This is a genomic window from Streptomyces sp. NPDC006529 (assembly GCF_040611795.1).
In the GTDB taxonomy this organism is placed as follows: Bacteria; Actinomycetota; Actinomycetes; order Streptomycetales; family Streptomycetaceae; genus Streptomyces.
In genome coordinates, this window is record NZ_JBEXPB010000014.1 from 55,840 (window position 1) to 113,510 (window position 57,671).

General features: G+C 71.4%; 46 protein-coding genes and 1 pseudogene (2 of these 47 only partly in view). 10 read left to right on the forward strand and 37 right to left on the reverse strand.

Annotated elements, in window-relative coordinates:
• The 15 genes from mshB to ABZY31_RS13540 form a co-directional block, all read right to left on the reverse strand.
• On the reverse strand, positions 1-240 hold the beginning of the coding sequence (gene mshB, locus ABZY31_RS13470; protein WP_356408821.1) for an N-acetyl-1-D-myo-inositol-2-amino-2-deoxy-alpha-D-glucopyranoside deacetylase. Its footprint begins 678 nt before the window's first position; the window shows 240 of its 918 coding nt (coding positions 1-240); it begins with the start codon at positions 238-240; its stop codon lies beyond the left edge, outside the window.
• A gap of 22 nt (positions 241-262) precedes the next feature.
• Entirely contained in the window at positions 263-457 is a 195-nt protein-coding gene (locus ABZY31_RS13475) for a hypothetical protein (RefSeq protein WP_283459796.1), read from the reverse strand.
• A gap of 329 nt (positions 458-786) precedes the next feature.
• Positions 787-1,911, reverse strand: coding sequence for a dipeptide ABC transporter ATP-binding protein (locus ABZY31_RS13480; protein WP_356408823.1), 1,125 nt, complete (start codon positions 1,909-1,911; stop codon positions 787-789).
• Positions 1,904-2,878 (reverse strand): ABC transporter ATP-binding protein, encoded by a 975-nt coding sequence (locus tag ABZY31_RS13485; protein ID WP_356408826.1) that lies wholly within the window; start codon positions 2,876-2,878, stop codon positions 1,904-1,906. Before ABZY31_RS13485 ends, ABZY31_RS13480 begins: the two co-directional genes overlap by 8 nt.
• A gap of 12 nt (positions 2,879-2,890) precedes the next feature.
• Positions 2,891-3,904 carry an ABC transporter permease gene (locus tag ABZY31_RS13490; RefSeq protein ID WP_356408829.1) on the reverse strand — a complete coding sequence of 338 codons (1,014 nt, stop codon included), beginning with the start codon at positions 3,902-3,904 and terminating at the stop codon, positions 2,891-2,893.
• Positions 3,897-4,820 (reverse strand): ABC transporter permease, encoded by a 924-nt coding sequence (locus ABZY31_RS13495; RefSeq protein ID WP_356408832.1) that lies wholly within the window; start codon positions 4,818-4,820, stop codon positions 3,897-3,899. The genes ABZY31_RS13490 and ABZY31_RS13495 overlap by 8 nt, the downstream gene beginning before the upstream one ends.
• Before the next feature lie 89 nt (positions 4,821-4,909).
• Positions 4,910-6,538: an ABC transporter substrate-binding protein gene (locus tag ABZY31_RS13500; protein ID WP_356408835.1), complete on the reverse strand. Its 1,629-nt coding sequence runs from the start codon at positions 6,536-6,538 to the stop codon at positions 4,910-4,912.
• 117 nt (positions 6,539-6,655) lie between these two features.
• Positions 6,656-7,618 carry a GNAT family N-acetyltransferase gene (locus ABZY31_RS13505; protein WP_356408838.1) on the reverse strand — a complete coding sequence of 321 codons (963 nt, stop codon included), beginning with the start codon at positions 7,616-7,618 and terminating at the stop codon, positions 6,656-6,658.
• 139 nt (positions 7,619-7,757) lie between these two features.
• Entirely contained in the window at positions 7,758-8,906 is a 1,149-nt protein-coding gene (locus ABZY31_RS13510) for a dipeptide ABC transporter ATP-binding protein (protein WP_356408841.1), read from the reverse strand.
• A complete protein-coding gene (locus ABZY31_RS13515; protein ID WP_356408844.1) occupies positions 8,899-9,954 on the reverse strand; it encodes an ABC transporter ATP-binding protein in 1,056 nt (351 codons plus the stop codon). Before ABZY31_RS13515 ends, ABZY31_RS13510 begins: the two co-directional genes overlap by 8 nt.
• Positions 9,955-9,969: 15 nt before the next feature.
• The gene (locus ABZY31_RS13520) at positions 9,970-10,902 is read right to left on the reverse strand and encodes an ABC transporter permease (RefSeq protein WP_356408846.1); all 933 of its coding nucleotides are present in this window, start codon (positions 10,900-10,902) and stop codon (positions 9,970-9,972) included.
• Positions 10,903-10,933: 31 nt separating this feature from the next.
• Complete coding sequence (locus ABZY31_RS13525; RefSeq protein ID WP_356408849.1) at positions 10,934-11,857, reverse strand: ABC transporter permease; 924 nt, start codon at positions 11,855-11,857, stop codon at positions 10,934-10,936.
• 182 nt (positions 11,858-12,039) lie between these two features.
• On the reverse strand, positions 12,040-13,686 hold the full coding sequence (locus tag ABZY31_RS13530; protein ID WP_356408851.1) for a peptide ABC transporter substrate-binding protein: 1,647 nt from the start codon (positions 13,684-13,686) through the stop codon (positions 12,040-12,042).
• A 416-nt stretch (positions 13,687-14,102) separates the two neighbouring features.
• Complete coding sequence (gene typA / locus ABZY31_RS13535; protein ID WP_356408853.1) at positions 14,103-16,001, reverse strand: translational GTPase TypA; 1,899 nt, start codon at positions 15,999-16,001, stop codon at positions 14,103-14,105.
• Between the two features lie 316 nt (positions 16,002-16,317).
• Positions 16,318-18,813, reverse strand: coding sequence for an ABC transporter family substrate-binding protein (locus tag ABZY31_RS13540; protein WP_356408856.1), 2,496 nt, complete (start codon positions 18,811-18,813; stop codon positions 16,318-16,320).
• A 358-nt stretch (positions 18,814-19,171) separates the two neighbouring features.
• On the opposite strand from ABZY31_RS13540, the gene ABZY31_RS13545 reads away from it, so the two are divergent.
• The 3 genes from ABZY31_RS13545 to ABZY31_RS13555 all read left to right on the forward strand — a co-directional run bounded on the left by ABZY31_RS13545 (position 19,172) and on the right by ABZY31_RS13555 (position 22,221).
• A complete protein-coding gene (locus ABZY31_RS13545) occupies positions 19,172-19,393 on the forward strand; it encodes a hypothetical protein (RefSeq protein WP_356408859.1) in 222 nt (73 codons plus the stop codon).
• Positions 19,394-19,484: 91 nt separating this feature from the next.
• Positions 19,485-20,306, forward strand: a complete 822-nt coding sequence (locus tag ABZY31_RS13550) for a hypothetical protein (RefSeq protein ID WP_356408862.1) — start codon at positions 19,485-19,487, stop codon at positions 20,304-20,306.
• Between the two features lies 1 nt (position 20,307).
• Complete coding sequence (locus tag ABZY31_RS13555) at positions 20,308-22,221, forward strand: fumarate reductase/succinate dehydrogenase flavoprotein subunit (protein WP_356408865.1); 1,914 nt, start codon at positions 20,308-20,310, stop codon at positions 22,219-22,221.
• Here the strand turns inward: ABZY31_RS13555 and ABZY31_RS13560 are convergent.
• A pseudogene (locus ABZY31_RS13560) lies at positions 22,187-23,457 on the reverse strand (transposase). The gene ABZY31_RS13555 and the pseudogene ABZY31_RS13560 sit on opposite strands and share 35 nt — an antisense overlap.
• Positions 23,458-23,601: 144 nt before the next feature.
• Between ABZY31_RS13560 and ABZY31_RS13565 the strand changes: the two are divergent.
• From ABZY31_RS13565 to ABZY31_RS13575, 3 genes are all read left to right on the forward strand, one after another.
• On the forward strand, positions 23,602-24,372 hold the full coding sequence (locus ABZY31_RS13565; protein ID WP_356408868.1) for a succinate dehydrogenase/fumarate reductase iron-sulfur subunit: 771 nt from the start codon (positions 23,602-23,604) through the stop codon (positions 24,370-24,372).
• A gap of 171 nt (positions 24,373-24,543) precedes the next feature.
• On the forward strand, positions 24,544-26,646 hold the full coding sequence (locus tag ABZY31_RS13570; protein ID WP_356408971.1) for a TPM domain-containing protein: 2,103 nt from the start codon (positions 24,544-24,546) through the stop codon (positions 26,644-26,646).
• 36 nt (positions 26,647-26,682) lie between these two features.
• On the forward strand, positions 26,683-27,399 hold the full coding sequence (locus tag ABZY31_RS13575; RefSeq protein WP_356408870.1) for a PspA/IM30 family protein: 717 nt from the start codon (positions 26,683-26,685) through the stop codon (positions 27,397-27,399).
• Between the two features lie 157 nt (positions 27,400-27,556).
• On the opposite strand, the gene ABZY31_RS13580 is transcribed toward ABZY31_RS13575, so the two are convergent.
• From ABZY31_RS13580 to ABZY31_RS13605, 6 genes are all read right to left on the reverse strand, one after another.
• On the reverse strand, positions 27,557-30,130 hold the full coding sequence (locus ABZY31_RS13580) for a SpoIIE family protein phosphatase (RefSeq protein ID WP_356408973.1): 2,574 nt from the start codon (positions 30,128-30,130) through the stop codon (positions 27,557-27,559).
• 212 nt (positions 30,131-30,342) lie between these two features.
• Entirely contained in the window at positions 30,343-30,771 is a 429-nt protein-coding gene (locus ABZY31_RS13585) for an ATP-binding protein (RefSeq protein WP_356408976.1), read from the reverse strand.
• Positions 30,772-30,950: 179 nt separating this feature from the next.
• A complete protein-coding gene (locus ABZY31_RS13590; RefSeq protein WP_356408873.1) occupies positions 30,951-31,358 on the reverse strand; it encodes a (deoxy)nucleoside triphosphate pyrophosphohydrolase in 408 nt (135 codons plus the stop codon).
• A 14-nt stretch (positions 31,359-31,372) separates the two neighbouring features.
• Positions 31,373-31,561, reverse strand: a complete 189-nt coding sequence (locus tag ABZY31_RS13595; protein ID WP_356408875.1) for an SPOR domain-containing protein — start codon at positions 31,559-31,561, stop codon at positions 31,373-31,375.
• Between the two features lie 343 nt (positions 31,562-31,904).
• Positions 31,905-32,657: a GntR family transcriptional regulator gene (locus tag ABZY31_RS13600; RefSeq protein WP_356408877.1), complete on the reverse strand. Its 753-nt coding sequence runs from the start codon at positions 32,655-32,657 to the stop codon at positions 31,905-31,907.
• A 123-nt stretch (positions 32,658-32,780) separates the two neighbouring features.
• Positions 32,781-33,986 (reverse strand): DUF4190 domain-containing protein, encoded by a 1,206-nt coding sequence (locus ABZY31_RS13605; RefSeq protein WP_356408880.1) that lies wholly within the window; start codon positions 33,984-33,986, stop codon positions 32,781-32,783.
• 185 nt (positions 33,987-34,171) lie between these two features.
• Between ABZY31_RS13605 and ABZY31_RS13610 the strand changes: the two genes are divergently transcribed.
• Both ABZY31_RS13610 and ABZY31_RS13615 read left to right on the forward strand, forming a co-directional pair.
• Entirely contained in the window at positions 34,172-35,311 is a 1,140-nt protein-coding gene (locus ABZY31_RS13610; protein ID WP_356408883.1) for a pyridoxal-phosphate dependent enzyme, read from the forward strand.
• A 213-nt stretch (positions 35,312-35,524) separates the two neighbouring features.
• Entirely contained in the window at positions 35,525-36,343 is an 819-nt protein-coding gene (locus ABZY31_RS13615; protein WP_356408886.1) for an isocitrate lyase/phosphoenolpyruvate mutase family protein, read from the forward strand.
• A 44-nt stretch (positions 36,344-36,387) separates the two neighbouring features.
• Here the strand turns inward: ABZY31_RS13615 and ABZY31_RS13620 are convergent, their stop codons facing one another.
• The 3 genes from ABZY31_RS13620 to ABZY31_RS13630 all read right to left on the reverse strand — a co-directional run bounded on the left by ABZY31_RS13620 (position 36,388) and on the right by ABZY31_RS13630 (position 39,615).
• Entirely contained in the window at positions 36,388-37,182 is a 795-nt protein-coding gene (locus ABZY31_RS13620) for a trypsin-like peptidase domain-containing protein (RefSeq protein ID WP_356408889.1), read from the reverse strand.
• The gene (locus ABZY31_RS13625) at positions 37,179-38,465 is read right to left on the reverse strand and encodes an alpha/beta hydrolase-fold protein (protein ID WP_356408892.1); all 1,287 of its coding nucleotides are present in this window, start codon (positions 38,463-38,465) and stop codon (positions 37,179-37,181) included. Before ABZY31_RS13625 ends, ABZY31_RS13620 begins: the two co-directional genes overlap by 4 nt.
• Before the next feature lie 97 nt (positions 38,466-38,562).
• Positions 38,563-39,615: an alpha/beta hydrolase-fold protein gene (locus ABZY31_RS13630; RefSeq protein ID WP_356408979.1), complete on the reverse strand. Its 1,053-nt coding sequence runs from the start codon at positions 39,613-39,615 to the stop codon at positions 38,563-38,565.
• Between the two features lie 498 nt (positions 39,616-40,113).
• Here ABZY31_RS13630 and ABZY31_RS13635 point away from each other — a divergent pair, with 498 nt between their 5' ends.
• Both ABZY31_RS13635 and lanL read left to right on the forward strand, forming a co-directional pair.
• Positions 40,114-40,296, forward strand: a complete 183-nt coding sequence (locus ABZY31_RS13635) for an SflA family class IV lanthipeptide (protein ID WP_356408895.1) — start codon at positions 40,114-40,116, stop codon at positions 40,294-40,296.
• A 1-nt stretch (position 40,297) separates the two neighbouring features.
• Positions 40,298-42,802 (forward strand): class IV lanthionine synthetase LanL, encoded by a 2,505-nt coding sequence (lanL, locus tag ABZY31_RS13640; RefSeq protein ID WP_356408898.1) that lies wholly within the window; start codon positions 40,298-40,300, stop codon positions 42,800-42,802.
• Positions 42,803-42,900: 98 nt separating this feature from the next.
• On the opposite strand, the gene ABZY31_RS13645 is transcribed toward lanL, so the two are convergent.
• The 12 genes from ABZY31_RS13645 to ABZY31_RS13700 all read right to left on the reverse strand — a co-directional run.
• A complete protein-coding gene (locus ABZY31_RS13645) occupies positions 42,901-44,148 on the reverse strand; it encodes an MFS transporter (protein WP_356408901.1) in 1,248 nt (415 codons plus the stop codon).
• Positions 44,145-45,434 carry an ATP-grasp domain-containing protein gene (locus ABZY31_RS13650; protein ID WP_356408904.1) on the reverse strand — a complete coding sequence of 430 codons (1,290 nt, stop codon included), beginning with the start codon at positions 45,432-45,434 and terminating at the stop codon, positions 44,145-44,147. The genes ABZY31_RS13645 and ABZY31_RS13650 overlap by 4 nt, the downstream gene beginning before the upstream one ends.
• A gap of 108 nt (positions 45,435-45,542) precedes the next feature.
• On the reverse strand, positions 45,543-46,514 hold the full coding sequence (locus ABZY31_RS13655; RefSeq protein WP_356408907.1) for an asparaginase: 972 nt from the start codon (positions 46,512-46,514) through the stop codon (positions 45,543-45,545).
• A complete protein-coding gene (locus ABZY31_RS13660; RefSeq protein WP_356408910.1) occupies positions 46,504-47,241 on the reverse strand; it encodes an HAD family hydrolase in 738 nt (245 codons plus the stop codon). The genes ABZY31_RS13655 and ABZY31_RS13660 overlap by 11 nt, the downstream gene beginning before the upstream one ends.
• A gap of 77 nt (positions 47,242-47,318) precedes the next feature.
• Positions 47,319-48,581, reverse strand: coding sequence for an ATP-grasp domain-containing protein (locus ABZY31_RS13665; RefSeq protein ID WP_356408913.1), 1,263 nt, complete (start codon positions 48,579-48,581; stop codon positions 47,319-47,321).
• Complete coding sequence (locus tag ABZY31_RS13670) at positions 48,578-50,221, reverse strand: thiamine pyrophosphate-dependent enzyme (protein ID WP_356408916.1); 1,644 nt, start codon at positions 50,219-50,221, stop codon at positions 48,578-48,580. The genes ABZY31_RS13665 and ABZY31_RS13670 overlap by 4 nt, the downstream gene beginning before the upstream one ends.
• Positions 50,222-50,223: 2 nt before the next feature.
• Complete coding sequence (locus ABZY31_RS13675) at positions 50,224-51,426, reverse strand: pyridoxal-phosphate dependent enzyme (RefSeq protein ID WP_356408919.1); 1,203 nt, start codon at positions 51,424-51,426, stop codon at positions 50,224-50,226.
• Entirely contained in the window at positions 51,426-51,788 is a 363-nt protein-coding gene (locus ABZY31_RS13680) for a hypothetical protein (RefSeq protein ID WP_356408922.1), read from the reverse strand. The genes ABZY31_RS13675 and ABZY31_RS13680 overlap by 1 nt, the downstream gene beginning before the upstream one ends.
• A gap of 208 nt (positions 51,789-51,996) precedes the next feature.
• Positions 51,997-53,850 carry a carbamoyltransferase gene (locus tag ABZY31_RS13685; RefSeq protein ID WP_356408925.1) on the reverse strand — a complete coding sequence of 618 codons (1,854 nt, stop codon included), beginning with the start codon at positions 53,848-53,850 and terminating at the stop codon, positions 51,997-51,999.
• A complete protein-coding gene (locus ABZY31_RS13690) occupies positions 53,850-55,979 on the reverse strand; it encodes an iron-containing redox enzyme family protein (RefSeq protein ID WP_356408928.1) in 2,130 nt (709 codons plus the stop codon). Before ABZY31_RS13690 ends, ABZY31_RS13685 begins: the two co-directional genes overlap by 1 nt.
• 204 nt (positions 55,980-56,183) lie before the next feature.
• On the reverse strand, positions 56,184-57,197 hold the full coding sequence (locus ABZY31_RS13695; protein WP_356408930.1) for an SGNH/GDSL hydrolase family protein: 1,014 nt from the start codon (positions 57,195-57,197) through the stop codon (positions 56,184-56,186).
• 98 nt (positions 57,198-57,295) lie between these two features.
• Positions 57,296-57,671, reverse strand: partial view of an ATP-grasp domain-containing protein gene (locus ABZY31_RS13700; protein WP_356408933.1) — the 3' end only. Its footprint extends 887 nt past the window's final position; 376 of the gene's 1,263 nt are visible here — the last part of the coding sequence; the start codon falls outside the window, past its right edge; it ends in the stop codon at positions 57,296-57,298.

Sequence of the window (57,671 nt, forward strand, 5' to 3'; positions counted from 1 at the left end):
CTCCCGCATGGCGCGGGCCAGCTCACCGACCCGGTGGGCACCGAGGGCGTCGTCCCGGTCGGCCGTCAGGCGGGCGAGGCCGGGCGGGATGACCTCGCCCTCCTCGCCCAGCGTGCAGGTCACCAGGGCGACGTGCGCCCCCTCGGCCGCGTACTTGGCCATGGTGACGCCGTTGTTGATCGACTCGTCGTCCGGGTGCGCGTGCACGAGGAGGAGACGACGGGCGGGAAGACCGTTCATGGGGCCACCCTACGAGGCGCCCCTACAACTTGAGGCCACCGATCATGCCCGCGACGTTCGTGGTCAGCTGGCTGAGGGTGGGCGCGATCGAAGAACTGGAGAGGTAGAAGCCCAGCAGCACGCAGACGACCGCGTGTCCCGCCTTCAGACCCGACTTCCGGACCAGCAGGAAGACGACGATCCCCAGTAGCACCACGGCCGAGATCGAGAGTGCCACGGCGGTTCACCTCCACGTCGAGCGGACATCGAATCGATTGCATACTCGGCGGACACATACCCACCGTGCGCTACGGATCATAACTATCCGTACCAGCGCATCGATCGAGAACCGGCAGCACGAGGGGCGCACACCGCGCATACGGAGGAGCACGGGCACCACGCGCGACCGTCCGGCGGGGCTCGCACCCCACCGGACGGCTGACGGCACCCGCACGGACCGTACGGCGATCATGTTCCCCTGTCCGGATCTCGTCGCCGAGACGGTCAAGTTGCCTCCATGTTAAGCCCGTTGCGCGGCGGACGCGATCTTCTCCGGCGCGTCGCGGCTCACTCCTCGCGCGCCGGGGGCGGCGCCGCCCCGGCCGCTCGGGGAGCCGCCGGGGAAGGGGGCGCGCCGGGGGGCGCGGAAGCGTCCGGCCGCGGCGCGGCGGGCCGGGTCAGCGGCTTCTCCGCCGCGAAGTGGCACGCCGAGGGGTGGGCCGCCGGGCCGCCCGCGGCGCGGAACTCCAAGGGGACCGCGAGCAGCGGCACTTCCTGCGCGCACCGGTTCTCCGCCTTCCAGCAGCGGGTGCGGAAGCGGCAGCCCGAGGGCGGGTCGGCCGGCGAGGGGACGTCCCCGGAGAGGATGATCCGCTCGCGGTGCTTGCGGGCCTCGGGATCCGGGACGGGGACGGCGGAGAGCAGCGCCTGCGTGTAGGGGTGCGTGGGGTGGTCGTAGATCTCGGTGTCGGTGCCGATCTCGACCACCCGGCCGAGGTACATGACCCCCACCCGGTCGGAGATGTGCCGGACGATCGAGAGGTCGTGCGCGATGAAGACGTACGACAGGTCGAACTCGTCCTGGAGCCGCTCCAGCAGGTTGACCACCTGCGCCTGCACCGAGACGTCCAGCGCGGAGACCGGCTCGTCCGCGACGATGATCTCGGGCCGCAGGGCCAGGCCGCGGGCGATGCCGATGCGCTGGCGCTGGCCGCCGGAGAACTGGTGCGGGTAGCGGTTGATGTACTCGGGGTTCAGGCCGACCACGTCCAGCAGGTCCTGGACCTTGCGGCGCCGGTCGCCCTTCGGGGCCACCTCGGGGTGGATCTCGTACGGCTCGCCGATGATGTCGCCGACCGTCATGCGCGGGTTCAGGGAGGTGTACGGGTCCTGGAAGACCATCTGGATGTTGCGGCGGACGGCCTTGAGGGCCTTGCCGGACAACTTCGTGAGGTCCTCGCCCTTGTACGTGATCGCGCCCGCCGTCGGCCGTTCCAGGTTGACCAGCATCCTGGCGACCGTGGACTTGCCACAGCCTGATTCGCCGACGATGCCCAGGGTTTCGCCCTTGGCGAGCGCGAAGGACACCCCGTCGACCGCCTTGACCGCGCCGACGTGCTTCTTGAAGAGGACGCCGCGGGTCAGCGGGTAGTGCTTGACCAGGTCGGTGACTTCGAGGATCGCTTCAGGCACCGAGGCACTCCTTCCAGAAGAAGCACGCGCTCGCGCGGTCCTCCGCGACCGGCGCCAGCGGCGGTACCTCGCCGCGGCAGACGGGCCGCGCCATGGGGCAGCGCGGGTTGAAGGCGCAGCCGGGCGGGATCGCCAGCAGGTTGGGCGGCAGGCCCTTGATCGCGTACAGCTCCTGGCCCTTCTGGTCCAGGCGCGGGATGGAGTCGAGCAGGCCGCGGGTGTAGGGGTGCGCGGGGTTCCGGTAGATCTCGTGCACGGGGGCGGCTTCGACGATCCGGCCCGCGTACATCACGGCGATCTTGTCGGCGACGTCCGCGACCACGCCCAGGTCGTGGGTGATGAGGATCAGGCCCATGTTCAGCTCGCGCTGGAGTTCCGCGAGCAGGTCCATGACCTGGGCCTGGACGGTGACGTCGAGGGCGGTGGTCGGTTCGTCCGCGATGATCAGCGAGGGCTCCAGGGCCATCGCCATCGCGATCATGATGCGCTGGCGCATGCCGCCGGAGAACTGGTGCGGGTAGTCCCCCACCCGCTGCTTGGCGGCCGGGATCTTGACCCGGTCCATGAGTTCCACCGCTTTGGCGCGGGCGTCCTTGCGGGACATCCCGCGGTGCACCTCGTACATCTCGCCGAGCTGGGCGCCGACGCTGAGGACCGGGTTCAGCGAGGACAGCGCGTCCTGGAAGATCATCGCCATCTCGGCGCCGCGGATCTTGCGGCGGGCGTCCTCCTTCATGGTCAGCAGGTCCTGGCCCTTGAAGAGGATCTCGCCGCCCGCGATCCGGCCCGGGGGCACGTCCAGGATGCCCATGACGGCCTGCGCGGTGACGGACTTGCCGGAGCCGGACTCGCCGAGCACGGCGAGGGTCTCGCCCTCCGCCACCGAGTAGGTGACGCCGTTGACCGCCTTGGCGACCCCCTCCCGGGTACGGAACTCCACGTGGAGGTCGCGGACTTCGAGCAGCATGGTGCCCACTCCTCAGCGCAGCTTGGGATCGAGGGCGTCGCGCACCGCGTCGCCGAGCATGATGAAGGCGAGCACGGTCAGGCTCAGCGCGCCCGCCGGGTAGAGCAGCATGTGCGGGGCGTTGCGGATCTGGGAGGCGGCGTTGGAGATGTCGATGCCCCAGGAGACCGTGGGCGGGCGCAGGCCCACGCCGAGAAAGGACAGGGTGGCTTCCAGGGCGATGTAGGTGCCGAGCGCGATGGTCGCGACGACGATGACCGGCGCGACCGCGTTGGGCGCGACGTGCCGCAGCATCATCCGGCTGTTGCTCGCGCCGAGCGCGCGGGCGGCCTGGACGTAGTCGTTCTGCTTGGCGGTGATGACCGAGCCGCGGGCGATGCGGGCGATCTGCGGCCAGCCGAGGAGCACGATGAAGCCGACCACCGGCCAGACCGTGGTGCTGGTGACCACCGACAGGAAGACCAGCCCGCCGAGGACCACCGGGATGCCGAAGAAGATGTCGGCGACCCGGGAGAGCAGCGCGTCGCCCCAGCCGCCGAAGAAGCCGGCCAGGCCGCCGAGGAGCGAGCCGAGGAGCGCGGCGCCGACGGTGGCGCAGACGCCGACGGTGATGGAGGCGCGCGCGCCGTAAACCGTGCGCGTGTAGACGTCGCAGCCCTGGGTGTCGAAGCCGAAGGGGTGGCCGGAGGCCGGGCCCTGCTGGGACTTGGACAGGTCGCACCGCAGCGGGTCGCCGCTCGCGATCAGCTGCGGCCACAGGGCGATGAGGACGAGGAAGGCGATGAGGAGGGCGGAGACGAGGAAGACGGGGTTGCGGCGCAGCTGCTGCCAGGCGTCGGACCACAGCGAACGCGCCTTCTCCCGGGGGCCGGTGGCGCCGGGGCCGCCGCCCAGCGGCTTCTCCAGGCTCTCGGCCTCCTCCAGCGCGAGGTCCATGGCCCCGCCCTGTCCGGTGGGAGCGATGGCCTCCCCCTTTCCGGGTCGCAGCGGGTCGTGGCGCTCGGGCCGGCGCTCGGGCTCAGGCATAACGGATCCTCGGGTCCAGGACCGCGTAGAGCAGGTCGACGAGCAGGTTCGCCAGCAGGAAGACGATGACGAGGATGGTCACGAAGCCGACGACCGTGGGGGCGTTGTTGCGCAGGATGCCCTGGTAGAGCTGGTAGCCGACGCCGTGGATGTTGAAGATGCGCTCGGTGACGATCGCGCCGCCCATCAGGGCGCCGATGTCGGTGCCGATGAAGGTGACCACGGGGATGAGGGAGTTGCGCAGCAGGTGGCGGGTGACGACCCGGCGCCGCGGCAGGCCCTTGGCGATGGCGGTGCGCACGTAGTCGGCCTTGACGTTCTCGGCGATGGAGGTGCGCGAGAGCCGGGTGACGTAGGCGAGGGAGACCAGCGCGAGCACGATGCCGGGCAGGATCAGCTCGTCGAAGGGGGCGTCCGGGGAGACGGTGGGCCGGACCCAGCCCCACTTCACGCCGAGCAGGAACTGGAGCAGGTACCCGGTCACGAAGGTCGGCACCGAGATGACGACGAGGGTGAGCACCAGCAGGGTGTGGTCGACGGCCTTGCCCCGGCGCAAGCCGCTGACCACGCCCAGGGTGATGCCGACCAGGACCTCGATGACGATCGCGACGATGGTCAGGCGCAGGGTGACCGGGAAGGCCGTGGACATCAGGGAGGTGACCTTCTGCCCGTTGAAGGCGGTGCCGAAGTCGCCCCGGAAGATCTGGCCCATGTAGTGGAGGTACTGCCTCCACAGGGGCTGGTCGAGGAAGAGGTCCTTGCGGATGCGGGCGGCGGTTGCCGGGTCGGGGGCCTTGTCGCCGAAGAGCGCCGCGACCGGGTCGCCGAGCGCGTAGACCATGAAGAAGATCAGGAACGTACTGCCGATGAACACCGGGATCATCTGGAGCAGCCGCCGGATCACGTACCGTCCCATGGAGGCCTCCAGGGTGTCGGCGGGCCTGCCGCCACCGGGTCACCCGAGGTGACGGTGGCGGCGGCGGGCCCGGGGTCTGGCGGGGACGGTCAGCCGACCTTGATCTGGTCGTAGACGGGCACGCTGAACTGGTTGAGGGCGACGTCCGAGACGCGCTCCGAGAAGCCCGCGCTGCCGTTCTGGTACCAGAGCGGGATGGACGGCATCTGCTCGGCGAGGATCTTCTCCGCGTCCTGGAACTTCGCCGTCGCCTTGGCCGTGTCGCTCTCCTGGTTCGCCTCGTCGATGAGCTTGTCGAAGTCCTTGTTGTCGAACTTCCCGTAGTTCGAGGAGGCGCCCGTGTAGTACAGCGGCTCCAGGAAGTTCTGGATCAGCGGGTAGTCGGCCTGCCAGCCGGAGCGGAAGGGGCCGGTCAGCTTGAAGGCGCTCTGCTGGTTGCGGAAGTCCGCGAAGGTGCCGACGGGGTTGACCGTGCAGACCGCGCCCTTGCCCAGCGCGTTGTTGATGCTGTTGCAGACGGCGTCCATCCACTCGCGGTGCGAGCCGGTGTCGACGTTCGAGGTGAGCGTGATCTTCCCGCCGGGAAGGCCGCCGCCCTCCTCGATGAGCTTCTTGGCCTGCGCCGGGTCGAAGGTGCAGGCATCGCCGCACGCGGTGGCGGAGTAGCCGCCCTTGGCGCCGAGGGCCGCGGAGGTCCAGTCCTTGGCGGGGGTGCGGGTGCCCTGGAAGATCTGCTTGGTGATCTCGTCGCGGTTGATCGCCATCGAGACGCCGCGGCGGACCTTCTCCATGCCGGGCTTGCCCCAGGCGGGGTCGTACAGCGGGAAGGTCACCGTCTGGAGGATCAGGGCGGGCTGGTTGATGTACCGGTCGCCCAGGTCCTTCTTGACGTTCTTCAGCTGCTGCGCCGGGACGTCGTCGACGAGGTCGAGGTTGCCGGAGATCAGGTCCGTGTAGGCGGTGTTGTTGTCCGTGTAGACCTTGAGGTCCACGCCGCCGTTCTGCGCCTTGTCCGGGCCCGTGTACCCGTCCCACGTGCGCATCTTGATCGCGGTGCCCTTGGTGTAGGAGTCCACCGTGTACGGGCCGTTGCCGACCGGCTTGCCCAGCCAGCCCGCGTGGTCGGTGAAGAAGGCCTTGGGCAGCGGGGAGAACGCCTGGTAGCCGAGGGTGTCGGGCCAGGTGGAGAACTTCTCCTTGAGGGCGACCGTGAAGGTCTTGGCGTCCTTGACGACCAGGCCCGACATCGTCTTGCCCTTGGGTTCGCCGGACTCGGGGTGCAGGTCGGCGTAGCCGACGATGTCCGAGAAGAAGGGCGAGTTGTTCTGCTTGTTGCGCACGTCCGCCGCGTAGTTCCAGGCGTCGACGAAGGACTGGGCCGTGACCGGCTCGTCGTTGCTGAACTTCCAGCCGTCCTTCAGCGTGATCGTGAAGTTCTGGCTGTCGGTCGTCTCGATCTTCTCGGCGACCATGTTCTTGGCCTCACCGGTCTTCGGGTCGTAGCGCTTGAGACCCCGGAAGAGCATGTCGAGGACCTTGCCGCCCTGCACCTCGTTGGTGTTGGCGGGCTCCAGCGGGTTCTGCGGGTCTCCCCAGGAGGAGCTGATGATGCCGGCGCCACCGCCCCCGCCGCTGTCGCTCCCGCCGCCGCAGGCCGTCGCCGTGAGGGCGACGGCGACCGCACAAGCGGCCCACTTGGCGTGGGTGGCTCCGCGCATGGAGTGCCTCCTTGGGCTCCCGAGACTCACCGAGACTCACTGGAGACCCAATGTCACCCCCTGCGCAGGCACGCGCACTCCGAGCGCGCCCGATTGGGCACGCCCGGGGGACGCCTGTCACTCCTGCGGGTGGACGGGCGGTTCGCGGGGCTCTCCCAGGGGCAGTTCCCAGGTGTCCACGGCGTAGTGCACCGCCATGCCGTGGCGCTCGTAGAGGCCGAGGGCGCCGCTCTCGTTGGCGGTGTCGACGCCGAGGCCGACCGTGCTGCGGCCGCGCGCCGCGTAGACGGCGAAGCCGTGGCGCAGCAGGTGGCCGCCGATCCCCCGGCCGCGCTGGTCCGCCCGTACGCCGATGTGGCTGAGCCAGCCCATGGACGTACGGTCGTCGCGCGTGAGCAGGACGCCGACGTCGCCCGCGGCGGGCAGGCTCGCGATCCAGACCAGGGACCAGTCCAGGTCGCGGGCGTCGAGGTGGTCCAGCCAGGGTCCGTACGCGCGTTCCACGTGCCCGAAGTGTGCGGCGAAGGTGTCCTCGACGAGGGCGTGGGCCCGGCGGGGGTCGGCCGGGTCGGCGGCGCAGTGGCGCAGGGTCAGGCCCGGGAGGCCTGCGGGCGGCGCCGGGAGGCTGCGCGGGCCGGTGGTGAGGTCGAGGGTCATCACCTGGTGGCGGCGGACGGCGCGCCAGCCGTAGCCGGTGATCAGGTCGAGGTCCAGGGTGGGCCGGACGTTCAGCTGGAGCCGCAGCCGGGCGCCGGGCACCGCGGCGGCCATGTCCCGGGCGCGGGCCTCCATCAGCTCCAGCAGCCGGGCGCCGGCGGCCTGCCGGTCGGGCAGGACGTAGTGGTCGGCGTCGATCAGGCCCGGCCCGGAGTCCGCCCGCAGCAGGGCGTAGGCGACGGGCCGCCCGCCGTCGAAGGCGAGCCAGGAGTCGGCGGCCAGGTCCACGTCGCGGTGGTGGAGGTCGGCCTCGACCGTGCGGAGGTCGGTCTGTGGCCCGCCGGTCTCGATCCGGTCGACCGTGTTCAGCAGGGCGCAGATGTCACCGGCGTCTCCGGGCCCCGCGGGGCGTACGGTCAGCATCGCTCCACTCTCGGGGGGCGGTGACGCGGACGCAACGCGGTTTTCCCCTATCAGGGGGGCCGGCCTTCCGAGCGGTCGGGAACGCGGAAGCGCCCGGTACCGGAGGTGATCCGGTACCGGGCGCTCGGTCGCGCGGAGGTCAGACGGCCAGGACGGCCTTCTCCTCGGCGAAGTGGCACGCGGACTCGTGCGCGGCCGGGGAGTCCTGGCCCTTGAAGCGCTCCGGGATCGCGAGCAGGGGCTCCTCGCTGGCGCACTTGTCCTCGGCCTTCCAGCAGCGGGTGCGGAAGCGGCAGCCCGACGGCGGGTTGGCCGGGGAGGGGATCTCGCCCGACAGGATGATCCGGTCGCGACCCTCGCGGGCCGTCGGGTCCGGCACGGGCACGGCGGAGAGCAGTGCCTGCGTGTACGGGTGGGTCGGGTGGTCGTAGATCTGGCGGTCGCTGCCGATCTCGGCCATCTTGCCCAGGTACATCACGCCGACGCGGTCGGAGATGTGCCGGACGATGGAGAGGTCGTGCGCGATGAAGATGTAGGAGAGGTTGAACTCGTCCTGCAGCTTCGCCATCAGGTTGATGACCTGCGCCTGCACCGACACGTCGAGCGCCGAGACGGGCTCGTCGCAGATGATGATCTCCGGGTTGAGCGCGAGGCCGCGGGCGATGCCGATGCGCTGGCGCTGGCCGCCGGAGAACTGGTGCGGGTAGCGGTTGATGTACTCCGGGTTCAGGCCCACGACGTCCAGGAGTTCCTGGACCTTGCGGCGCCGGTCGCCCTTGGGAGCCACCTCGGGGTGGATCTCGAAGGGCTCGCCGATGATGTCGCCGACCGTCATGCGCGGGTTCAGCGAGGTGTACGGGTCCTGGAACACCATCTGGATGTTGCGGCGGACGGCCTTGAGGGCCTTCCCCGACAGCTTGGTGATGTCCGTGCCCTTGTAGAACACCTCGCCGGACGTGGCCGTCTCCAGCAGCATCAGCAGCTTGGCGACGGTCGACTTGCCGCAGCCCGACTCGCCGACGATGCCGAGGGTCTCGCCCTGGTGGAGGTCGAAGGAGACCCCGTCCACCGCGCGGACCGCGCCGATCTGCTTCTTGAAGAGGATGCCCTGGGTCAGCGGGAAGTGCTTGACCAGGTTGCGCACCTGAAGGATCGGCTCGCCGCGGTCCACGGGAGCCTCGATGGCCTCCAGGGCCGCGTCCTCGGACGCGATGTCGACGACGTCGACCTCGGCCAGGCTCGGGGTGGCGTCTTCCACGGCGGCGTCCTTCTTGCCCAGCTCAGCCATGGAGCTGCTCCTCCCAGAAGTGGCAGGCGCTGCCGCGGCCGACCAGTTCGATGCCGTCGCGCTCGGTCACCGGCATGAGCACCGGGGACTCCGTGCGGCAGATGTCCTGCGCCTTCGGGCAGCGCGGGTTGAAGGCGCAGCCCGACGGGATCTTGAGCAGGTTGGGCGGCAGCCCCTTGATCGCGTAGAGCTCTTCGCCCTTTTGGTCCAGACGCGGGATCGAGTCCAGCAGACCACGGGTGTAGGGGTGCGCGGGGCGCCCGTACAGCTCGTGGACCGGAGCCTGCTCGACGATGCGGCCGGCGTACATCACGGCGATCTTGTCCGCGACGTCGGCGACGACGCCGAGGTCGTGGGTGATCAGGATCAGACCCATGTTGTACTCGCGCTGCAGGTCCGCCAGCAGGTCCATGACCTGGGCCTGGACCGTCACGTCGAGCGCCGTGGTGGGCTCGTCCGCGATGATCAGGTCGGGCTCCAGGGCGAGCGCCATCGCGATCATGATGCGCTGGCGCATGCCGCCGGAGAACTGGTGCGGGTAGTCGTTGACGCGGCTGCGGGCAGCCGGGATCTTCACCCGCTCCATCAGCTCGATGGACTTCGCCTTGGCGTCCTTCTTCGACATGCCCTGGTGGACGCGGAACATCTCGCCCAGCTGGTTGCCGACGGAGAACACCGGGTTCAGCGCGGAGAGCGCGTCCTGGAAGATCATCGCCATCTTCGGGCCGCGCAGCTTGCGCCGCTCGCTCTCCGGGAGCTGCAGGATGTCCTGGCCCTTGAAGAGGATCTCACCCTGGGAGACCCGCCCGGGGGGCGAGTCGAGGATGCCCATGATGGCCTGTGCGGTCACGGACTTGCCGGAACCGGACTCACCGAGCACGGCCAGCGTCTCGCCTGAGGAGACGCTGTAGTTGACGCCGTTGACGGCCTTGACCACGCCTTCGCGGGTCTTGAACTCGACGTGCAGGTCACGCACTTCGAGGACGGGCGCATCGGCGTCGGATGCCCTCTGCTGGGGCACTTCTGCTGTGACGCTTGAAGTAGTCATTGTGGGGCCGCCCTTCTAGCGCAGCTTCGGGTCGAGGGCGTCGCGGAGCCCGTCGCCGACGAAAACGAAGCCAAGAACCGTCAGCACGATCGCGATGCTGGGGTAGGTCCACAGGTAGTCCTTGACACCCATGAAGTCCTTGGCGCCGGCCAGCATGTTGCCCCACTCCGGGACCTCCGGGCTGACGCCGACGCCCAGGAAGGACAGCGACGCCTCGGCCACGATGGCTCCGCCGACGCTGAAGGCGGCGTACGCCATCACGGCGGCGATGGAGTTGGGCAGGATGTGGCGCATGATGACCCGGCGGGTGCCCGCGCCGAGGGCGCGCGCGGCCAGCACGTAGTCGGCCTCGCGGACCGACAGGATCGAGCTGCGCAGCAGACGGGAGACCGTCGGCCACGAGAAGACGGCCAGCGAGATGATCACCGGCATGACGCCACGGCCCATCACGATGATGATCACGATGGCGCCGATGAGCAGCGGGAACGCGAAGAACACGTCGGCGATGCGCATCAGGACCGAGTCGGTGGCGCGGCCGAAGTAGCCGGCCACGGCGCCGATGAGGATGCCGATCGCACAGGCCAGGAAGATCGACGCGAGACCGACGATGACCGCGATGCGGCTGCCGTAGATCAGGCGCGAGAGCTGGTCGCGGCCGAGCGCGTCCGTACCGAGCAGGTGTGCGCCGCCCGGGTTCTGCAGGGTGTTGGTCAGGTCCTGGTGGTACGGGTCGTGCGGCGCGATCAGCGGTGCGAACAGCGCGACCGCGAACAGCGCGAGGACGAGGCCGAGACCGACGATGGCCAGCTTGTTGGCGAGGAAGCGGTGGCGGATCTCGCCCCACTGGGTGACGCGCGCGATGGCGGGTTCGGCCTCGACGGCCTTCGCTCCCCCTGCCGCGGCGGTCGCGTCCCCCGCCACCGATGTGCTCTTGGTGAGCTCGGTCATGGGTATGACTCCTAGAACGGGCTGCCTGGGATCAGGCGAGACGGATGCGGGGGTCGAGGACCGCGTACAAGAGGTCGACGATGAGGTTCAGCAGAACGAACACGGCGACGCCGAAGGACACCACACCGATGATGATCGGGTTGTTCTGCTGCTGAACCGCCTGCACCAGGGCGAGCCCGATGCCGTCCCAGTTGAAGATCGCCTCGGTGATGAGTGCGCCACCGAGCAGCGAGCCGAAGGAGATACCCAGGTACGTGATGACCGGGATGATCGAGTTCCGCATGACGTGCTTGAAGAGCACGGTCCGCCGCGGCAGACCCTTGGCGATGGCCGTCTTGACGTAGTCGGCCCGCAGCACCTCGAGCATGGTGCCGCGCATGAGCCTCGCCACGAGCGCCGCGTCGAGGATCGCGAGCGTGAGGGCAGGCAGGATGAGCGACTTCATCGTGCCGTCCGAGATCAGCGGGACCCATTCGAGCTGGATCACGAAGACCTTCTGGAACACCATTCCGATCACGAAGGACGGGAAACCGACGGCCATGGTGGTGAGGAGCGTGATCAGTACGTCCCAGAAGGAGTATCTGAACAGCGCGGCGATCAGGCCGGCGAACAGGCCGATCGCGATGTCGAGGACGATGGCCGCCAGCGCGAGCTCCGCGGTGTTCACGAGCTTGGGCTGCAGGACCTCGGTCACGGGGCGCCGCTGGGTGAAGTCCTCACCGAGGTCGCCCTGCGCGAGGTTCTTGACGAAGTTGCCGTACTGGACCGGCAGGGGGTCGTTGAGTCCGTAGCGTTCACGGAGCGCTTCCACCACTGCCGGGTCGCGGGCCTTGTCACCGCCGAGCGAGCCCACCGGGTCGCCCGGAAGCACGAAGAGACAGCCAAAGAGAATAATCGTCGCACCGAAGAGGACGACCACCATCTGTCCGAGCCGCCGGATCACATATCTGCCCACGATGCCTCCTTCACATACTGAGCGTGGGGGTTGGCGGCATCATCCGATCGGGAGATTGGCCGCATCCGGGCGCGGAACGGGAGAGATGAGGGGTGCGCCCGGGACTGAGCAAAGGCCGTGGAGACCGAAGTAGTAACTCCGACCCCCACGGCCCTCGCCTACCTACTGGTGAAGAAGTGCGCCTACTTGGCGGCGATCTCCGCGAGGTTCGGGTCCTCGAAGAAGTCCAGGTTCACGTTGGTGAACTTGTCCATGTTGGCGAGACGGTACTGCGTACGCTTCCAGAGCGGGATGAGCGCCTGGTCGTCGTTCACCGCGATCTTCTCGGCTTCCTTGTAGACCGCGGCGCGAGCGGCCGGGTCCTTGGTGCCGCGGGCCTTGGTGATCAGCTCGTCGAACTTCGGGTTGCTGTAGCGGCCGCGGTTGTCACCCTGGGCCTTGCCCGTCGCCGGGTCCTCGTTGATCGAGCCGGTGTCGAGCAGCGGGAACAGGAAGTTGTCCGGGGTCGGGTAGTCCGCGCCCCACGCCGAGCGCCAGATGCCGCCCGTCGCCTTGTCCTGCTGCTGGGCCAGGGCCTCCTTGAACGGCTTGCCGTTCAGCTTGACCTCGAGGCCGAGGACGTCCTTCAGCTGCTGCGCGACGGCCTGGACCCACTCTTCGTGGCCGCCACCGGTGTTGTAGCCGAAGTCCAGGACGGTGCCCGGCTTCAGGTTGCCCTTGGCCGCGTACTCCTTGGCCTTGTCCTTGTCCTGCTTGACGCAGGAGGTGCAGACACCGTCCTGGTACGTGTCCGCGAAGGACGGCGGCAGGACCGAGGTGGCGGGCTTCTGCATGCCCTGGAAGACGCCCTTGGCGATGGCTTCCCGGTCGATCGCGTACGAGATCGCCTTGCGCGCGTCGGCGTTGTTCAGCGGAGCGGTCTGGTTGAAGGCGACCAGGTAGTTGATACCCGAGGTGTCGGCTTCGATCCACTGCTTCTTGGCCTGGTACTTGGCCTTGGCGACCGGCATCTGCGGCGTGGGCATACGGGCCCAGTCGAAGGTGCCGGACTGGTAGCCCTGGTACTCCAGGGTCGCGGCGTTGGCCGAGTTGAGGATCGAGATCTCGACCTTGTCGAGCTTCGCCTTCTCCAGGCCGTAGTCGTCGTTACGGACCATGGTGATGGACTTGTTGTGCTGCCACGAACCCTCCATCTTGAAGGGGCCGTTGCCGATGGGAGCGTCGTTGTACGCCTTGTTGGTGGCGGCGCCGGCGGCCTTCGGAACGGGGCTGAAGGCCGTGTGAACGGTCTTCTTGTCGAACTCGAAGTCGGGCGCGGACAGCTCGACCTTCAGGGTGTTGGCGTCCGGAGCCGACAGACCGGCGAACTTCTCGCTGGTGCCGCCGTTGAGCTCCTTGTAGCCGACGATTCCGTCCATCGGGTATGCCACGTCGGAGGCCGAGGCCTTCGCGACGGTGCGGGTCCAGCCGCGGATGAACGCCTCGGCGTCGACCACTTCACCGTTGGTGAACTTGGTGCCGGCCTTGATCTTGAAGGTCCAGATCTTGCCGTCGTCGCTCGTGTTGAACGACTCGGCCAGGGCCGGCTTCAGCTTGCCGTCCGGCGTCGCGCTGTACAGGCCGGTGAAGAGGTTGTGCGCGACCAGTGCGCCCTCAGACTCCTGCGTGTTGTACGGGTCGATCGCGGTGGGCTCGGTGATACCGAGGCGGAACGTGCCGCCACCCTTGCCCGCATCGTCCTTCTTGTCCCCGCTACCACCACAGGCAGTCGCGGCGAGGGCAATGATTGCCGCGCCCGCGACCCACTTGGCGCTCTTGGCACCACGCATGGGTTTCCTCCTCATGAGTCCACTTGTCACAACAAGACGGGGCACCCGGTCGCACGCTGACACCCCTGACAGCGATGACGCGACGAGTTACCCACAGTGTGCTCGTGAGTCGACACTCCCCACAGTGCGTGACCCATTGACCCGAGCTTGGTGCCAACTATTAAGTACTGCCGACCCGTAAACCACACCTAAAGGGTCTCGTTTTGACAACATCAGTACAGGTCAGTAGCCCGATATACGGACAAACTGAGTCTAGACAGACACCCGCGAAACGGACGGTTAGTACACCTTCCGGAGTGTGATGCCCGATATACGGACACCAGAACGAGACAATCCGCTTGACAAAGGCAAACGGCCCCTCCACCACGGAGACCGTGGGGAAGGGGCCGCATCACAAATCGTGACGCTCGCGACGGCTAGCGCTTGGCGCGCGAGGACGTACGACCGCGCTCCTTCTGGTCCAGGACGACCTTACGGATGCGGACGGCCTCCGGGGTCACCTCGACGCATTCGTCGTCGCGGCAGAACTCCAGGGACTGCTCCAGCGACAGCCTGCGCGGGGGCACCACGTTCTCCGTGTTGTCCGCGGAAGCCGCACGCATGTTGGTGAGCTTCTTCTCCTTGGTGATGTTCACGTCCATGTCGTCGGCGCGCGAGTTCTCGCCGATGATCATGCCCTCGTACACCTCGGTGCCGGGCTCGGTGAACAGGACGCCGCGCTCCTGCAGGTTGATCATCGCGAACGGCGTGACCGCACCGGCGCGGTCGGCGACCAGCGAGCCGTTGTTACGGGTCTTCAACTCGCCGAACCACGGCTCCAGGCCCTCGTGGATCGAGTGCGCGATGCCGGTGCCGCGGGTGTTGGTGAGGAACTCCGTACGGAAGCCGATGAGGCCGCGCGACGGGACGACGAACTCCATGCGGACCCAGCCGGAGCCGTGGTTCGACATGTTGTCCATGCGGCCCTTGCGGACGCCCATGAGCTGCGTGACGGCGCCCATGTGCTCCTCGGGGACGTCGATGGTCATGCGCTCGACCGGCTCGTGCACCTTGCCGTCGACGACCTGCGTGACGACCTGCGGCTTGCCGATGGTCAGCTCGAAGCCCTCGCGGCGCATCTGCTCGACCAGGATGGCCAGCGCCAGCTCACCGCGGCCCTGCACCTCCCAGGCGTCGGGGCGCTCGGTGTCCAGGACGCGGAGCGAGACGTTGCCGATCAGCTCGCGGTCCAGACGGTCCTTGACCTGACGGGCGGTGACCTTGCGGTCCTTGACCGCGGACTTGGCGTCCGCGCCCTTGCCGCTGCCGCCGCGGCCGACCATCGGGGAGGTGTTCGTACCGATGGTCATGGAGATCGCGGGCTCGTCGACCGTGATCAGCGGGAGCGCGATCGGGTTCTCCGGGTCGGCCAGGGTCTCGCCGATCATGATGTCGGGGAAACCGGCGACCGCGCAGATGTCACCCGGGCCCGCCACCTCGGCGGGCTTGCGGGTGAGCGCCTCGGTCATGAGGAGCTCGGTGATGCGGACGTTGGACTGCGTGCCGTCGCGCTTGATCCAGGTGACGGTCTGGCCCTTGCGCAGCTCGCCCTGCTCGACGCGGACCAGGGCGATGCGGCCCAGGAAGTTGTCGGCGTCCAGGTTGGTGACGTGGGCCTGGAGCGGGGCGGCCTCGTCGTACTCGGGGGCCGGCACGTGCGCCAGGATCGTCGAGAAGAACGGCTCCAGGTTCTCGCTGTCGGCCGGGACGGTGCCGTCCTCCGGCTTGGTCAGCGAGGCGACGCCGTCACGGGCGCAGGCGTAGACGATCGGGAACTCGATCTGCTCCTCGTCCGCGTCGAGGTCGAGGAAGAGGTCGTACGTCTCGTTGACGACCTCGTCGATCCGCGAGTCGGGGCGGTCGGTCTTGTTGATGCAGAGGATGACGGGCATCTTCGCCTGCAGCGCCTTGCGGAGCACGAAGCGCGTCTGCGGCAGCGGGCCCTCGGAGGCGTCGACGAGGAGGACGACCGCGTCCACCATCGACAGACCGCGCTCGACCTCGCCACCGAAGTCGGCGTGGCCCGGGGTGTCGATGATGTTGATCGTGATCGGCGCGCCACCCTCCTTCGGGTGGTACTTGACGGCCGTGTTCTTCGCGAGAATGGTGATGCCCTTCTCGCGCTCCAGGTCGTTCGAGTCCATCATGCGGTCGTCGAGGTGCTGGTGGGCGGCGAAGGCACCTGCCTGCTTCAGCATGGCGTCGACGAGGGTCGTCTTGCCATGGTCGACGTGGGCGACGATGGCTACATTACGAATGTCGTGGCGCGTGGTCATACTGGCGGCGCTTCTCCCGGAATCGTGGATGGCGTCGCGTACGGTCCGGCACGCGCGCCCGCCGGGCGGAAAAACCTGCCACGGCCTTACCCCATCCTACGTTGCGCAGCGGGAAACGCATGCCGGGGGGTCTGTCAAGGGGCCGGAGGGCTGAGCACGGCGGCCCCGCGGGCGGTGCCCGGCCGGGGATGGGGTGGGGGGTCCCGGCCGGTGTTCGTGCGGGTCAATGGGTACGTACGACCTTGCCCGCCGGTGCACCGGCGGGCAAGGGACTTGAGTCACTTCTGAGCTTGTTCACCCGGCCTTCGGGGCCGGGTCAGCTCTTCTTCCCGCTCTTTTCCTTCGCCGCGCCCGGTCCGTTCGCCGGCTTCAGCCAGCCGATGTCCTGGAAGCGCGGCGCGCCGAGGCCGAAGGCTCCCGCGTTGACCAGGGTGGGCTTGGCGGCCACCAGCTCGGGGCGCTGGTAGAGCGGGATGGAGCCGGCGGCGGCCCAGATCCGGGCGTCCGCCTTGCGCATCAGCTCGCGGGACTGCTCCTCGTCCAGCTCGCCGAGCGCCTGGTCGAACAACTGGTCGATCCGGTCGGTGCCGACCCGGGTGTAGTTCTGCTCGACGAGCAGCGAGCCGTCGGCCGCGGGCGCGGGCTTGGCGAAGATCGGCCGGGCGTCCGTGGCGGGGAAGGCGGTCGTGGGCCAGGAGTACAGGGCCAGGTCGTACTGGCCCGAGGCGATGTGGTCCTTGAAGAAGCTCTCGTCGGCGACCTTGGTCAGCTCGGTCTGGACGCCGATCTTCTGGAGCATCTGGGAGATCCGCTCGCCGACGGTGCGCAGGGCCTCGGAGCCGGGGCCGGAGGGGAGCACGAAGCGCAGCGAGAGCGGCTTGCCGTCCTTGGCGAGCATGGGGCCGGAGGTGCGGACGGAGTGCTTGGCGGGCGCGGGCGCGGCGCTGCCCTTGGTCTCGCCCTGCTCCTCGGTGGGGGCCGACTCGGCGTCCAGGGACGGGTTGCGCTTGCCGTCGTCGACCGCGGCGGCCTGCGCGAGGAGCGCGCTCTCCTGCTGTTCGGCGAGCGGTACGGCCGCCAGCACCGGGGAGGGCCGCTCCGCGCCGGCGGCGAAGCGGTCGGCGTCGACGATCTCCCCGTCGGGGGCGTAGCGGTACTCGCCCTCGGGGACCCCGCCCTCGTGCGGTTCGACCGGGCCCTCGGGCCGGTGGGCGCTCTCGTCGGCCGGGCGGGCCGGGCGGTCGGCGGGCCGCAGGCCCGGCAGCGGCGCCGGGCGCAGGGCGGGGTTCAGGGCGGCGGGCGGGCGGGCCCCGTTGCGCTCGTCCTCGCCGACGATGTAGGCGCCCTCGTAGCCGGTGCCGTCCCCCTGGGGGGCCGCGGCGGGGGCGGCCGGGCGGCCGGGGGTCTTCCCGTCGTCCTTCCTGGCGTTCTCGGAGCCGGCCTTGGCGCCCGCAGGTTCCGTCAGCTTGCCGCCCTTGCGCCAGCCCGCGTCGGCGAGGAGGGCTTGGGCGGCCTGGGTGTCCTGGCCGCCGAGCGCGTCGCTGTTGTCGGCGTACGCCCGCTGCCCGGCCAGGGCCAGGTGGCTGCCGACGGGCTTGGCGGGCAGGCCCAGCGGCTTGAGCACGATGTCGGTGAGGGCCTGGCGGTCCAGGGCGCGGGCCACGGCGCGCCGGACCCGCTCGTCGGCCAGCGGTCCGGAGGCTCCGTTGAGCGCGAGCTGTGTGTAGGCGGGCTCCAGGGACTTGCGCACGGTGAAGGAGCGCAGGGCCTTCTGCTGGGCGGCGTAGTCGGCGGCCGCCTCGGCGTTCTTGCGGCGCGTCTCCTGCTCGTCCTTGGCCTTGCCCTCGTCGGCGCCGTAGGCGAGCGCCCAGGAGAGCGTGGCCTGGGCGGCGGTGACCGCGGCGCCGGGGCCGTGGGCGGGTGCCCCGCCGCCGCCCTTCGGTGCGGCGTCGCGGTGCGCGAGGGCGATGCGGTCGGCGCCCGCGCGGTCGATGTCGGCCAGGTCCAGCTTCCCGGCGGCGAGCGCGGCGGCCCGCTCGGCGCGGGGGACGGCGGTCAGCACGAGGGAGTCGAGCTTGGCGGGGCGGCCCCACCAGCGCGGGTTGCGGGAGAGGGCCGCGGTGCCGGTCTTCTTGTCGATGGCGCCCAGGTTGAAGGGGCCCGCGGTGACCTTGAGGGTGCCGCGCGCGCCTTCGTTGAAGGCCTCGGGGCTGCCGGTGACCTGCTTGGGGTAGAGCGGGCTGAACAGGGAGCGCCAGTCGGCGTAGGTCTTGGCGAAGGTGACCTTGACCTCCAGGTCGTTGGCGCCGCGCTCGATCTTCTCGATCCGGTCGTACCCGGCGTTGCGGGCCGTCCAGTACGCGGAGTCCTTGCCGTTCAGGGCCCGCCACTGCGCCACGAAGTCGGGTGCGCCGACCTCCCGGCCGTCGCTCCACACCGCCTGCTGGTTGAGCTTGTAGAGCACGACCTGCTTGGGCTCGCGCTGGATGACCTCGGCCTTCTCCAGGAAGTCCGGGTTGGCGACGGGGCGTCCCTTGGCGTCCATCACGAAGAGCTGCGGCAGGACGGCGCCGGCGATCCGGGCGGTGGTGGCGTCGGCGTCGGCCTGGAAGGCGTTGAGCGTCTCGGGCAGCGCGTCGACGGCCCAGCGGGCGGAGCCGCCGTCGGCCACGAGGTCGCGGGTGGTGGCCGAGATGTCCTGACCGGCGGCGGCCGGGCCGCCCTCGTCATCGGCCCCGCAGCCCGTCAGCAGCGGCAGTGCGAGGACTCCCGAGGTCAGGAGCGCCAAGGACCTGCGCCTTCTCTGGGACATGGGTGGTACCTCCGGGGCGGGGCTGAGCGGGGCGGGACGCGGTGGGTGACGTGATCACGTTTGGCCGTATATGGAGCTGATCACACTGGTGATGAACCCACTGAAATCGACCACCCACCGGAGCTTTCGCAGCCGGCCCGCGCCACGCCGCGAACCCCACCCGTGCGGACCAATCCAGGACCCGGAACCGGCGTGCGCTCACCCGTCCGGGGGACGCGGGCGGCGGAGAGGGGGCGCACGGTTTCGGCCCTCGCGCCCGCAATCCCGTCACGTCCCTTCACAACCGGCGACCTCAGGCGCGACACTCGCAGGCGCACATGGGCGTTGCCACCGCACCCTGCGGAAGTGAGGGCAAGTCATGTCCCTGCAAGACGATTTGACCGCCGTACGACGCAATCTGAACGAGCTGGTCCGCTCGGTCGAGCGGCTGGAGCGGGACGTCGCGCGCCAGGCGCCCGCGGCCCCGAAGCCGCCGGGCGAGGACGGGACGGTGTTCGTGCCGGACACGCCGTACGACAGCGCGCTGTGGACGGACTCCGACGACGAGGGCCTCGGCTCCCGCGACCGCCGGGCCCCCTGAGCCGCACGGCGCCCCGGCACTCCCCCTCAGGCCCGCCGCCCCCCGGCGGCCGGTCTCCCGGGCCACCCCTCCACTCCTCCCGGAGTCCTCCTTGGCCACAGGCACGGAACCCTCCCGACCCCCGAGCGGCGTGCACGGCGCCACGCGCGCCGCGATCGCCGCCCGGCACCTGCGCACCGACCGGTGGTGGCTGGCCCCCGCCGGCACCGCGGGCGGGCTGCTCGCCTTCATCGTCTACTCGACGTGGCGGGCCTTCGCGAACGCCGACTACTACGCCGCCCCGTACGTCTCGCCGTTCTACTCGCCGTGCCTGGCGGAGAACTGCCGGGAGATGCGCGGCGGCCCCAACTGGGACCTCTTCGGCAGCTGGTGGGGCCTGTCCCCCGCGCTGCTCGTCCTGGTCTTCCCGCTCGGCTTCCGGCTCACCTGCTACTACTACCGCAAGGCCTACTACCGGGGCTTCTGGGCCTCGCCCCCGGCCTGCGCGGTCGCCGAACCGCACGCGGCGTACTCCGGCGAGACCCGCTTCCCGCTGGTCCTCCAGAACGCGCACCGCTACTTCTTCTACGCGGCGGTGCCGGTCGCGGGCATCCTCACCTACGACACCGTGCTGACCTTCCGCGACGACCGGTACGCGTGGGGTCACATGGGCCTCGGCACGCTGCTGTTCCTCGTCAACATCGCGCTGATCTGGGCCTACACGCTGTCCTGCCACTCCTGCCGCCACATCATGGGCGGCAAGCTCAAGCACTTCTCCCGGCACCCCGTGCGCTACCGGCTGTGGGGCTGGGTGAGCCGGCTCAACGCCCGTCACATGCAGCTGGCCTGGGCCTCCCTGGTCAGCGTCGCGCTCTGCGACTTCTACGTGTACCTGCTGGCGAGCGGTGCCTTCGACGACCCGAGGATCTTCTGACATGGCTCAAGTCGACCGGCAGCAGTGGGACGTGGTCGTGGTCGGCGCGGGCGGCGCCGGACTGCGGGCCGCGATCGAGGCCCGCGAACGGGGCGCCCGTACCGCCGTGATCTGCAAGTCGCTCTTCGGCAAGGCCCACACGGTGATGGCCGAGGGCGGCATCGCCGCCTCCATGGGCAACGTGAACGAGGGCGACAACTGGCAGGTCCACTTCCGCGACACGATGCGCGGCGGGAAGTTCCTGAACCAATGGCGAATGGCGGAGCTGCACGCCAAGGAGGCGCCGGACCGGGTCTGGGAGCTGGAGACCTGGGGCGCGCTGTTCGACCGGACGCCCGACGGGAAGATCTCCCAGCGCAACTTCGGCGGCCACGAGTACCCGCGCCTCGCGCACGTGGGCGACCGGACCGGCCTGGAGCTGATCCGCACCCTCCAGCAGAAGGTCGTCCAGCTCCAGCAGCAGGACTTCACGGAGTACGGGGACCACGAGGCCCGGCTCAAGGTCTTCCAGGAGTGCACGGTCACCCGGGTCCTCAAGGAGGGCGCCCGCGTCAGCGGCGCCTTCTGCTACGAGCGCGAGTCGGGCCGCTTCTTCGTCCTGGAGGCCCCCGCGGTGGTGCTCGCCACGGGCGGGATCGGCAAGTCCTTCAAGACGACGTCCAACTCCTGGGAGTACACGGGCGACGGCCACGCGCTGGCGCTGCTCGCCGGAGCGCCGCTGCTGAACATGGAGTTCGTGCAGTTCCACCCGACCGGCATGGTCTGGCCGCCCTCGGTCAAGGGCATCCTCGTCACCGAGTCGGTGCGCGGTGACGGCGGGGTGCTGCGCAACAGCGAGGGCAAGCGGTTCATGTTCGACTACGTCCCGGACGTCTTCAAGGAGAAGTACGCGGAATCGGAGGAGGAGGGCGACCGCTGGTACGAGGACCCGGACCGCAACCGGCGCCCGCCCGAGCTGCTCCCCCGCGACGAAGTGGCCCGGGCGATCAACTCCGAGGTCAAGGCGGGCCGCGGCTCCCCGCACGGCGGGGTCTTCCTGGACGTGTCGACCCGGATGCCCGCGGAGCGGATCCGGCGGCGGCTGCCGTCGATGTACCACCAGTTCAAGGAGCTGGCGGACGTGGACATCACCGCCGAGCCGATGGAGGTCGGCCCGACCTGTCACTACGTGATGGGCGGCATCGCCGTCGAGTCGGACACGGCCGCCACGGTCGGCGTGCCGGGCCTCTTCGCGGCCGGCGAGGTCGCGGGCGGGATGCACGGTTCGAACCGGCTCGGCGGGAACTCCCTGTCCGACCTGCTGGTCTTCGGCCGCCGGGCCGGGCTGCACGCGGCGCAGTACGCCGCCGGGCTCGCCGCCGCCCCGCCCGCCGTGGCACAGCGCGAGATCGACGTGGCGGCCGCGGAGGCGCTGGCCCCCTTCCACGCCGAGGAGGGCGCGGAGAACCCGTACACGCTCCACCAGGAACTCCAGCAGACGATGAACGACCTGGTCGGCATCATCCGGCGTGCGGGCGAGATGGCCGAGGCGCTGGAGCGGCTGGCGGGCCTGCGCGTACGGGCGGCCCGCGCCGGGGTCGAGGGGCACCGCCAGTTCAACCCGGGCTGGCACCTGGCCCTGGACCTGCGCAACATGCTGCTGGTCAGCGAGTGCGTGGCCCGGGCCGCCCTGGAGCGGACCGAGAGCCGCGGCGGCCACACCCGGGAGGACTGCCCGGCCATGGACCGGGCCTGGCGCCCGGTGAACCTGCTGTGCCGTCCGGTGCCGGTGGACCCGGCGGGGCCCGCCGACCCGGCGGCCGACCGGATCGTGCTGGAACGCGTCCGGACCGAGCCCGTCCGCCCGGACCTGCTCGCGCTCTTCGAGAAGGAAGAGCTGGTCAAGTACCTCGCCGAAGAGGAGCTCTACGATTGACGTCCTCCCCGCCCCGAGGGGCGGGGATTTCTGGCTCACGTCGGCTGTGGACCTGCGATCCGTCAGCTCTTACACGATCGGCACCAGCCGGGTTGAGACCAGCCCGGACCAGCATCACGTGTGCGGATTTCTTGTCCCTGGAGGACACAACTCCGCACGCGGTACAGGTGTAGGTACGTTCTGAGAGAGGTAGTGCGTGCTTGGTTCTCGCTCCGCACGGCGCACACTCCATGGTGGTGTGCGCGGGGTGGACAAGGTGCACGATGCGCCCGTGTTTGCGGGCCATCTCCATCAACGCCGTCTTGGTGGCACCGATCGCCGCGTCGGCGGCCTTACGGGCCATGGTCGACTTGGCGAGGAACTTCGGGCGGAAGTCCTCGACCGCCAGCGCGTCATGGTCACGGACCACGGCCTTCGCCCACTTACGGCCGGTGTCCTGGCGTTGCCGGGCCACCTTCTTGTGGAGCTTCGCTGTCAGCTTCTTCGCCGCCCGGTAGCCCGTCGAACCGGGTTTTCCCTTCGCCGGTTTCCGGCGGGCCATCATACGCTGATAGCGGGCGAGCCCGGCGGCAGCCTTCTTCCCGTGCTCGGCGTGCGGGAGGTCGTGCGTGTCGCTGGTGGTGGTCGCGGTCTCCTTCACGCCCCAGTCGATCCCGATCACCATGCCCCTCTCCGGGAGCGCCTGCAATGCAGTGGGGACGACGAAGGACGCGTACCAGTGCCCGAGGCTGTCGCGGTAGATCCGTACGGACGACGGGTCTGCCGGAACGTCGCGGGACCACACCACGGTCAGGATGATGCCGCCCGCGAGGTGGAGGCGGCCGTCCTTGATCCGGAATCCGCGCCGGGTGTAGTTCAGGCTCGGATCGGCCTTGGCCTTCTTTTTGTACCTGGGCATTCCCGCCCGGTTCCGCACCGGCAACCGGGCCTTGATGTCCTTCAACGCCTTGGCGCGGGACTTCCCGAAATCCCGTACCAGCTGCTGCTGGGGAACGCTGCTGCCCTGACGCAACCAGTCATTCGCGGCGCGGGCCCCGGTCAGCATCCGGTCCAACCGGGCCGGACCACATTCCTCGCCCTCAGCACCGGCCTTCTTCGACCGGGCACAGCACTCGTTCCAGACCCACCGGCACCGCGCCCACTCACCCAACAGCTCAGTCCGGGCGGTCGACGACACGCGCACACGGTAGTGAATCGGGCATGCCCGGTTCCTTCCGCCCCCTGTGTTGCCGTCACGGAGTCAACCTAGACCAGCCCACTGACAACGCCAGAAAGCACAGGTCATCACTAGATGCGAAGAGAAATCCGGCGCTCCGCACCTACGACGGCGGGACCCATTCCACCCCGGGCGGAAGCCCGAGACCTCCTAGGAGAGTTCCGGTGACTACCTACGACGCCGGTTTCCGGATCTGGCGGGGCGACGCCGAGGGCGGCGAACTGCGGGACTTCACCGTCGAGGTGAACGACGGCGAGGTGGTCCTCGACATCATCCACCGCCTCCAGGCCACCCAGGCCTCCGACCTCGCCGTCCGCTGGAACTGCAAGGCGGGCAAGTGCGGCTCGTGCAGCGCGGAGGTCAACGGCCGACCGCGGCTGATGTGCATGACGCGCATGTCGACCTTCTCCCGCGAGGAGACGATCACCGTGACCCCGCTGCGGGCCTTCCCGGTGGTCCGGGACCTGGTGACGGACGTGTCCTTCAACTACGCGAAGGCGCGCGAGGTCCCGGCCTTCGTGCCGCCGCCGGGGGTGGCGCCGGGCGCGTACCGGATGCAGCAGGTGGACGTGGAGCGCTCGCAGGAGTTCCGCAAGTGCATCGAGTGCTTCCTGTGCCAGGACACCTGTCACGTGGTGCGCGACCACGAGGAGAACAAGGCCGCCTTCGCGGGGCCGCGGTTCCTGATGCGGGTGGCGGAGCTGGACATGCACCCGCTGGACGCGGCGGCCGAGCAGGGGCTGGACCGCAAGCGGGCGGCCCAGGAGGAGCACGGGCTGGGCTACTGCAACATCACCAAGTGCTGTTCGGAGGTCTGCCCCGAGGGCATCAAGATCACCGACAACGCGCTGATCCCGCTGAAGGAGCGGGTGGTCGACCGCAGGTACGACCCGCTCGTCTGGCTGGGCTCGAAGATCGGACGCCGGAAGGAGTGAGACCGCCGGGCCGGGTGCGGGCTCGGGCTCGGGCCCGGGAGGGCGGGGCTCGGGGTGCGTGGGGGACGAACCCCCCATAACCTCCCGAATGTGATCTCGTCGACCCGCAGGCCCCGCAGCAGGACGGCACCGGGCACCCGCTGCCGGGCGCGTCTGCGGGCCGCGCACGCCCTGGCCGCCGCGCTGCTCGCGCTCGGCTGCGCGGGCGCGGCCGGGGCCCCGGCCGCGCGGGCCGACGATCCGGTAACCCTGTCGCAGCAGGGCCAGATCACCGACCGGGTGGGCGCTCTGGGCGATCGCGAACCCGCCGTGGCCGCCGCCCTCGACCGGCTCTACACCGACCACCGCATCCAGCTGTTCGTGGCGTACGTGCGCGACTTCTCCGGCCGCTCCGCCCAGAGCTGGGCCGACGCCACCGCACAGCGCAGCGGCCTGGGGCAGAACGACGTCCTGCTCGCGGTGGCGACCGGGGCCCGGCAGTACGCCTACTCGGCCGACGTCGACTCCGGCTTCACCAAGGAGCAGCTCGCGGAGGTCGCCCGGACCGCCGTCGAGCCCGCCTTGCGGGAGAACGACTGGGCGGGCGCGGCGATCGGCGCGGCCGACGGATACGGCGCCGTGCTCGCCGGGCGGCCGGTCCCCGTCCCCGCGATCACCCCGGGCGTCGCCGATCCCGGCGGGGACGGGGCGAGCGGCGAGCACGGCGCCGGCGACTTCGTGCTCCCGGTGATCGCGGTCGGCGCGGCGGGCGCGCTCGGCGCCTACGCCTACCGCCGCCGCAAGGGCACGGGCGCGCCCGGGCGCGGTACGACGGCCCGCTCGGGCTGGGGCGAGCAGGGCCCGCCCCGGCTCCCGCTCGCCGACCTCGACGCGCGGTCCAGGTCGCTGCTGGTGGAGACCGACGACGCGGTCCGCACCAGCACCGAGGAACTCGGCTTCGCCACCGCCCAGTTCGGCGAGGCGGCGGCGGTCCCCTTCACCGAGGCCGTGGCCTACGCCAAGGGCGAGCTGACACAGGCCTTCCGGCTGCGCCAGCAGCTCGACGACGCCCACCCCGAGGACGACGCGACCCGCCGTCGGATGCTGGACGAGATCGTGGCCCGCTGCACGGAGGCCGGGCGGCGCCTGGACGCCGAGTCGGCCGGTTTCGACCGGCTGCGGGACCTGGAGAAGAACGCCCCGCAGGCGCTGGAGACCGTGGAGGCGCACGTCCGCGCGCTGACCGGCCGGACCTCGACGGCGGAGGCCACCCTGACCGCGCTGGCCGGGCGCTACGCCGACTCCGCGTCCGCCCCGGTGGCCGCCAGCGCCGAAGGGGCCGAGGACCGGCTGCTGTTCGCGACCACCAGCCTCGGCGAGGCGCGCGCCGCCATCGACGCCGGGGACAACGGCACGGCGGCGGTGCACGTGCGGGCCGCCGAGGGCGCCGTCGACCAGGCGGCCACGCTCGTGGACGCGGTGGAGCGGCGCGCGCGGGAACTGGCGGAGGCGGCGGGCAAGCTGACCGGCGCGCTGAACGAGACCGAGAGCGACCTCGCGGACGCCCGCGGCCTGCTGAGCGGGACCCCGGAGGGCGTCCCCACGGCGGACCTGCGGGGCCGGATCGGGCGGGCGGAGTCCGTACTGGCCGGCGTACGGGCGGAGCAGGCCGCGGGCCGGTACGACCCGATCGACGCCCTGCGCCGGATCGAGGAGGCCGACGCGGCCCTGGACGAGGCGCTCACCGGGGCGCGGGAGCGCGAGAGGGGCGGCCGGCGGGCCGCGGCCCTGCTGGACCAGGCCCTGCTGTCGGCCCGCAGCGCGATCGGCGCGGCCACGGACTACGTCACCACCAGCCGCGGGGCCGTCGGCAGCCGGGCCCGCACCCGGCTCGCGGAGGCGCACCGGCACCTGGAGGGGGCGGTGGCGGCCGCGGCCACCGACCCCTCGGCGGCTCTGGCCGAGGCGCAGCGGGCGGATTCCCTCGCCCGGCAGGCGCAGGAGCTGGCGGAGGCGGACGTACGGGCGTACCGCGAGCCGTTCGGCGACGACGGCCGCACCCAGCGGGGCGGCACGGGCGGCGCGGTGCTCGGCGGGATCATCCTCGGCGGGATCCTCGGCGGCGGACGCGGCGGACGCGGCGGACGCGGCGGACGCGGCGGACGCGGCGGCCGCGGCGGACGCGGCGGCTTCGGCGGGAGCGGCGGCTTCGGAGGCGGCGGGGGCGGCCGGGGCCCGGGCTCCTTCGGCGGCGGGGGCACCCGGGGCCGCATGGGCGGCGGCGGCCGCTTCTGACGCTGACCTCACCTTCCCCACAAGGAGCGGACACCCATGAGCAAGCAGACCATCCTCGGCCGCGTCACCCAGCTCGCGAAGGCCAACGTCAACGCGCTGCTGGACCAGGCGGAAGACCCGCAGAAGATGCTGGACCAGCTGATCCGGGACTACTCGAACAACATCTCCGAGGCGGATCAGGCGGTCGCCACCACGATCGGCAACCTGCGGATGCTGGAGGCGGACCACGCGCAGGACGTGGACGCGGCCGCCGAATGGGGCGCCAAGGCCCTCGCGGCCAGCCGCAAGGCCGACGAACTGCGCACGGCCGGCACCGCGGCGGACGCGGACAGGTTCGACAACCTGGCGAAGGTCGCGCTGGGCCGCCAGATGCAGTCGGAGAAGGAGGCGAAGACGGCGGAGCCGACGATCGCCGCGCAGACGGAGGTCGTGGAGAAGCTCAAGTCCGGGCTCAACGCGATGAAGACGAAGCTGACGGAACTCCAGGCGAAGCGCGACGAACTGGTGGCGCGGGCGAAGACGGCGCAGGCACAGAACACCATGACGGACGCGGTCAAGAACATCGACGTGATGGACCCGACGAGCGACCTGCACCGCTTCGAGGACAAGGTCCGCCGCGAGGAGGCGATGGCCCTGGGCAGGCAGGAACTCGCCGCCTCCACACTGGACGCCCAGTTCGAGTCCCTGGACGACCTCGCCGAACAGTCGGAGATCGAAGCCCGCCTGGCCGCCCTGAAGTCCCGCTCGGCCTGAAAATCAGCCCCGCCGGCGGGCACATCCAGCCTCGCCGGCGTTCGAGGCGACCCTTCCAGCCCCGCCGGCGTTCGAGGCGCGGGGTCCGGGGCGGAGCCCCGGGAATCCGACCCGCGCCCCACCCGCACCCCCGCACGGACCCCCGCCCGCCCCGGAATCACCCGTACATGCTGAGCAACTGCTCCGCCGACAGCTCGGCGGCCCCCTCCCCCACCACCCCCGCCATCGGCAACGGCAGCTCGAACCACACCGTCTTCCCCCGGTGCGTCCGCCGCGTCCCCCACCCGGCCGACAGCAGCCCGACCAGTTGCAGACCGCGCCCGCCCTCGTCCGTGTCCCGCGCCCGGCGCCGCCTCGGCTGCACGAGGTTCGCGTCCCACACCTCGCACACCAGCGTCCGGTCCAGCAGCAGCCGCAGCCTGATCTCGCCCTCCCCGTACCGCAGGGCGTTCGTCACCAGCTCGCTGACCAGCAGTTCCGTCGTGTCGAGCAGGCCTTCCAGCCCCCACGCGGGCAGCTTCGCGCGGGCGAGTTCCCGCGCCCGCCCCACCGAGCGGGCCTCGCGCGGCAGTTGCCAGTCGCCCACCGCGTCGAGCGGCAGGCCCTGGACCCGGGCCATCAGCAGCGCGATGTCGTCCTCGCCGTGCCGGGTGTGCAGGGTGGCCAGGACGTGGTCGCAGACGTCCTCCAGCGGCCGGACCGGGTCGGCCAGTGCCTCGCGCAGTCCGCGCAGCCCCTCCTCCAGCGGGTGGTCGCGGGATTCGACGAGCCCGTCGGTGTACAGGGCGAGCAGCGCGCCCTCCGGGAGCTCCACCTCGACCTCCTCGAAGGGTTCGCCGCCGACCCCGAGCGGCATGCCGGGCGGCACCTCCAGCAGCAGCGCGGGCCGGGGCGGGCCGCCGGGTTCGGCGGGTTCGACCAGGACGGGCGGCATGTGGCCCGCGTTGGCGATGGTGCAGCGCCTGGTCACCGGGTCGTAGACGGCGTAGACGCAGGTCGCGAGGTAGACCTCGGACAGGTCGGCGTCCCGGGACTGCAGGGCCGCCCGCGAGGTCTGCTGGGAGCCGCCGGGGGTGCCGAGGCCGCGGGCGACCTCGTCCAGAGCGGTGAGCACCTCCGCCGGTTCCAGGTCGAGCAGGGCCAGCGTCCGTACGGCGGTGCGCAGTTCGCCCATGGCGACGGCGGCCCGCAGGCCGCGGCCCATGACGTCGCCGACGACGAGCGCGGTGCGGTGGCCCGGCAGTTCGATGACGTCGAACCAGTCGCCGCCGACCTCGGTCGCCGCGTTGCCGGGCAGGTAGCGGCAGGCGATGTCCAGCCCCGCCGCGGCCGGGTCGCCGGGGGGCAGCAGGCTGCGCTGGAGTATCAGCGCGCGCTCGTGTTCGCGCCGGTAGAGCCGCGCGTTGTCGATGCACACGGCGGCCCGCGCGGCGAGTTCGACGGCGACGGCCCGGTCGCGTTCACCGAAGGGCTCGCTGCCCTTGGTACGGGAGAACTGGGCCAGGCCGACCACCGTGTCGTGGGCGACGAGCGGAACGACGAGGGTGGACTGGACGGGCTCTTCGGGTCCGGTGCCCTGCAGCAGCCGGGGGCGGGCGGTGCGCAGGGCCAGGGCGCCGGGCGAGCCGGGCGGGTAGCGGTGGACCTCTCCGACGGAGACCAGCGCGGCGGGGCCGGGCCCGGCGAGCGGGACGTCGGAGACGGCGGAGGCGAAGGCGACCCGGCGCAGCGGCGCGGACGGCGCGCGCCCGGGGCCGCCCCCGGGGAGCGAGGGAACGCCGGGGCCGTGCGGCCGGGCGGGGCGGTCGCGGTCGTCGTCGCCGAGCAGGAGCCCCTGGTAGAGGTCGACCGCGGCCAGGTCGCAGAAGCCGGGGACGGTCACGTCGAGGAGTTCGCGGGCGGTGGTCTCCAGGTCGAGGGAGTTCCCGATCCGGTGGCCCGCCTCGTTGAGGAGGGCGAGGTTGCGGCGGACGCCCGCGGCCTCGCGGGCGGCGAGGTGGCGGCGGGTGACGTCGGTGCCGAGCCCGGCGACGCCGATGGGCTGCCCGTTGCCGCCGTGCACGCGGTAGAGGTTGATGGACCAGTGGCGGTTGTCGCGGCTGCCGGGGGCGGCGCCGGTGATGCGCAGGTCGGTGACGGATTCGCCGGTTTCCAGGACGCGGCGCAGGGCGTCGGCCATCCGGTCGGCCTCGTGCGCGGGCAGGTAGTCGTGGACGGTGCGGCCGCGGTGTTCCTCGACGCCGCCGCCGAAGACGGTGGCGAAGCGGCGGTTGGCCCGCTGCACGGTGAGGTCCGTACCGAAGAGCAGGAAGCCGAAGGGAGATTGACCGAATATGGCCTGCGAGGCCGCCAGATCGGATTCGATCCGGCGCAGCGCGCGTACGTCGACCACGACGCAGAGCGCGGCCCGCTCGGCGGTGCGGGTCTCGGTGGGCATCACGTAGATCTCGGCCACGCCGTGTTCGCCGTCCCCGTCGGGGAGGCGGAACGGAATCAGGCCGGTCCACTCCTTGCCGTCGAGGATCTCGGCCACCCGGCGGTGCGCGCCGGGGCGCAGTTCCGGCGGCATGAAGGCGTCGACCGGATCGCGTCCCACCGCTTCGGCGGCGGTCAGCCCGAAGAGTTCCTCCGCGCGCAGGCTCCACTGGTCGATCAGGCCGTCCGGCCCGATCGAGAAGGATGCGACCTTTATGTAGTCATATATCGAGCCAGGCGGGCTGCTGTGCCACAGGGAGTCGTGCCATGCCTCCCCCGCCACACGGGCCTGATGTGCCTGCGCAGGTATTTCGCTCACGCGACCGTCCCCTCCAGCTCACCGCAACCGGACCGGCCATGTCCGCAGTATTCAGCACCACGGGCACGCTCGGCACGGCGTTCACGATCACAGCACGGTCTCGTTCGTTTCGAGCCACGCCAGGTGATCGTCAGAGACCCTTCACCTTGTTACTCACCAGGCAGGGCCAATTCGAACCACACTGTCTTGCCCGACTTCCCGTGCCGGGTTCCCCAGCGCTGCGCCGACACGGCCACCAGGTGCAGGCCGCGACCGCCCTCGTCGTCGGGGGCGGCGATCCGCTCACGGGGCGGATCCGGAAGCGGATCGGAAACCTCCACGAGAAGCGCCGGACCCGTCGAGGCGTTGCCGGTGGCGGAATCGCGCCGTACCAATCGCACCCCGATGGGGCCGGAAGCGTACCGCAGGGAGTTGGTGACGAGCTCGCTGACCAGCAGGACGGTGACGTCGCCGACGGACTCCAGGCCCCAGGCGCGGAGCGCGCCGCGCACGGCGTGGCGGGCGGTGCGGACGGCGCCGGGCTCCGCGGGGAAGTCCCAAGCGGCACATTCACCGTCTGTGTCGATCACGCCGATCACTTCCCGGGCCAGCAGCGGACCCCAGTCCGGTTCGTCAGCGACGAGGAGGGACGAGATAGGGACTAACTGCGACATACCCGATATTCGCGGCGTCGTACCATCCGCCCGCCGGGCACCGGCGCACTGTGGTACACCTGGCCTACGCCGTGAGCCGTATGCGCCCCCCGCGCCCCCGCCGACTACGCGCGGGTGATCGCGGCGCGCAGCCGCCGGCCGGCCTCGGCGACCGCCGGGCGGTCCTGGTCGAGCCAGTCGACGGAGTCCAGCTCGTCCGGCCCGAGCCAGCGCAGCTCGTCGTGGTCCTCCAGGGGCCGGGGCTCGCCGGAGAGCAGCCGCGCGGTCCACACGTGCAGTACCAGACCGGGCTTCAGGGGCCATTCGCCCGGGATCCGCTCCAGGGCCTCGCTCTCCACGCCCAGCTCTTCGCGCAGCTCCCGCACGAGGGCCTCGGGGACGGATTCACCCGGTTCGGCCTTCCCGCCGGGCAGCTCCCACCGGCCGGCGAGTTCGGGCGGGGCACTGCGCCGGGCCGCCAGCAAACGCCCGTCACGACACAGGGCTCCGCCCACGACCACGCGTTCCGTCATGGGCCGAGCCTATGTCAGTTGAGACTGGTGGCGCTCTGACCGATCCGCTCGACCCAGTAGAGCTGCTTGTGACCCCGGTCGTCGAGGCTGTCGACGACCTTCTGAGCCTCGGCGCGCGTGGAGTAACGGCCCACCCGGTAGCGGTTGCCGTTGTCGTCCTGCCGTATGACCAACCATGGGAGCAGGGCACCGCCGTCGTTCATCGCGCTTCACCCTCCGCCGATGTACCCGCCCAGGAAACCCCATTGCGCATATGCCGGAGCTTACGCCCGACCTTCACTCAGCGGATATGGTTTTTCACGAAGAGGTACCCCGGAGGCGTACGCATCCGGCCACGCGTACGAGACCGCGCGCGCCGGTACGGAACCGGCGCACCGGACGGCGCGCTGGACAGCGGAGCAAGGCGGGGCGGCGGAGGCGGGAGCGGCGGCGGAAGCGATGGCGTGACGGCCCGTCACCCCGCACGGACAGCAGGGGACTCGGGCGCGGGGGCGGGGGCGGTCCGGCCGGACCCCTGGTGGAGCCGGGCGGGACCTACGGCACCCGCTAGCGGACCGGCAGGTGGTAGGCCAGGCGGTAGCGATCCGCGGGGATGACCACGTCGGCCGTCTCGACGGCGCGGCCGGAGGCGAAGTACGTCCGGCCGATCACCAGCACCACGTGCCCCGGCACCCCGCCGAGGGCGAGGATCTCCTCGGCCAGCCCCGGGCGGGCGCCGACCTCCTCCACCACGTTGTCCACGACGACGTCGATGGCGGCCATCCGCTCGACCACCCCGCTCCCGCCGAGCGGGCCCTCCTCCGGCAGCATCACCGGCGTCCGGCCGGTCACGGCCAGCGGCTCCCACGAGGTGGAGAGCATCATGGCCTCGCCCGCGTCGCGGAAGACGTAGCGCGTGCGCATCACCCGGTCCCCCGGCTCGATGCCCAGCCGCGCGGCGACCTCCGCCGGGGCCTCGGTCTGCTCGCTGCTGGACTCCCAGGTCCCGCGGCTGCCCGTGTCCGCCTGCTCCTGCCGGAACGGGGTGGAGGCCCCCGCCGTGCGGTACCCGGCCCGGGCCACCCGGCGCGGCACCGGCTGCTCCCGTACGTACGTCCCCGAACCGGAGCGGCCCTCGACCAGACCTTCCGCCATGAGGACCTTGCGGGCCTCCAGCGCGACCGTGTCGGAGACCCCGTACTCCTCGCGGATGCGGGCCTGCGAGGGGAGCCGCGCGTGCGGGGGCAGGGACCCGTCGACGATCTTCCGTCGCAGATCACCGGCGACGCGAAGATAGGCCGGCTGCTCACCGAAAGTCACTAGCCACTCCCATCAGGTTGACAGACAGCTACAGCCTGGCAACCCACGGTTGAACACCGCAAGCAAGGGCCAAAGTTTCACTCGAAGTGATGAAGGCAGGTCACCAAAACCCGTTACCCAGCGTTACACCGACTGCGACCCGGCTCCCTCGCCGTCGAGCCACCCCGTGTCCGAACCGTCCGAGTCCTCCAGCCACGAGGGCACCTTCGTCGCCAGCCCCAGCGCCCCGCGCAGCGTGCGCTCCGTCTGGACCGACGTCGCGTCCACCGCCCGGCTCCACGCCGCGCGGAACTCCTCCGCCCGCTGCGCCCGCGCCGCCGCCTGCCAGTGCGTACGGGCCGCCTCCAGCTCCTTGCGCAGCGCGTCGGCCGGCGGCCCGGCCTCGGACCCGCGCAGCGCGACGACCTCCGCCGCCAGCGCCGGTTCCACCTTGGCCGCCCAGGCGCGGTACTCGGGCAACGAGGTCTTCAGATCGGTCACCGGCGCCGCGGTCAGCGCGGAGTCCAGCCGGTTCGCCGCGCTCAGGAAGGTCACCTGGCCGGGCGTCAGCATCGTCGCGTCCCGCTTCAAGCTGCCCCGCTGCTCGCCCTCGGTGGTGCCGAGGACGCACAGCACGCTGCGGCGGCCGCCGTCCCACTCCTCCTCGTTCGGCGCGAAGAAGTACATCTCGGCGATCTCCGGGAGCGCCCACGTGTCCATCGCGTAGGCGTCCTGCGCCTGCCAGCACCGCTCCTCGGCGCGCGTCGCCAGCGCCTCGTCCCCCGGGAAGGCTCCCGGGTCCGCGAGGTAGGACGCGGTGATCTCGCCGTGGTGCGGGCGCGCGCACGCCACCTTGAAGACGAAGGGCGCCTCGGCCAGCAGGTCCCCGCCCGGCACGTTGAAGCAGTCCCCGGCCCGGACCTCCTCCAGGTCCACCGGATCGCCCTCGACGTCGCGGGCCGCGGCGCCGCCGCCCGTACCCGCGGCGCCGCGGTCGGCGACCCGGGCCAGCCGCTCGCCGACCGGGCCCACCAGTTCCACGGCGAGCAGGGCCAGCACCCCGGACATCAGCACCGACACCGCCAGCCCGGCGATCGCCAGGCCCTTGCCCCGCTCGCGGCGCGAGGAGATCTGCACCAGGGCCACGATCGCGAAGACCACCCCGAGCGGCGGGAAGCAGAGCAGGCCGACCAGCAGCGAGGCCAGGGCGAAGCCGTTGATCCCGGGCGGGCCGCCGAAGGCCGGGCCGCCCGGGTGGCCGTACCCATGGCCGTACCCGTGGGCGGCGCCCGTCGGCGGGGCGGCCCACGGGTCGTGCGGCGGGGGCTGGGGCGGGGGCGGGGTACTCACGGCGTGAGCTGCTCCATCAGGCGGGGGGCGTGGGGGTGTGCGAACGACTGCGCGAATAGTACGCAAGGGACACCGGTCGGCGGGGCGATCACCCCGGAGCCCGCCGCTCACGGCCATCTCGCGCGTACGATCCGTCACCGAAGCCCGCCATCCACCCCCCTGCCGACGAAGCGGAGGCGCTCCCGGTGACGCACGCCACGACGCACGCCCCGACGGACACCCTTCCCGGATACGTCTGCCCCGCCGACGGCGCCCGTGCGGGCGTCCGCACCGCGCCCTGGTGCTGCCCGGTGTGCGCGGGCCCCTGGGACCTGGACTTCACCCCCGGGACGCCAAGCGTTCCGGATCCGGCCGCGCCGAACTCGCTGTGGCGCTACGGCGCGGCACTGCCGCTGCCGGGAGCGCCGCGGGTGACCCTGGGCGAGGGGCGCACCCCGCTGGTCCCGCTGACGGGGCGGATCTCCGCCAAACTCGACTTCCTGATGCCGACCCTGTCGTTCAAGGACCGGGGCGCCGTGATGCTCGCCGAGCTGGCGCGGCGGCTCGGTCCCGAGCGGGTGGTGGCCGACAGCAGCGGCAACGCCGGGACCTCGGTCGCGGCGTACTGCGCACGGGCCGGGCTGGCCTGCGAGGTGTTCGTCCCCGAGGGCACCTCCGCGAAGAAGACCGAGCAGATGCGGGCGCACGGGGCGCGGGTCCGGGTGGTGCCGGGCGGCCGAGAGGCGGCGGCCGCAGCCGCGCGGCGGGCGGCCGACGAGCCCGGCGTCTTCTACGCGAGCCACGTCTTCAACCCGTACTTCCTGCACGGCACCAAGACGTACGTGTACGAGCTGTGGGAGGAGCTCGGCGGCGAGCTGCCGCAGGTCCTGGTGCTGCCCGTGGGCAACGGCACGCTGCTGCTGGGCGCGGCGCTGGCGGTCGCGGAGCTGGCGCGGGCGGGCGTACGGGCCCCCGCGCTGATCGCCGTCCAGGCGGCGGCCATGGCTCCGCTCGCGCGGGCGTACGCCGCCGGGGAGGACGCACTGAGCGGCCCCGCCCCGGACCCGGTGGCGACCCTGGCCGAGGGGATCGCGATCCCGGCGCCGCCGCGGGCCCGGCAGATCCTGGCGGCGGTGCGGGCGTCGGGCGGCACCTTCCTGACGGTCCCGGAGGAGCGGATCCGCGCGGCCCAGCGGGATCTGGCGGCGCGCGGCCTGTTCGTCGAGCCGACCGGCGTCGCGTGCTGGGCCGCCGTGGCCCCGGACGCCCCGGCCGACCCCCTCGCCGGCCGCTCGGCCGTCGTCCCCCTGTGCGGCGCGGGCACCAAGACCGGCCTGGCGCCCTGACGGGATCCAGGGCGGCCGGCGTGTGAGGCGCCGCCTTCACGTGCCTCCGGCGGCGCCTCAAACGCCGGCGGGGCTGGATTTGGCGCGGTCCCGGCTCCGCCCAGCCCCGCCGGCGGGGCTGGAATGGGCCCGGGCCCGCGGGCCATGGTTCCGGTCTTCGCAGATGTCCGATTTTCGCCAGCCCCGGCCACCGCCCTCTGATGAAATGCCCGCATGACCAAGACCATTGACCTTTCCCGCGTCCACGCCTTCCACGCCCTGCACACCCCCGGTGCCCCGCTCGCCCTCGCCAACGCCTGGGACGTCGCGAGCGCGCGCCTCGTCGAGGCGGCCGGGTCCGCCGCCGTCGCCACGACCAGCGCCGGGGTCGCCTGGTCGCTCGGTTCTCCCGACGGGGACTCCCTCGCCCGGGACCGCGCCCTCGACCTGATCGCCCGCGTGGTGGCCGCCGTGGACGTGCCGGTGACCGCCGACATCGAGGGCGGGTTCGGCGACGACGCGGCCGGGGTCGGCGAGACCGTCACCGGGGTGCTGGCCGCCGGTGCGGTCGGGGTCAACATCGAGGACGGTTTCCGGGACCCGGCCGAGCAGGCCGAACGGCTCGCCGCCGCCCGCGCCGCCGCGGACGCCCTCGGGGTGCCGCTCTACATCAACGCCCGCGTGGACACCTTCCTCATGGGCCTCGGCGAGCCCGGCCCGGCCCGGCTGGAGGAGACCTTGCGCCGCGCCGCCGCCTACCTGGAGGCCGGGGCCAGCGGCATCTTCGTACCTGGCGTGTACGACCCGGCGACCCTCACCGAGCTGGTGCGCGGGATCGACGCCCCGCTGAACGTCCTGGTCGGCCCCGACGCACCGAGCGTGGCGGAGCTGGGCGAGCTGGGCGTGGCCCGGGTCAGCCTCGGTTCCTGGGTCGCGGGGGCCGCGTACGCCGTGGTCCGGCGCGCGACCGAGGAGCTGCTCGCGGGCGGCACGTACGGCGCGCTCGCCGGCTCCCTCTCCTACGGCGAGGTGAACTCCCTGTTCAAGGGCTGACCGGGGGCGGGGCCGGCCCCGCGGGGGCCGGGCAGGCCGGGCCGTCAGCCGCGGGCGGCCCGGCCGTATAGGGCCTTCGCCCGGCCGTCGAAGAGGGCGGCCGTGGAGTCCACGTCCGTGTCCCCGCCGCTGAGCACCGCGATGAGGCGGCCGGGCGAGCCGGGGCCGCCGCGGTCGGCGATCCAGGGGCTGCCGCTGGTGCCCGTCCAGAAGCCCGCGCAGCTGATGTGGAGCATGGTCGGGTCGTCGGTGTCGTGCGCGGTCTGGGTGGTGCAGGAGACCGGCCTGTTCTTCGGGTTGAACGCGGAGTCCGGGTAGCCGACCACGGTGACGTCGCGCTCGTAGCCGGAGGCCCAGTCGGGCGACGGCGCCTCGCCGTGGCCGACCGCCTGCTGGACCGTGCGGCCCTTCTTGTCCGGCGCGATGGTCAGGAAGGCGAAGTCGGCGGTGTCATCGCCCCACTTCGTCCAGCGCTCGTCCACGTGGATCGCGCTGACCTTCCAGCGGCCCAGCGGCTGCGAACCGCTGCCCCCGCCCGAGAAGGCGGGGGCGAAGGACAGCTCGCCGATGGCGAGGCCGTCGTGGGCCACCTCGCCGGGAGAGCCGTTCTCACCGGCCGGGGCCACGCAGTGCGCGGCGGTGGCGACGACGTTGCCCCGCGGGCTGTCGACCACGCTCGCCGTGCACCAGTGCTCGCCGTTGGCCATGAGCACGCCGACGGTGGGGAAGGGCATCGCCTCGGGATTGTCGGCGCCGGACGCCTTGAAGACCGCGACGGCGACGACCGCCACGAGCGCGGCGGCCGCGGCGAAGACGCCCTTCACCACCGGTCTGCTCATCGCACGGCGGAGACGGGAGCGCGGGCCGGGGCGGGCGTCGTCGCGGGCGTCGCCCCGGGCGTCTTCCCGGGCGTCGTCGCGGGTCCGGACGCCGGGCGCGTGCTCGCGCCCGCGCTCGGGGCGGGTGTCGGCGGCAGCAGTACCTTGCTGATCCACTCCAGCGAACCCTCCCTCATGCCACGGACGTAGGACTTCCCATTGTGCTCACCATCCTGGATCACCTGGAGGCGGGTGTGCACGGGGCCCCTGGTGTAATCCCGCATGAACTTCTCGGCCTTGTCCCGGCCGCTCTCCTTGGTGCCGATCTGGAAGTTGACGTAGACGTCGGGGCCGCCTTCCTTGATCAGCTTCTCGGCCAGTTTCTGCGGGTCGTTCTCGTCCATGGCCCGGGTGTCGCCCTTCCACAGCGGGGAATCGGGCACGAAGTCGGTGCCGCTGGCGATCACCGCCTTGAACCGCTCGGGGTACTTCAGGACGTGCTTGAAGGCGCCGAACCCGCCGGAGGAGGACCCCATGAAGGCCCAGCCGTCGCGGGACGCGAAGGTGCGGAAATTGGCCTTCACGAAATCCGGCACGTCATCGGCCATCCAGGTGCCCATCCTGGGCTGGCCGGGGATGTCCGAACCGTCGAAGTGGTGCTTCGTGTCGGCGTTGATCACCGGCATGACGAGCAGGAACGGCAGGCTCCGGCCCGCCTTGGCGCCGTCGGCCACGGCCTGCTGGAGGCCGAGGCCGGGCCCGGTGCCCCAGTAGTTGGTGGGGTAGCCGCGGCCGCCGGGCAGGGAGATCAGCACCGGGAAGGCGCTCTGGTCGTAGCGCGGGTCGTTGTACTCCTTCGGCGCCCACACCCACACGTCACCGGTGAAGCCGGACTTCTTCCCCGTCAGGGTGGTCCGGCCGATCTCGGTGCCGTCCGGAAGCCGGCCGGTGCGCTCGAAGACGGCCCGGGGGCCGGTGGGCATCCGTACGCCGGTCCCCGCGCCGGTGCTGATGCCGGTGGTGTCGCCCGCGGTCTCCCGGGCCGCCCCGAAGGACATGGGCTCGCCTATGTCGGAGAAGAGCCCGAAGCCGTACGCCGCCGCTCCGCCGCCGGCGGTGAGGGCCAGCGCGAGGGCGCCCACGATCAGACGGCGGCGGCGCCGCGGCTTCCGCACCGGCCCGTCGTCGTTCTGCGACTGCTGCCGACCGGGCTCGTGGTCGTGGTCCTGCTGATGGTCGTGGTCGTGCTGCACGGAAGCGTCCCGTTCCTTTCCGGCGCCCGCGGCGGACGCGGGCAGGACCATTTGGTCCCCCTTACACCCCTATGAGAGGGATGAACGGCGTGTCGGGTTGCCTGGCAGGCCGGTGACGTGCGTCAAGGACGCGTCCGGGGCTCGCGGCTCAGCCTCCGGCGGGCTTCGGGCCCTTCATGACCTTGCTGATCCACTCCAGCGAGCCCTCGCGCATGCCGCGCACGTAGTGCCAGCCGTTGTGCTCGCCGTTCTGGATGTCGCGGATGGTGACCTTGACCGGCCCCTTGCCGAACTCGGACTGGAACTTCTCCATCCGGGCCCGGTCCTTCTCCTTGGTCCCCTGCTGGAAGTTGATGTAGACGTCCGGGCCCTTGGCGTCGATCAGCTTCTGGGCGAGCTTGCGGGGGTTGTTCTCGTCCATGAGCGCGGTGTCTCCCTTCCAGAGCGGGGAATCGGGAACGATCTCGCCACCGCTCGCGATCACGGCCTTGAAGCGGTCCGGGTGCTGGAGCACCTGCTTGAGGCCGACGAAGGCACCGGAGGAGGAGCCCATGAAGGCCCAGCCGTCGCGGGAGGCGTACGTACGGAAGTTGGCCCGGGCGAAGTCCGGTATGTCCTCGGCGATCCAGGTGCCCATCCTGGGCCGGCCGGGGATGTCGGAGCCGTCGTAGTAGTTCTTGGCGTCCGGGTTCAGCACCGGCATGATCAGCACGAAGGGCAGGCTGGTGCCGGCCGCCACCCCGTCGCTGATGGCCTTCTGGAGGCCGAGGCTGCGGTCGGCCCAGTAGTTGGCGGGGAAGCCGTTGCCGCCGGGGAGCGCGATCATCACCGGGAAGGCGCTCTGCGCGTACTTCGGGTCGTCGTACTCCTTGGGCGCCCACACCCACACGTCACCGGTGAAGCCGGACTTCGCCCCGGTCAGGCGCGTCTTGGCGATCTTCGTACCGTCGTCGAGGCTGCCCGTCTGCTTGAACTCGGCCTTCGGCCCGGTCGCCGGGCGCACGTCCGGATCACCGCTGGGCGACGCCGACCGGCCTGCGTCCGGGGCGGCGGACGGGGTTCCGCCCGCGGCCGGGACCGGAACCTGCGCCTTGCCGAAACTCACCGGGTCGCCGTCCCCGGAGAACCAGTGCGACTTCCAGGCCGCGAAGCCGCCGCCGCCCGCCAGCAGGGCGGCGGCGAGGGCCCCGCCGATCCACACCGCGCGCCGGGACCGCTTCGGCGGCCCGCCGCGGCCGGAGCCGCGGCCCGGGTCACCGGGCGGGGGCGGGGATGCGGGCGGCTGCTGCCGGGGCTCGTGCCCGAAGGGGTCGAAGCGCGGGGCCCCGGACGCCTGGCCCTCGTTCGCGTACGACTGTGGGGCCCAGGGCTGATCGGCGTACGGCTGGTCGTCGGGCCGTCGGCGCGGCGGGTACTGGTGCACGGACTTCGCTCCGAACGGTCATGACTGCCCCACTGGGCAGAACGGCTTGGCATCCCCCTCCTCCTGATGGCCGAATCCCCCTCCCGGTTTCACAGCCGGGCAAAGAATGACCGGGATCTCACCGCCGCCCCGGAGGCTGCGCTTTTGACCCCTGTCCGGCGGGCCCGCGGCTGCCTACTTTCGAGGGATCAGGCCTTCGCCTGAGCGGGCCGGCCGGTCCGGACCGGCTCCGGCCCGCGCCATCGGTGCACGTACGACACGACACGGAGGCGTCACATGCCCACAGCCACCCCCGAACTGACCAGGCCGGTCGAGTTCCTCGACGCGGGCCCGCTCCTCATCGACGACGAGACGATCGCGTTCGAGGACGACGACCGCGGCGACCGCGAGCACACCGCGTGTCTCGCCGACCCCTGGGTGACCGCCACCACGCGGTTCGCCTGCGAGAACAACTCCTAGCGTGACCGGGTCCACCGCCGGCCCCACCGGATGGTCCGACGACTCGTGGTCGTACCTGCACGACCCCCGGATGCCGGCGGTGGACCACGGCTGGAAACTGCACGTCTCGGCCCGCCCCGGCGAACTCGACGCCGTGGTCGCCCTCGTGCTGCCGGTGCTGCGACGGCACGTGTGCCACGCCAAGTTCGCCCGGGACGCGCAGACCCTGCGCACCGTCAACTCCGGTGCGGCGGGAGCCGGGATCGTCGGCAAGGCGATCACGGTCTACCCCGAGCCCGGCGGCGTCGTCGCCCTCGCCGCGGACCTGGTCGCCCTCCTGCGCGGGCGGGAGGGGCCCCGGGTCGTCAGCGACCGGCGGGTCGATCCCGACGCCCCCGTCTACTACCGCTACGGGCCCTTCACCGGCGACTACCGGACCGGGCGCGGCGGCCGCCTCGAATCGGTGATGACCGGCCCGGACGGCCGCCTCTTCGACGGCCTGGCGAGCGGCTCCTACCGCTGCCCGCCCTGGGCCGAGGACCCCTTCGCGCCGGCCCGGCCGCCCGCGGCCGCGCCCGTCTTCGGCGTGGGCGGCCGCTACGCGCTCACCGGCGGAATCGTCCGCAAACCCCAGGGGAACGTCTACCGCGCCCTCGACCGGTCCACCGGGCGGCCCGTGGTGGTCAAGCAGGCGCGTGCCTTCGTATCCGAGAACGCGTCCGGTACGGACACCCGCGACCGGCTGCGCAACGAGCACCGGGTCCTCGCCGCGCTCGACGCCGTCGAGGGCGTACCGCGCGGGCTGGACTACGTCCGGCACGCGCCGGACGAGTACCTGGTGATGAGCGACTGCGGCGACCGGAACCTGCGCCGGCACGTCCAGGACAACGGCCCCTACGCACCGCGGGACCTGACCGCCCTCGCCGCCCGCCTGCTCCGCACCCTCGACGGGATCCACGCCCGCGGGGTGGTCGTCCGCGACCTCAAGCCCGACAACGTGGTCCTGGACGCCGAGGGCCGCTGCCACGTCATCGACTTCGGCATCAGCGAACGCGACGGCGCCGGCCCGGGCGGCTCGACCCCCGGCTACAGCGCGCCGGTCCTGCGCCCCGGCGCACCGGCCGCCCCGGCCGACGACTACCACGCGCTGGGCGCGACCCTGTACTTCGCCGCCACCGGCCTGGACCCGGTGATCATCGGCCCCGACACCGCGGTCGACCGGGAACGGACCCTCGACGCCCTGGCGTGGGCGCTGCCCGGCCGCGCCCACGAGGGCATCCGGTCGATGGTGACGGGCCTGACGAGTCCGGACCCGGCCGTACGGACCTCCGCCGCGGGCCGGCTGCGGACGGGCACCCCGCAGCCGCCGTCCCGGCCGCTCCCCCGCGCCCGGCTCGACGACGACCTGCTGCGGGAGGTCATCGGGCACACGGCGGCCTCCTGCGTGGACGGGGCGCTGCGCATCATGGACCCGGAGCGCGCCACGCGTGCGCAGGTCCCCGCACCGCTCGACGTCTACGGCGGCGCCGCCGGGCTCGGCCTCGAACTGCTCCACCACCGCGAACTGCCGCGGGTGCGTGAGACGGTGGACGCGCTGGCGCGATGGACGGCGGCCCGGCCCCGGTCGGCGGCCATGTCAGCGGGGTTCTACACGGGCCACACCGGCATCGAGCTCTTCCTCGCGGCGGCCTCCGCGCAGCGCCCGGGCCCGCCCGTGCTGCCCCTGCCCGCCCGGACCCCGGACGGCGGACCGCCGGAGGCCGACCTGATCGACGGCGCGGCCGGGGTGGGCCTCGGCCACCTGCTCCTGTCCCGGCACCGCCCGGCGGCGGACCATCCAACCGCGGTGGACCACCTCGCGGCGGCGGCCGCCTGTGCGCGCATGCTGGCGTCCGGGGAGGCGCGTCTGACGGCCACGGGATCGGGGACCCCCGGCGACGCCGCCCTGGGCCGGGGCATCGCCCACGGGGAGGCGGGCGTCGCGTACTTCCTGCTGGAATACGGGGCCGCGACCGGGGACCGCGACGACCTCGCCCGGGCCCGGGAGGCGTGCGCCCGCCTCGCCGCCCGCACCCCGGACCTGATCGCGGCGGCCGGGGCTCCGGGGGCCACCCGCCGGTACGGCTCGTGGTGCCGCGGCCTCGCGGGCATCGGCACGGTCCTGGTCCGGGCCGCGGGTCGCCTCGCGGAACCCGGTTACCTCGCCCTCGCCGGACGCACGGCCCGCGCCTGCTCCGCGCTGGCCCCCCGGATGCCCCTGGTCGGCCAGTGCTGCGGCCTGTCGGGGGTCGGCGACTTCCTGCTGGACGTGGCGGACGCCGCGGCGTCGGAGGAGTTCCGGGCCGCCGCCGAAACGGTCGCCCTGATCGCCCTGTCCCGCAGCGGCGGCCCCCACTCCCGCCCCGTCTTCCCGGACTCCACCCTGACTGCGTCCTCGGTCACCTGGTCCGACGGCTCGGCGGGCGTCCTCGGATTCCTGCGGCGCCTCGCCGCGGGCGGGGGGCCGCGCCTGGGACTCCTCGACTGACCTGGGTGCCGATCCCGGCCGGCGGGTACGCCGAAGGGGCCGGCCCCTGCGGCGACCGCGCGGGGTCCGCGCCGGGCCCACCGCGCACGCGCGTCTGCTCAGGCGCCGGTGGAGGTCTCCACCAGCTCCGGTTCCGGCTCCGGCTTCCGCGCCGGCTTCAGGGCCAGCGAGACGGCGTAGAGGAGCGCGGCGAATCCGGCGCTCACCGCGACCAGGACCAGCCAGAACGAGCGCCCCGGGGCGCCGTCGGAGGCGAGCGCGGCGGCCAGGCCGTTGGCGCAGGCCCCGCCGCCGGCGATCGCCGTGCCGACGAAGCCGAAGGCCATGCCGCGCCGGTGTGCGGGGACGGTGGTGGCGATCTCGCTGTCGATCCGCGGGTCGATCAGTACCTCCGCGGCGGAGAAGAGCAGCACGCACACGATCAGCCCGCCCACCGACGCCAGGGAGGCGGCGGCGAAGCTGGCCGTCATCAGCAGCAGCGAGCCGGAGATGACCAGCGCCGAGCTGCTGATCTTGCCGGTGGACTGGTTCAGGGGGACCTGGAGCAGCACCACGGCGATGGCGTTGACGGTGAACAGGACGCCGACGAGGGACGAGCTCTGCACGCTGCCGGTGAACACCGGCAGCGCGTATTCGAGTTGGATGTAGCAGAACCCGAAGGCGAAGGCGCAGGCGAGCACCCAGGCGAGCTTCGCGCGGTCCAGGGAGGGGCCCGCGGCGTCGGAGGCCGTGGCCGCCGACGGGTCCGGTGCCGCCGGGTCCTGGACGTCCGTGAGCTTGCGCAGCCGCAGCAGGACCAGGGCCAGGACCAGGTAGGTGGCGCTGGTGACGACGAAGCCGATCCGGGGATCGCCGAGGAAGAGCAGCAGGCTACCGGCCAGCGGGCCCAGCGCGCAGCCCGCGTTGTTCGCCGTGCTGCGCAGGGCGAAGACCGTCCGCAGCTGCTCCCCCGTGCCGAGCAGCCGCACCAGTGCGGACTTGCCCGCGGGCACGTAGATCGCGCCGCCGAAGCCGAGCAGCGCGCAGGCGGCCACGACCGGCACGGGTCCGGAGACGGCCAGGAGCAGCAGGTACGACAGGGCCCTGACCACGAGCCCGCCGGACATGGCGCCGACGGGTCCGACGCGGTCGGCGATCCAGCCGCCGAGCATCGAGAGCCCCTGCTGGGACCAGAACTTCACCGTGATGGCCAGGGCGACCACGAAGGGGCTGAGGTGCTGCTCGCGGGTGAGGTAGACGGCGAGGTAGGGGATCACGATGTTGCTGCCGAACGCGACGGCGAAGTTGCCGGTCAGCAGCAGCAGGACGCCGGGCGTGCGCCGGGCGACGCGCAGGGTCTCGATCATGACGCGAGGTCCGGCGCGGGGCCCGACGCGGGGCCGGACCCGGGGTCCGCGGCCGCGTCCCGGATGACGGTGGCGCCGTCGAACCAGGCCCCGGCGGCGGCCAGTGCCCGCTCGACCTCCGCGCGCGAGGCGCCGGTGGCGAGTACGGAACCGATCTTCTCCACGCTCATCCGGGCCGGTTCGAGCACGGTGCCCGGCTCGGCGTGCCTGCGGTAGGCGGTGATGCCGGGCACCGGGCACGCGTCGGGTATCTCGACCAGGGTGCCGGGCCGCGGCGGGAACAGCGCGAGACCGGCGATCCGGTCCGGGGCCGCGGGGAGGGCGGGGGGTTCGTTCCCGCCGACGCTGCGGACGAAGACTTCGAGCAGGAAGTGGCCGAAGCCCAGCGTGACGACGTCCTCGATCATCCCGCCGCCCATGCGGCTGGCGACCTCGTTGAACACCAGGCGCCCGTCCGTGGCGCGGAAGACCTCGGCGTGGAACAGGGAGGTGGCCGGGGTCGGCAGGGCGGCGAGGGCCCGGCGCGTGAGGTCCCGGGCCGGCTCGAACAGGGGGTCGTCCGCATCCAGCATGCAACTGTGCAGGATCCGGCCCCGCTTGATGTCCAGGCAGGTGCTGTCGCCCTGGGTGGAGGGCCACATGAGCCGGGTCTCGCCGTCCACGACGATGCCGTCCACGTGCAGGAGTTCGTGCTCGATGTACTGCTCGGCGAGCAGGTGCGCGCCGTCGTCGGTGCCGAGGGCCCGGTGGGCGGCGAGCAGCGTGTCGACGTCGTGGCGGTCGTCCAGTACGTGGACGTCCATGGAGCCGCCGCCGCTGCGGGGCTTGACGACCACGGGGTAGCCGACCTCGTCGATGAACCGGAGCAGGTCGGCCAGGTTCGAGACGGGGGCGTAGGGGGCGACCGGGACGCCGGCCTCCGACAGGATGCGCTTCATCACGAGCTTGTCGCGGAAGGCGGTCGCGCTCGCGACGTCCTGCCCCGGCACGGCGAAGGCCTCGCGCAGCCGCGCGGCCCGCAGGAGGTCGAACTCCGAGAGGGATATGACGCCTTCGAAGCCCCACTTCTCGTGCATGGCGAGCGCCTGGCTCTCGACCAGGGGGTTGAAGTGGTAGTCCTGGACCACCTCGACGTGCGCGTACCCGGCGAGCTGGGAGGCGCGCTCCACGGGGTCGGAGGAGACGGCCGCCGCGTCGGTCAGCAGGACCGCTTCGTGGCCGGCGCCGAGCCAGTCCGGAAAGCGCATTCCGGTGAGCGGAGTCCGGTTGAGGACGAGGTACCTCATCGGACCTCCCCGGCGACGAGATTCCTCGTGTGCAGGAGCAACATACTCACAGGTTCGCTTCTCTCCATCGGTGGGACTCGTGCGCCGACTCGGTTGAACGACAGGAAACTACAGCAGCGTGCGCAGGCGGCCGCCCCACATCTGCGGTGCGACCAGGTCCGCCACGACGCGCTCGGCCGCCGAGGGCACCGGCAGGTGGCCGAGGGTGGTGAACGCGCGCAGCGCCACCGGCATCGAGGCCCGGCCCGCGCCGTCGTCGATCTTCACCGCGACGGCCCCGGCTCCCGGTGCGGCCAGCAGGTGCACGCCCTCGGCCCCGAGCTTGGCCAGCAGGCCCGGGAGGGCTTCCATCGCCCGCGCGTCGGTGCGGTCGGTGCCCTCGACCAGGCTCGGGTGGGCGCGCATCGCGTCGGCGACCGCGCGCTCGTCGGTGCCTTCGGCGGCCTCGACCAGGCGCGACGCCGCCCGCGCCAGTCCGGTCAGGCTCGCCGCGAAGACGGGTACGCCGCAGCCGTCGACGCCGGTCGCCGCGACCGGCTCGCCGGTCAGCTCCTCGACCACCGAGGCGGCCAGGACCTGGAGCGGGTGGCCGGGCTCCCGGTAGCCCGCGGTGTCCCAGCCGGACGCGACGCACGCCGCGAGCATCGCCGCGTGCTTGCCGGAGCAGGCCATGTACGCGCGCCGCGGCCCGCCGCCGGCGCGGACGACCGCGTTGCGGGAGTCGGGGTCGCCCGGCAGGTCCGCCGGGCACCGGAGCGCGTCCTCGGTGAGGCCCGCGCCGGCCAGGATCGCCTCGACCCGCTCGACGTGGATCGGCTCGCCGTGGTGGCTGGCCGCCGCGATCGCCAGCTCGCCCGGGTCGGCGGGCTTCCACCCGGCGCGCAGCATCGCGACGGCGAGCACCGGCTTGACGGCCGAGCGCGGGAAGACGGGCGAGGCGGCGTCGCCGACCGAGGCGATCAGTGCGCCCGCGGCGTCGACGACGGCGACGGAGCCGCGGTGGAAGCTCTCGGCGAAACCGGAGCGGACCATCTCGGCGACGGCGTCACCGCCACGGTAGACGGAGGGTTCAGGGCTCACTGCGGGCACTCCTTGCGGGGGTTGATGCGTCGAACAGGAAAGAGCCGTCGGCGTGCCGTTCCAGCGGGACGTCGAGGGACGGTACGCAGACACCGGTGTGGGCGCACGTACGGCCGGACCGGTTGACGTGGACGCCCCGGACGCCGGCATTGAGCGCGCCCACCACGTCCGCGTCGAACTCGTCGCCGATGTGGACCACGCGCACCGCCGTGGTGCCGAGCGCGTCGCCGAGCAGGGCGAGCCCCTCGGCGAACGCCTCCCCGGCGGGCTTGCGGTGGACGCCGTCTCCGCAGAAGCGCACGTGCGTGAAGTACGCACTCAGGCCGAGCCGCTCCACGATGTCGTCGCGCAGGGCGGCGTACGAGTTGGACACGGCGATGCACGGCACCCCGAGCGCCTCGATCGACCGGAGCAGCCGGACGGCGTCGGGGTACAGGCGCACCGCACCGAGCACGGTGCTGCGCCGGACGGCGACGAGGCCGTCCAGCTCGGAGGCGGACAAGCGGCGTCCGTGGCACGCTGCGTGGAACCGGCGGATCCGGTCGTGGTCGAACTCCTCGACCGGCAGCAGGCCCCGGTCCAGGGCGGATTCCACACCGGCGGACACCTCGTACCAGCGCGGCAGGTCCGAGCGGTGCCCGCCGATCGCTTCGAGCGCGCGCAGCGAGCTGTCGGCGTAGTCGATGAGGGTGCCGTCCAGGTCGAAGGACAGCGCGTCACAGCGCATGCGTCGTCGTACCTCCCTTGTGGGTGGGCCGGAACGTGCGGCCACGGCGCCGACGGGGCCGTGGCCGCACATCCCCTCTAGCGGACCCGGAACCGGAGCGTCTCGTTGACCTGGCGCTGCTTCTCCATGACGTCCTCGCGGGAACTGCCCGTGAAGATCACGTGGCCGTGCGCCTGCCACACCCGCGGCGGGACGTCGATCAGGTCGCCGATCTTGCTGTAGATCATGACCTCGGAGACGCTCTCGCTGGCTTCGAGGGCCTCGACGCCGTCCACGCCGACCAGCTCGCCGGGCTGCTCCCCGAAGTGCAGGGAGAAACCGACGTGCCGGACGTTGCGGTCGTCGACGAGGACGTCCACGGCCTGGCCGAGCGACACCTTGGTGAGGACCTCGACCATGTCGATCCCGGTGGAGAGCAGCACGCTCTGGTACACCGGGCCGCCGCCCAGACGGGCGCCGGTCTCCAGGATGTAGGGCTCGCCCTCGGGCGAGATCCGGAACTCGGTGTGGGTGGCGCCCTGCTCGATGCCGAGGCCCTCGTGCGCCAGCTTCGTGAACTCCTTGACCTTGGCCAGCGTCTCGCCCGTCAGCACGGTGGGCGTCGCGTAGAAGGTCTCTTCGAAGAACGGGCCGTCCATCGGCATCGGCTTGTCGTGCACGGCGACGACCGTGGTCTCGCCGTCCTGCACGTAGCTCTCGACGCTGATCTCGTTGCCGCGGAGGAACTCCTCCAGCAGGATGCCCTCGGAGTAGCGGGACTTGAGGAAGAAGAGCGGGTCATAGTCGAAGCCGGCCCAGGCGCCCGCGCGGATCTCCTCGAAGTGCTCGGCGAGCTCCTCCGCGTTGTCGACGCGGCGGACGAACATGCTGCCGCCGCCGATGATCGGCTTCATGACGAGGGGGTAGGAGATCGACTTGGCCGCCTCCTGCGCCTCCTCGATGGAGGAAGCGAGCGCGAAGCGCGGCTGCGAGATGCCGACCTTCTCGAAGGCCTGGCGCATGCTCAGCTTGTCGCGGCTCTTCTCGGCCGTGTCCGGGGAGATGTACGGAAGGCCGAGCTCCGCGGCGACCGCCGCCGCGGCGGGGACGCTGTGCTCGACGAACGCGATCACACCGGCGATGGGCTCGGACTCCTCCTTCGCGATCTCCACGCAACGGGCGACGGTCGCCTGGAGGTCACCGGTGGGCGCGGAGTAGACCGCGTCGACGTACTCGTGCTCCCAGCTGGGCTCCTCGACGACGACGATCGCGCGGTGGCCGAGCGCGTGGGCGGTCTCCGCGGCCTTGGCGAGGTGCTTGCGGCGGCTCGCATTGCGGGTGTGCAGGATCATGAGGGTCATATCAGTGGACCTTTCTTGATGGCGATCGCCATGTCAGGTGAGATTTCGTCGACCGAGGTGCCGAGCACGAGGACGGCCGGGCCTTTGGCGGCGAAGAAGGAGCTGATCCGCGCCGCGTCCTGGTCGGGGTCGTCGCAGGACATGACCGGCAGCCCGATGGCCTCGCAGATGCCGGGCCAGTCGATCCGGAGGAAGTCGCGGCTGACCGCGGCGGCTTTGTGGTGGTGGATGGCGTGCTGGTCGATCAGGTTGAGGCGGCCGTTGTCGAGGATCGTGACCTTCACGTTCAGACCGAGCCGGGCGATGGTCTCCAGCTCGCCGATGGACATGGTCAGTCCACCGTCCCCGACGAGCGTCCACACCGCGGCGTCGGGCCGGGCGACGGCCGCGCCCACCGAGGCGGGGATCGCGTAGCCGAGGCTTCCGGTGCCGCGCGGCGTGATGAGCCGCTGGGGCGTGACGAGGTGCAGGAGGGCGCCGAACCAGCCGCTGGCGACGCTGGCCTCGCCCACGCAGACGTCCTGGCCGGCCATGGCCGCGTTGACCGTCCGCACGAGGGAGGCGGTGCCCGAGGGCGACCAGCTGCCGGAGGCGGCGCGGGGGCGGGCGCCGCCGTACGACCAGTCGCCCAACTCCTGTGCCAGCAGCCGCAGTCCGCGGTCGATCTCCTCACGCAGCAACGAGCCGCGCTCCGGGGCGATGTCAGCGACCCGGGGATCGTGGTCGATCCGGACGAGGAACTGGTCGGCGGACGGCCAGGCGTACTGGTTGGTCGACTTGTCGCCCATTTTGGAACCGGCGTACAGCACGACGTCGCAGCCGCTGATGTACTCGTTGGCGGGGGTGTCGCCCTTCGACCCGACGACCCGGGGGGCATCGTCGCCGGTCTCCGACAGGACGCCCTTGCCGTTGAGCGTGGTGAACACCGGGATCCCGAAGCGGCCGACGAAGTCCCGCAGGACCTCGGCCGTGCCCTCGGTGTGGGATCCGCCGCCCGCGATGAGGGCGACGCTCGCGCCGTTCCTGATGGCCCGGGCGGCCGCCCGGGCGCGCTCCGCGACCCGCGGGTCGCCGGCCGGGTCCGCGGGGACCTCCGCATCGGCCGCGGGGGCCGGTGCGTTGAGCAGGGCCTCGTCCGCCTCGGCCTCCAGGACGTCCGGGGCGATCTCGATGACCACCGGACCCCGGCGCGGTCGCGCCGCGAGGGCCAGCGCGGCGTCGAGGGTCGCCAGCGCGCCCTCCTGCGCGCGGATCACGTAGACGCGCTTCGTGATGCTCTCGAAGAGCCGCGCGTGCTCGACCTGTCCGGTCGCCCACGGGCGCGCCGTGCTCTTGCTGGGCCCGGAGGTGATCAGCACGAGGGGGGTACCGCTGTTGTACGCCTCCAGCAGCGCCGGGGTGCAGTACGGGGACCCGATGCCGCCGGGCGCGTCGCACACCGCGACCTCTCCGCTGATCCGGGCGTACGCCTCGGCGGCGTAGGCGGCGCCGCGCGGGCACCGGCCCACGATGTGGGAGAGCGACTCGCTGCGCTGGAAGGCCGCGTAGAGGGAGAGGGACGTCTCCCCCGGGTACCCGAACACATGGGAGACGCCGTATTCGGACAGCCTCGCGGCCATCGCGTCCGCAACAGTGACCATGATCAGGAGGCCAGGATGTTCGAGGGGGTGGGGAGCAGCGGGCGCTCCGCTCCCGTGAGGACGATCAGCAGGTCGCTGTCCGCGTCGAGCGACCCTTCCTGGGCGCTGCGCATGGCGCCGGCGAGGCAGGCGGCCGCCGCGTAGCAGGCGTCGAAGCCGAGGGACTCCAGGAGGCCCTTGGCCATGTGCATGTCGGTCGTGCGGGCCGCGACCAGGGCGCCGTTGGTGTTCAGGCACATGGCGCGCATGTAGGGGTAGGTGTTCGTCGGGTCGCCCCGCTGGATGGCGTGCGCCAGTCCGTTGGGGTTGGCGACGATGTCCTCCTCGGCGACCGTGGCGCGACCCGCGTTCCAGGCGCTGACCATCGGGGAGCAGCTCTCCTCCTGTACGCCGATGAAGGCGGGGAGGTTGTCCATGAGGCCGATGCGGTGGAGTTCGACGGCGCCCTTGTAGCCGCCCAGCAGGCCCATGCCGCTGCTGATGGCCTGGAAGACGTGCGTGGGAGCGGTCGGCATCTGCTGGTACGCCTCGATGTAGGACATCTTGAGGCCTTCGCGGCGGGCGTAGTTGAAGAAGCCGCCCTCCCAGTAGTAGCCGTTCGCCTTGGCGAACTTCTGGGCCGCCGCGCCCGCGCCGACGAAGGTGTCGGCGACGGCGTGCGTGGTGATGCGCGGGTGGTCCGCGTAGTTGAGGCGGTAGGCGAACTGCTCGCCCACGAAGATGTGCAGCTTGAAGTCGCGGACCAGGTTCATGGCGTTCGCGTAGGCGGTCGAGCTGTTCCCGGTGGACGCCATGACGAACTCGTCCACGCCGATGCCCTTGAAGCGGCTCAGCGTGGCGGACGCGATGCGGTCCTTGGTCGAGCGCGTGGGATTGCGCGACTCGTCCTTGATGTGCACGGACCGGACGCCCAGCAGCCGGGCGAGCGGGGGCACGCTGGTGCAGGGCGTGTTGCCCTCGCCCAGCCAGGTGAGGTTCTCCTCGTCCGCGACGGGGAGGACGTCCTTGTAGCGCCGGAGCGGGTTGGGGTCCTCGTCGAACGGGCGGATCTCCGCGCGGTCGAGGGGGTACAGCACCTCGATCGCACCCTTGCACGCGGAACACCGGTTCGTCCGGGCGTCCGCTTCCTTCTCGCAGTCGAGGCACAGGTGCAGCGGGCCGTCGGCCAGCGCGCGGTTGGCGTAGAGCTTCTGATAGTCGAACATTAAGATTCCCCCGAACCCTTGTCTTCTCGCGGACGCGTGGCGATGGCCGTTCCGGCAGTCAGCCCGAGCGCGTGGCCATTTCGGAGAACGGGTCCCTCGACAAGGATGTTGTAATGATTCGGCATGTGCGTCTCGTCGAATCCGCTGATGGTTCCGAGCGTACGCCCGGCGCAAATCAGTTCGTCCCCGACGGCAAGTACGCCCGATGTGTCGAAAGCGGCGAAGCCGTAATATTCGACGTGATCGACGGGAAATTCAGGGCCGGGTCCCACGTTGATGAACTCGTGGACCTCGCCTGCGCGGATGCACCGCGTTTCCCATTTCGACGGCTTTATGGCGCGATCGTAACGGGTGTGGTCCATGACCGCAATCCAATGGAGCTGCAATGATTCTCTGCTGGAGAACAAATCGCTTACTGCTTCCTCGTACTCGGCTGGTCCCACGCCGAGGGACCGTGATGGAAACGGGAACCGAACCGGCTCGACGCGGTGACGCGCCGGTACAGCGAGATCGGAACGAATACCGTGACGAATGCCAGGGCTGCTGCAATGCGCATGGGGCCGGTCCTTTTCAGTCGAGCGGAATCTCGTCGCGCCAGTCGACGGCTTCGGCGAAGGGCGGCTGGTCGTCCTTGTGCAGCACGTGGCCGCCCAGGACGAGCACGTCCATCCCGGTGCGCATGAAGCAGCGGTAGGCGTCCTCGGGGGTGTGCACGATGGGTTCGCCGCGCACGTTGAACGAGGTGTTCACCAGGACCGGGCAGCCGGTGGCCGCCTTGAAGGCGCTCAGCAGCTTCGCGAAGGGCGCGTTGTCGCGCTCGGTGACGGTCTGCACCCGCGCCGAGAGGTCCACGTGGGTGATCGCGGGCAGTTCGGAGCGGATCTCGCCCAGGCTGCCCAGGCCGCGGCTGGGGCCGCCGGGCCGCAGCGCCGCCTCGGTCTTGATGCGGTCCGCGACTTCGGCGACGACCAGCATGTACGGGCTGTCGCCGACGAGGCCGAAGTAGTCCCCGGCGTCCTCGGCCAGCACGGCGGGCGCGAACGGGCGGAAGGACTCGCGGAACTTGATCTTGAGGTTCATCCGCTTCTGCATTTCCAGATCGCGCGGATCACCGATGATCGACCGCGCGCCGAGCGCCCGCGGACCGAACTCCATGCGCCCCTGGAACCAGCCCACCACGGCGCCGTCGGCCAGGTGGGTCGCGACCTCGTCGTACAGCTTGTCCTGCCCGTACGACCGGAAGACGTAGCCGTTCTCCGTGAGGAACCGCTCGATCTCCTCGTCGGAGAAGCCCGGTCCGAGCAGCGCGCCGGACATGCCGTCGCCGCCGCCGTTGCCGCCGCCGTCGGCGAGGTGCGGCCGGCCGTGCGTCGCGATCGAGTGGTCCAGTGCGGCGCCCAGCGCGCATCCCGCGTCACCGGCGGCCGGCTGGATCCACATCCGGTCGACGATGCCGGAGCGGCTCAGCACCCCGTTGGCGACGCAGTTCAGCGCGACGCCGCCGGCCATGACGAGCGAGCGCTCGCCGGTCTGCTCCACCGCGGCGCGCGCGAGCCCGAGCACGATCTCCTCGGTGACCACCTGCACGGAGGCCGCCAGGTCGCAGTGCCGCTGCTCCAGTTCGCTCTCCGCGTCCCGGATCGGGGCGCCGAACAGCTCCTCGAAGCCGCGTCCCACCATGCGCGTTCCCTGGTGGAACTCGAAGTACTTCATGTTGAGCGTGAACGAGCCGTCGGGGCGCAGGTTCACCAGCTCGCGGCGGATGAGGTCCGCGTACTTCGGCTCGCCGTAGGGCGCCAGGCCCATCAGCTTGTACTCGCCGGAGTCGACCTTGAAACCGCAGTAGTAGGTGAACGCCGAGTACAGCATGCCCACGGAGTGCGGGTAGGAGACCGAGTTGACCAGTTCGAGCGAGTTGCCGCGCCCGTGCCAGATCGTGGTGGTCTGCCATTCGCCCACGCCGTCGATGGTGAGCACGGCCGCGTTCTCGAACGGCGAGGGGTAGAACGCCGACGCCGCGTGCGAGCGGTGGTGCTGCGAGGCGACGGCGCGCGGCGCGGCGCCGCGTCCCAGCGCGTCCAGTTCGGAGTTCACCCGCTCCAGGACGTTGCGCTTCCAGCTCAGCCACTCGGGGAGCACGGCCGAGAACGGGCCGATCCCGCGCGGGCCGGCGCTGGCGAAGGAGGACAGTACGCGCCCGAACTTCAGGGACGGGTCCTCGTAGTACACGACCGCGTCGAGGTCGGCCAGGGAGATGCCGGCGTGGTCGAGGCAGTAGGCGATCGCGGCGCTCGGGAACGCCGGATCGTGCCGGATGCGGCTGAATCGTTCCTGCTGCGCGGCGGCCACGACGACGCCGTCGCGTACCAGCGCGGCCGCGCTGTCGTGGTAATAGGCCGAAATTCCCAGTGTATATACGGACATCAGGACACCCCCACCGGTGTGTGATGGAACAGCGACCGGCCTTGCGATCGAGGTTTCCACAGCGTTTTCTGGAATCGGTTGCCGATGAGATCGGCGAATCTGGACGGCAGCGGGGCGAGTGACTCGTAGCCGACCCGGACCCGCTCCCATTCGGCGGCGGACTCGGCCGGGCCCGACAGCTTCGCCACCGTGCGCATGTGCGTGTCGATCGCGTCGGCGGCCCAGGCCGAATGGCCCGTGGACACGTTGTCGATCGTGTTGTGCAGGTCGACGAAATGCGTGGAGAAGCCGTAGTGCTTCAGGAACGTCCGCGCCGTGCGGTAGCTCCCGCCGACCCCGGAGAGTTCCATGGCCAGGTTCATGCCGAGGATTTCCGGCAGGAACGTGTGCGGCAGCTTCCCGAGGCACAGCCAGTAGACCGGCCTTTCGAGCGATTCCTCCCGGAACCGGGTGTCGTAGGCGAACTCCCTACTGCCGGTCGGGGCCAGCTCGATGCCCATTTCGCGCAGGACGTCGCGGTAGATCTTGGGATGGTTGATCTCGATGTCGCCGTTGCCCAGTTCGTCCCAGTAGGTCTCGAACAGGGGGAAGCCGAACCGTGTGGTGGCGAGCCCGGCATCGGTGAACCCCTGCAACCAGGAGCCGTCGATCAGCGTCAGCGGCGCCAGTTGCAGCGTGGAGTCGATGACCTCCTCGCGGCTGGGCATCCCGTTCGACCTGCTGGTCTCGAACTCGGCGCCGTGCTTGTCGTGCTTGTCCAGCAGCCAGGGCCGCAGACCGGCCGACGTCCAGCTCTCCGGCAGCGACCGGTCCGTACGCCCCACCGACAGCTTCGCCCGGGCCAGCCAGCGCTTCACGTAGCGCAGGGCGAACGCGCGGGTGGCCGGAGCCAGCGCCCGGCCCTGCAGGACGAAGTACGCCTCGCGGATGTCACCGGGCGCCACCCCGTCCTCGGGGGTGCCGGCCGCTTCGAGGGCGTCGAGGTCCTGGACCCGCGGGGCCGGGGCGGCCGGGGGCAGCGCGGGCCGCGGTTCGGTGTCGGCGAGCGAGTCGATCCACTTCGAGATGATCTCGACGTCGTCGGGCGAGAAGACCCGGAACATCGGCCCCTTCGGACCGATCAGGCCGTTCACCAGCGAACTGCGCTCCGCGCGCCCGGGCTTGACCATGCGGGTCGCCGCCAGCTCGCGCAGCAGCGGAGCGGGGTCGGACTGCGCGCGCTCCAGCAGCTCGGAGAGCGTGCCGTCGCCCATCGGGAAGTCCTGGTGGTAGACGGCGCCCTCCCGGGCGCGCTCCCGGATCAGCTGCTCCATCGCCCGCCGGGGATCCAGCGCGGCCGCGGCCTCGTCCAGCAGCAGCCGGTCCCACGCGCGCAGGGCGTTCAGCATCCAGGCCGCACCGCGCTCCACCGCGCCGCGCGCGTCGGGTCCCGCCGCGCAGAACTTCTCGGCGATGCCGCGCGAGACCTCCAGGGGCTCGCAGACGTCGGTCGCGCCGGTGGACCGCGCCAGGTCCAGGCGCGCCCGTTCGCTGCGCGCGCCGTCACTGCCGGCGTCGCGGCCGCCGCTGCGGTCATCGCCGCCGTCGCCGCCGTCCGGGCCGAGCACGGACCAGCAGGGCAGTGCCCCGGCCGTCCGCATGACCAGGTCGATCCCCGCGAGCAGCGGCGCGAACGCGTCGCTGCGCCGGGTGAGCGCGAACAGGGTCGCGGGCAGGGCGAACATGTGGTCCCGGATCTGCCGTTCGGCGGCCAGTTCGGCCGCTTCCACGGCCAGTTCGGGCCGGCCGTACCGCGTCGCGAGCATCTTGAAGGCGTCGAAGCGCGACGACCGGGGCCCGCCGACGCCGATGTCGTCGGCGAACAGGGCGAGGATCCGCAGGTGGACCTCGTCCTCGAAGACGCCTGGTGCGCTCATCCCCTGGAGCCACGCCCCGAGCGTCGAGGCGAGCGGGGCGGACTGCCTGAGCACGGCGTGCGCCAGGGCCGCCGATGAGCCGGAACGGCCGGCCGTGGCGGCCAGTTCCCGGTAGGCGCCGGACTGTTCGTCCGCCCATGCCCGCACCGCGTCGAGCGTGTCGGACAGGTTTGGAGGGGTGGCCTCGGGATCGTCGGATGCGACCTCGGCCATGAGTGTGCGAATCGTGGTGCTGCCCAGAAACAGTTCCGGGTCGACACACCGGCGGTACGTCTCACGCCACATTAAATGCCCTTGCTGTGTTCGGCCGATCCTAGAACATGGGATAGATCGAGGTGTCCGTCTTCTTGGGCTTGTTCTTCCGCCCGAAGATCCGGCTGATGATGGACTTGATGAACGACATGCGAAAACCTTTCGCTAGATGTTTTCCAGGATCTTGCGGGCCACGAAGTCATGACCGTTGTCGGTGAGGTGGATCCGGTCGATGAACAACCAGTCGTCCGCGGCAGCCGATTGCGTCATGACCGGGCTGAAATTGACGAAGTCGATGCCGAGGTTCTTCGCCCCCTGCTCCAGCTTCGCCGCGTATTCCACGTTCACTTCGCGGCTCAGGATGTCGCCGTACATCGCGGCGAAGCCACCCATGCGTTCGAGCTCGTCGAAGATGAGTTCCTCTTCCCGGCTGCCCTTGTCCCGCACCCAGCCGGACAGGGGCTGGAGAATGTAGGTGATCTTCGCGTCCCAGGTGGAGGCGAGCGCCTTCCAGGCGTCCAGGTGCCGGATCGTGAGTTCGGCGGCGTAATCGATCTGCTCGGTGATGCTGGGCACCACCGGCTCGGCGACCGCGGCGGGTTCCTGCTTCTTGCGGAACAGGTTCTTCACCGACGGGCCGGCGGCCTTGGGTTCTTTATGCCGTCCGAGCATTTCGTTGTACATGTTGTACTGGAAGAACGTGCCGTGGTCCTCGTTCCTGACCTGCGGCATCCGCGCCAGGCTCAGGTTGTTGAAACCGGAGAACAGCACGATCTCGTCCACCTTGGGGAGCAGGTGGCGGTAGAGGGTGAGCAGCAGCAGCTCCTGCGTGGAGTTGAAGCTGCGGCCGCCGAAGTTCAGCCAGGTCTGGTCGCGGGGGTCGTGGACGTTCAGCCGCGAAGGCAGCGTCCAGGCGTCCGAACTGGCGCCGATGCCGAAGACGGTCGAACTGCCCGCCAGCAGGCGTACCGACTCGGAATCATGGTGGTCGGCCGCCGAATAGCTGCGGTCTCCGTGGGTGGCGTACCGAAAACCTACGGAATCGGTGTTCACCACGTCCGAGCTGTAGGACTGCGGGTGGAAATACAGCAGGTGCGGAAGCCAGCGTATCTCCCCCTTGCTCGTGAACTTCTCCTCGTAGCCCCGCAGGTACGGTGCCAGCTCGGTGCGGATACTCACAGGTGCTCCTCAGGCCATACGAGACCTTCGTCGAAAATGTGCAGGAATATGCAGGGTGTGCGGGCACGTGCAGGAACGCGCCGGAACGTGCGGGAAAATTATTCGAGTTCGAGGCGGATCGATTTCACGAGTCCGTCGTACGTCCGCGCGAGCGCGTCGTCGCTGTCGGCGGTGAAGAGGACGTGGCCGTGCGACTGCCAGACCCGCGGGGGCACGTCGACGGCGTCGCCGACCGTGCGGTAGACGGCGAGTTCGTGCACACTGGGGTCGAGTTCGGCTTCCCGCACCCCGGTGATCGCGCTGATCCTTCCGGCCCTCTCCGCGAAGAACAGGTAGAACCCGGTCGGGACCGGCTCGGGGCGGGGCGTGAGGTCCGGCGTGCGGCCGGAGGCGACGTCCAGGACCGCGGACACGAGGTCGACACCGGTGCTCAGCAGGACCGACTGGTAGACCGGGCCGCCCCCGATGCGCGCC

Coding starts and splice junctions, on each gene's coding strand:
- ABZY31_RS13485 (WP_356408826.1), bottom strand. CDS start 2,878: ATGCTGCTCGAAGTCCGCGACCTCCACGTGGAGTTCCGTACCCGGGAG.
- ABZY31_RS13490 (WP_356408829.1), bottom strand. CDS start 3,904: ATGCCTGAGCCCGAGCGCCGGCCCGAGCGCCACGACCCGCTGCGACCC.
- ABZY31_RS13495 (WP_356408832.1), bottom strand. CDS start 4,820: ATGGGACGGTACGTGATCCGGCGGCTGCTCCAGATGATCCCGGTGTTC.
- ABZY31_RS13500 (WP_356408835.1), bottom strand. CDS start 6,538: ATGCGCGGAGCCACCCACGCCAAGTGGGCCGCTTGTGCGGTCGCCGTC.
- ABZY31_RS13505 (WP_356408838.1), bottom strand. CDS start 7,618: ATGCTGACCGTACGCCCCGCGGGGCCCGGAGACGCCGGTGACATCTGC.
- ABZY31_RS13510 (WP_356408841.1), bottom strand. CDS start 8,906: ATGGCTGAGCTGGGCAAGAAGGACGCCGCCGTGGAAGACGCCACCCCG.
- ABZY31_RS13515 (WP_356408844.1), bottom strand. CDS start 9,954: ATGACTACTTCAAGCGTCACAGCAGAAGTGCCCCAGCAGAGGGCATCC.
- ABZY31_RS13520 (WP_356408846.1), bottom strand. CDS start 10,902: ATGACCGAGCTCACCAAGAGCACATCGGTGGCGGGGGACGCGACCGCC.
- ABZY31_RS13530 (WP_356408851.1), bottom strand. CDS start 13,686: ATGCGTGGTGCCAAGAGCGCCAAGTGGGTCGCGGGCGCGGCAATCATT.
- typA (WP_356408853.1), bottom strand. CDS start 16,001: ATGACCACGCGCCACGACATTCGTAATGTAGCCATCGTCGCCCACGTC.
- ABZY31_RS13540 (WP_356408856.1), bottom strand. CDS start 18,813: ATGTCCCAGAGAAGGCGCAGGTCCTTGGCGCTCCTGACCTCGGGAGTC.
- ABZY31_RS13545 (WP_356408859.1), top strand. CDS start 19,172: ATGTCCCTGCAAGACGATTTGACCGCCGTACGACGCAATCTGAACGAG.
- ABZY31_RS13555 (WP_356408865.1), top strand. CDS start 20,308: ATGGCTCAAGTCGACCGGCAGCAGTGGGACGTGGTCGTGGTCGGCGCG.
- ABZY31_RS13575 (WP_356408870.1), top strand. CDS start 26,683: ATGAGCAAGCAGACCATCCTCGGCCGCGTCACCCAGCTCGCGAAGGCC.
- ABZY31_RS13590 (WP_356408873.1), bottom strand. CDS start 31,358: ATGACGGAACGCGTGGTCGTGGGCGGAGCCCTGTGTCGTGACGGGCGT.
- ABZY31_RS13595 (WP_356408875.1), bottom strand. CDS start 31,561: ATGAACGACGGCGGTGCCCTGCTCCCATGGTTGGTCATACGGCAGGAC.
- ABZY31_RS13615 (WP_356408886.1), top strand. CDS start 35,525: ATGACCAAGACCATTGACCTTTCCCGCGTCCACGCCTTCCACGCCCTG.
- ABZY31_RS13620 (WP_356408889.1), bottom strand. CDS start 37,182: ATGAGCAGACCGGTGGTGAAGGGCGTCTTCGCCGCGGCCGCCGCGCTC.
- ABZY31_RS13625 (WP_356408892.1), bottom strand. CDS start 38,465: ATGGTCCTGCCCGCGTCCGCCGCGGGCGCCGGAAAGGAACGGGACGCT.
- ABZY31_RS13635 (WP_356408895.1), top strand. CDS start 40,114: ATGCCCACAGCCACCCCCGAACTGACCAGGCCGGTCGAGTTCCTCGAC.
- ABZY31_RS13645 (WP_356408901.1), bottom strand. CDS start 44,148: ATGATCGAGACCCTGCGCGTCGCCCGGCGCACGCCCGGCGTCCTGCTG.
- ABZY31_RS13650 (WP_356408904.1), bottom strand. CDS start 45,434: ATGAGGTACCTCGTCCTCAACCGGACTCCGCTCACCGGAATGCGCTTT.
- ABZY31_RS13660 (WP_356408910.1), bottom strand. CDS start 47,241: ATGCGCTGTGACGCGCTGTCCTTCGACCTGGACGGCACCCTCATCGAC.
- ABZY31_RS13665 (WP_356408913.1), bottom strand. CDS start 48,581: ATGACCCTCATGATCCTGCACACCCGCAATGCGAGCCGCCGCAAGCAC.
- ABZY31_RS13670 (WP_356408916.1), bottom strand. CDS start 50,221: ATGGTCACTGTTGCGGACGCGATGGCCGCGAGGCTGTCCGAATACGGC.
- ABZY31_RS13675 (WP_356408919.1), bottom strand. CDS start 51,426: ATGTTCGACTATCAGAAGCTCTACGCCAACCGCGCGCTGGCCGACGGC.
- ABZY31_RS13680 (WP_356408922.1), bottom strand. CDS start 51,788: ATGGACCACACCCGTTACGATCGCGCCATAAAGCCGTCGAAATGGGAA.
- ABZY31_RS13685 (WP_356408925.1), bottom strand. CDS start 53,850: ATGTCCGTATATACACTGGGAATTTCGGCCTATTACCACGACAGCGCG.
- ABZY31_RS13690 (WP_356408928.1), bottom strand. CDS start 55,979: ATGGCCGAGGTCGCATCCGACGATCCCGAGGCCACCCCTCCAAACCTG.